Below are 57,671 nucleotides of genomic sequence, written 5' to 3'. Positions count from 1 at the left end.
CAGGTCGAAGACCTGCTGCCGGTCATCAGCTTCGGCTCGAAGAAGGACAGCGCCACCGAGAAGCAGCATGCCGAATTCGTCCAGCGTATGACCGAGCGCGGTTACACCGAGCGTCAGGTCCGCCGGCTGGTCGACTGGTACATGCGGGTCAACAAGGCGGGCTGACGATGCCGAAGCAGGGGATTGGTATATGCCGAATTTCATCGACCGGCGGCTCAACCCGAAGGATAAGAGCCTCGGCAACCGACAGCGCTTTCTGAAAAGGGCCCGCGAAGAGCTCAAGCGGGTCATCAAGGAACAGGTCAAGACGGACAGGATCATCGACGTCGACGCCGCCCATGGCGTGCCGATGCCGACGGACGGTGCGAACGAGCCGACTTTCCAGCCGGCTCGCGGCAGCGGTAGCCGCAACTATGTGCTTCCCGGCAACAAGCAGTTTTCGGCAGGCGACCGCCTGCCGAAGCCGGAAGCGGGTGGGGGTGGAGGTGGCAAGGGCCGTCCCGGCACCGGGGAAAGCGAAGACGACTTCCAGTTCATCCTGTCGCGCGAAGAGGTGCTGGATCTCTTTTTTGAGGATCTGGAGCTGCCCGACATGGTCAAGCTCAGCCTCAAGGAAACGGTGACGTTCAAGCCGCGTCGCGCGGGCTTTGCCACCGCCGGTACGCCGACCAACATCAATGTCGGGCGGACGATGCGCAACAGCTTTGGCCGGCGCCTGGCGCTGCACCGGCCGAAGGAAAAGGAGCTGACTGTGATTGCCGACGAGATCGCGCGGCTCGAGGCAGTGCCCGAACCCTCAGCGAAAGACCGGCAGAGGATCAGCGAACTGCGCGGCGAACTGGAGAAGATCGAGAAGAAGCGGCGGCGGATCCCCTATGTCGACCCGGTCGACATCCGCTTCAACCGCTTCGAGGCACAGCCGCTGCCGAACGCCAACGCCGTGATGTTTTGCCTGATGGACGTCTCGGCTTCCATGGGCGAGCGCGAGAAGGATCTTGCCAAGCGCTTTTTCGTGCTTCTGCATCTTTTCCTGAAGCGGCGCTATGAGCGCATCGACATCGTCTTCATCCGCCACACCGACGAGGCCCGTGAGGTCGATGAGGAAACATTCTTCTACAGCACCCAGAGCGGCGGCACGATCGTCTCGACTGCGCTCGAGGAGATGATCAGGATCATCGAGGACCGATACCCCTCGCAGATCTGGAACATCTATGCCGCCCAGGCCTCCGACGGCGACAACATCATCGGCGACAGCGAGCATTGCGCAGCACTGCTTCGGGAAAAACTGACGAAGCTCTGCCAGTACTATGCCTATGTCGAGATCATCGACGAACGCGAGACGGAAATCTTCGGATCGACGGACAACGGCACCGCGCTCTGGCGCGCCTATCGCACCGTTGATGGCGAAAAATCGAACTTCCAGATGACGCGGATCGCCAAGCCTGCCGACATCTACCCGGTCTTCCGCAGGCTTTTTGCGCGGCAGCCGGCCACACGTACACGGAAATGAGGGGGAGACCGGATGGCACGACGCGCGACTTCAGGTCTCCTGTTTCAGGGCTCCGATTGGAATTTCGCGACGCTGTCGCGTGCCTATGACGCGATCGAGACCGTAGCGCTCGAAGAAATGGGCCTCAGCGTCTATCCCAACCAATTGGAAATCATCACTTCCGAGCAGATGCTTGATGCCTACTCCTCGGTCGGCATGCCGCTGATGTACCAGCACTGGTCCTTCGGCAAGCGGTTTGCCTATGAGGAACACCATTACCGCAAGGGCCACCGGGGCCTTGCCTATGAGCTGGTGATCAACTCGAACCCCTGCATCACCTACCTCATGGAAGAAAACACCATGGCGATGCAGGCGCTCGTCACCGCGCATGCGGCCTTCGGCCACAATCACTTCTTCAAGAACAACTACCTCTTCCGCCAGTGGACCGACGCCGGCGCCATCCTCAGCTACATGGATTTCGCCAAGAAGTACGTGATGAAATGCGAGGAACGGCATGGCACCGCCGCGGTCGAGGCAATCCTTGATTCCGCCCACGCGCTAATGGACCAGGGCGTCTTTCGTTATCGCCGCCCGCCGCGGCTTTCCTCCGAGAAGGTGCGCGAACGGGCGCGCGAACGGCTGGAATACGAAGAACAGACCTATAGCGATCTCTGGCGTACGTTGCCGCAGACAGCGGAAAGCCACGATCCGGCCGAAGCCGAGCGGGACGCCTCCGAGCGCAAGAAGGTGTTGAACCTGCCGGAAGAAAACCTGCTCTATTTTCTCGAAAAGCACAGCCTGATCCTGGAGCCCTGGCAGCGGGAACTGCTCAGGATCGTTCGCGTCATCGCACAATACTTCTCGCCCCAGCGCCAGACGAAGGTCATGAACGAGGGCTGCGCCACATTCGTGCACTACACCATCATCAACCGCCTCTACGACCAGGGCAGGATCGGCGAAGGCCACATGCTGGAACTCCTGCAGAGCCATTCCAACGTCGTGTTCCAGCCGGATTTCGACGACCGGCGTTATCCCGGCATCAACCCCTATGCGCTCGGTTTCGCGATGATGCAGGACATCCAGCGGATCGCCACCGAACCGACGGCGGAAGACCGTGACTGGTTCCCGTCCTTTGCCGGCAACGGTGACTGGATGGAGACGTTGCGCGACGCCTGGGCGAACCACCGCGACGAGTCCTTCATCCTGCAATATCTGAGCCCGGCGGTGATGCGCAAGTTCCGGCTGTTCCAGCTTTCGGACCGTTCCTCCGACCGGTTTGTCGAAGTCGCATCGATCCACAATGAACGCGGCTATTCGAACATCCGCTCAGCCCTTGCCAACAGCTACGACGTCGCTGCCAACCAGCCGGATATCCAGGTGATGGATGTCGATCTCTTGGGCGACCGCCACCTTCGGCTGCAGCACAACGTGAAAAGCGGCATCGTGCTCGAGGAAGGCAGCCGCGACGCGACGTTGCGCCATGTGCGCCACCTCTGGGGCTATGAGGTGAGCCTCGCCGGTATCGACATGCAGACGGGGCGCACTGTGTACGAATGCTCGACAGCCAGGACCGGAGATTGAGCGGCGCGGTCGTCAGCCTGACCGGTTCAGTTTTGCAGCGACGCGCCCCGCCGGGAGACCTGGGCCGCAGCCGTGACGCCATCAGGAGAATTCAGGACTGACATTAGATTTGTTTGGTCTCGAGCGTGGACCATGCGATTGCAGGCAAGGTCGCACCTTGCCTGCACCAACCGCACGGCCACATCTCGGACACCAGAATGATCAGCCGGCGACAGCAATCTCGCCGGCAGGAGGGGTGCCTGCTTCCTTCTCCGCCTCAGCCGCCAGCCACTTGCCAAAGGCCTTCATCGCCGACGTGATCGGGCGTGACTTCAACCGCGTCAGCCAGTAGCTTCCCATCGAGGTATGGACGTCGAACGGCTGCCGGATCGCGCCGTTCGACAACAGCCGCGAGAACATCAGCGGCGGCGCCAACGCGACGCCGATCCCTTGCGCCGCAGCCTCCATCATCGCCAGCGAAGAATCAAACACAATGCCCTTCAACAGCGGCGCCGGATAGGCAATGCCCGCCGCCTCGAACCAGTTCACCCATTCGTCGGCGCGATAGGACCTGAGAAGCGTCTCATCCAAGAGGTCGGCAGGCGTTTTCAGCCGGTCGGCGATCTCCGGGATGCAAAGAACCGAAAGCGGCGCCTCGAAAAGCCGCGTCGCCTCGATATTGTGCCAGGAGCCGCCGCCGAAGCGGATGGCGAAATCGAGACCTTCCGCCGCCATGTCGACGCGGTTGTTGTTGGTCGAAAGCCGGACATCGATGAACGGGTATTTCGCCTGGAAATCGGCAAGTCTTGGCAAGAGCCAGCCGACCGCAAAGGTTCCGACGGCGCCGATCATCAACACTTCGCGGATGTGGCCTGCCTCGAAACGCGCGAGCATGTCCGCCATCCGATCAAAGGAATCGCGCAGGACGGGCAACAGGGCCTCACCCTCCGTCGTAATCATCAGGCCGCGCGGCAACCGCTTGAACAACGTCACGTTCAGACGGCTCTCGAGCAGCTTGACCTGATGGCTGACGGCCGCTTGCGTGACGCACAGCTCGATTGCTGCGCGGGTGAAGCTCAGATGCCGCGCCGAGGCCTCGAAGGCCCGCAAAGCATTGAGCGGAAGATATGGCCTGACCATGAATGCCCTAACTCACCTAATGGGTCTCGCAAATAAACGTGGTTTGTTGCATGGGCGCAATCCCTTTACGGTGAACTCCATCGGCTGACCCAGGCCCTGCCCGGCTGTCGTCAACTCATGAAAGTTGCGGCGCAATGCACCGCATTCGGAGGCTCCCATGCGCCTTTTTGCCTGGCCGTAGGGCCTGTCGGCATCATCGCCGCAGCCGGCACTTCGATGCCGGCGCACCCTCCAACGTCCGCTCTACAAACGTTGCCAGCCGCACGAAGGGTCGTGCCGGCCTGGTTGTCTATGCCCAAAGGTCCGTCCGCCCCCGTCATGAAGTTCATTGCAAATCTGCTTGGCACATCGCTCAATCTTTTAACCGTGGTTGCGCTCTCCTTGGCTGCACTCGTGGCCGCACTTACACGGAACCTGCCCGATCACAGAACACTCGCAAGCTGGGAACCGGCGGTTACAACCCGCCTTTATGCGAACGACGGGATGATGGTTGGAGAACTTGCCCGCGAACGCCGGCTGTTCCTGCCGATCGCCGCGATCCCGGCGCGCATCCGCCAGGCGTTCCTTTCGGCCGAGGACAAGAACTTCTACACGCATCCCGGGATCGACGTGACGAGCATTGGTACGGCGCTTCTGTCCAATTTCGCCAGCTATGGCTCCGGCCGGCGCATGATCGGCGGCTCGACCATCACGCAGCAGATCGCCAAGAATTTCCTCTTGACCTCGGACCGCACGGTGGAGCGGAAACTGCGCGAAGCAATCCTTTCGCTGCGCATCGACCAGACCTATTCCAAGGACCGCATCCTCGAACTCTATCTCAACGACATCTATCTCGGGCGTGGTGCCTATGGCGTGGCGCAGGCGGCACTCACCTATTTTGACAAGCCTGTCAGTGCGCTCTCGGTTTCGGAGGCGGCCTTTCTCGCCGCCTTGCCAAAAGCGCCCAACAACTACGATCCGGATCGCCAGACGGAACGGGCAACGGGGCGGCGCAACTGGGTGATAGACCAGATGCGGCAGAACGGCTTCATCGATGCCGCAATCGCCGCCAAGGCTGCCGCAACGCCGCTCGGCGCCAAGACGCGCGACCCGGCGCCGGCGATAGCGGCGGCGGAGTATTTTACAGAGGACATTCGCCGCCAACTCAATGCTCAATTTGGCGAGGCAGCACTCTACACCGCGGGTCTTTCCGTACGCACGACACTCGATCCGCGGCTGCAGGAGGCAGCGACGAAGGCACTGCGCAAGGGGCTCGTCACCTATGATCAGGCGAAGGGTTTTCGCGGACCTGTCGACCAGCTCGCCACGACGACAGGTTGGGCGGCAGCGCTCGCCAAGCTAAAGCCGCTCACGGATGTCCCCGAATGGCGGCTCGGGGTCGTGCTCGCGACCGGAAAGGCGGAAGCGGAGATCGGCTTGCGGCCCCAAGCGAAGGTGCCGACCGACACAGCGAGGGCGGGCGAGACGATCCGTCTCGAACGCCAGGGCATGGCGTGGGCGCTCTGCAGGTCGGCAACGGGCAACCGCGGCTGCGACAAGAATGTCGACGACGTTCTGTCGCCCGGCGACGTCATCTATGTGGAGAAGCAGGACGGCGGCTATGTGCTCCGGCAGCCGCCGCTCGTACAAGGCGCGCTCGTCTCCATGGATCCGAACACGGGTCGCGTGCTCGCGGTTGCCGGCGGTTTTTCCTATGCCCAGTCGGAATTCAACCGCGCGACCCAGGCCTATCGCCAGCCCGGCTCGTCCTTCAAGCCCTTCGTCTATGCCGCAGCGCTGGACAACGGCTATGCGCCGACGACCCTGGTGATGGATGCGCCGATCGCCCTTGCCGACGGTGCCGGCCGTGTGTGGAAACCGAAGAACTATGACGGCCGCTTCAGCGGACCCTCGACGTTGCGCGTCGGGCTCGAAAACAGCCGCAACCTGATGACCGTGCGCCTCGCCCGCCATCTCGGCATGGATCTTGTTGCCGACTATGGCAAGCGCTTCGGCATCTATGACGATCTGAAGCCCTATCTGCCCATGTCGCTTGGCGCCGGCGAGACAACATTGCTCAGACTGGTCTCCGCCTATGCGGTCATCGCCAATGGCGGCAAGGCGGTGACGCCCTCTATGATCGATCGCATCCAGGACCGCTACGGCCGAACCATCTTCCGCCATGACCAGCGCCGCTGCGGCGACTGCAATGTTGCCGCATGGACTGGCCAGGACGAACCGGAACCGGTGGACGATCGCGACTACGTGCTCGATCCGATGACGGCCTATCAGGTGACCTCGATGCTGCGCGGCGTCGTCGAACGCGGAACGGCGCGGAACGTCAGCGCACTTGGCGTTCCGATTGCGGGCAAGACCGGCACTACCAATGACGAAAAGGACGTCTGGTTCGTTGGCTTCACGCCCAATATCGTCACCGGCGTGTTCCTCGGCTACGACACCCCGAAGCCGATGGGCAACGGCGAAACCGGCGGTGGTCTGGCCGCACCCGTTTTCATCGATTTCATGAAGACGGCTCTCCAGGGACGGCCGGCGGCGAATTTCCATGCGCCGCCGGGGATGCTGCTTGAAGCGATCGACCGGAAGAGCGGTCAACCGGTGCCCAAAGGCACGCCCGGCGCCATCCTCGAAACCTTCAAGCCGGGAACGGCGCCCTGCCTCGGCGGCTGCGCCGTCATCGATGGCTTCGAGACGGCAAACACACCGCCTCACGCCGATCCCGAGCTTTCAGCCGAACAGCGTGAAAAGCTGCTCGCCAACAGCAACGGGCTCTATTGAGATGGCGCGCGCTGTTCGCTCCCGCGCGGATCACCGCGGCCGTCTGCTTTTTGTCATCGGCGCTTTTGCGCTCGTTTTCGGTCTCATGCTGGCCCGACTTGTCCAGCTTGGGGTCGCCGACTACGAGCGGACCGGCTACATTCCGCCGCCGCCATCGCTTGGCCGCCCGTCGATTCTCGACCGGAACGGCAATCTCCTGGCGATCGACGTGCCGAGTTCCGGGCTCTACGCCGAGCCGCGGCTGATCGTCGACGTCGACGAAGCCGTCGAGAAGCTGACGGCGATCTTTCCAGAACTCGATGGGCGTGACCTCTACCGACGCCTCAAGAGTGGTGCTGCCTTTGCCTGGATCAAGCGCCAGGTGACGCCGGCGGAGGAGCAGGCCGTCTGGAACGCCGGCATTCCCGCCATCGGTTTTCAGCGCGAGAAGCAGCGCTTCTATCCGAACGGCGCGCTTGCCGCCCATGTGCTCGGCACCGTCGACATCGACAATATCGGCATTGCCGGCATCGAGCGCTGGATCGAAGGCCAGGGGCTCGAGGTGCTGCGCCAGAGCGGCATGGATCTCTCCCACCGCAACCTCGAGCCGGTCACAGTCACGCTCGACATTCGCATCCAGCACGCGCTAGAAGCCGAGTTGCGCAAGGCGATCGCCAAGTTCAGTGCCAAGGCCGGTGCCGGACTGGTGCTCGATGTCACCAATGGCGAGATCCTGGCGCTGGTTTCCTATCCCGATTTCGACCCGAACCTGCCGGTCGACGCATCGAAGCCCGATCGCATCAACCGCATCGCGGCTGCCACCTTCGAGATGGGCTCGACCTTCAAGGCGTTGACGACGGCGATGGCGCTCGACTCCGGGCAATTCACCCTTCGCTCCGTCATCGACGCCAGCAAGCCGCTCGCCTTCGGACGCTTCCGCATCAACGACTACCGAGGCCAGTATCGGCCACTGACCGTGCCTGAGGCGTTCATCTACTCGTCCAATATTTCGATGGCGAAGATGGCGATCGCCGTAGGCCCGGAAAACCTTAAGGCGTTCCTTGACCGCTTCGGACAGATGTCGCGGCTGACGACGGAACTGCCGGAAAGCGCCCATCCACAACTGCCGCGACGTTGGGGCGAAATCGACACGGCAACTGCCTCCTATGGCCACGGGATTGCCGTCACGCCGCTGCAGGCGAGTATCGCAGTGGCGGCACTCGTCAACGGCGGCCGGCTCATCCGGCCGACCCTGATCAAGGGCGCGCCGCTTGAGGAACGATTGCTCGCGCGCGACCTGATCAAACCTGAGACCGGAGAGGCACTTCGTTATCTGCTTCGGCTCAATGCCAAGACCGGTTCGGCGAAACGGGCGGAGGTCAAAGGCTACTTCATCGGCGGCAAGACCGGCACGGCGGAGAAAGTCGTCGGCGGACGTTACTCCAAGGAGCTCAACATCACGTCCTTCATGGGCGTCGTCCCGGTCGACAATCCGCGCTACCTGCTGCTGACCTTGCTCGACGAACCGAAGGGCCTGCCGGAGACCTATGGTTTTCGCACCTCCGGCTGGAATGCGGCACCGCTAGGCGGTGCCGTTTTCGAACGCATCCTGCCGATGCTTCAACTCATGCCTGATTTCGAGGTTGCCGATGTCAGCTTTCCCAATATCAGCAGCCAGGGCGCCTTCGGCTCACAACTCTTTCCGTCGGCGACGAGCCAGGGCGAACACAACAGCCGCCCGATCGACGGTGCGCTCTAACACGCGCTAGGCCCCAGTACGGCAACGCCCCCGTGTTTCCGCGGGGGCGTGCGCAAGCATGTACAATGGTTAGCCAGTACTTACCTTTCGATCATGCGGTTCCAGCGTTTGTTCCATTCCTGCCGGTTCTGGTTGATCGCATCCCAATCGAGGACCTTGGCGGTTTCCATGTTGGCCTTGAAAGTCGTCAGCTTCTGGTTTGCCGCATCCGTGCCGGCCTTGGCATTGATGTTTGACGGGATGATATTGCCGTTGTCGAGTGCCAGGCTTTGCGCTTCGGCCGAAAGCAGGTAGTGGGCGAGCTTCTGGCTGAGTTCCGGCTCGCTGTTGTTGGCGATCACGCATTCGGTGACGGCGAGCACGACGGAGCCTTCCTTCGGCTGGGCATATTCGACCGGAATACCCTTGTCCTTGAGGTTGTTGACGGCCGTCGGGGTGAGCGGGAAGATCGCGGCCTCGCCGGTCTGCACCATCTCGGAGATCTTGGCTGAGCTCGGGATGAATTCGATGACGTTCTTGCCGATCGTGTCGGTGAACTTTTCGAAGCCCGGCTCGACATTGGTTTCGCTGCCGCCCTGGATGCGGTTGAACATCAGGAAGGCGTGCAGGCCGAAGCTCGATGCGGACGCTGACTGGAAGACGACGGCGTTTTCGAACTTCGGATCGGCCATGTCCATCCACGAGGTCGGCGCCGGCCAGCCCTTCTCGTCGAAGAGTTTCTTGTTGTAGGCAAGACCCGTCATGCCCATGTCGACGCCGATCGCCATGTCGTCCTTCAGGCGGGCAGCCGGCTGGATCTGGTCGAGCACCGGATCGGCGGCGATCTTCTGGCAGAGGCCACCGCCGATCGCGCGCACCATCACGCCGTCGTCGAGCAGCATGACATGCATCTGCGGATTATCCTTGGCGGCGGTCGCCTTGGCGAGAATATCGGCGGAGGTGCCGGGCACGACGATGACCTTGACGTCGTTCGCCTTTTCGAAGGGCGGCAGCACGTGTTCGGTATAGGCGCGCTCGAAGTTGCCGCCGTTCATGCCGATATAGAGCGTCTTGGTTTCCGCCGACGCAGCGTTTTGCTGCAGGACGAAGGCCAGCAGTGCGAGGGCCGTGGTTTTGGTAAGCCGTTGGTCAATCATGGTATTCCCCTTTCTGTTTACAACGAGGCTGCAGTTTCGACCGCCACCTTGCGGAAGCGGCCAATGGAAAAGGCTTGGATGGGCGTGGTGCTGCGCCCTTCGGTGACGAGTTCTGCAAGCACCTCGCCGACGGCGGGTGCTGTCTGGAAGCCGGCGCCGCAAAAACCGTAGGCGTGGAAAAGGCCTGATGTCGTTTCGCTCGGCCCGATTACCGGGTTACCGTCGGGCATTTCGGCCTCGGTGCCGGACCAGAAGCGAATGACCTGGGCATGAGCCAGGTGCGGAAAGAGCGCGATGGCGCGCTGCATGACGGAGGACGCAGCGGTCACTGATGGGCGTGAATAATCCGGATCGCCAAGCGGCAGGCCGCGGCCGCCACCCATCACGTAGTTGCCACGTGCGACCTGCCGGCCATAGAAGCTGCCACCCTGTTCGCCCATGCTCATTGGCAGGCGCAGCGGCAACGGTTCGGTGACGACCATCGACGGATAGATCCGTGTCAGCGGCACCGCCTCTCCGAACTGGGCGGCAAAGCGATCGGACCAGGCACCGGCGCTGTTGACCAGTTGCCGGCAGCGGATCTCGACGCCGTCACCGGCGAGAATTGCAAAGCCGTTGCCCGTCGCCGTGACCTCGCGGACCGGCGTCTGCTCGAGCACGGTGACACCGGCACGCTCCGCCGCTCTTGCGAAAGCGGGTGCCACCAGCCGCGGATTGGCATGGCCGTCCTCGGGGCAGAGCGAAGCGCCGACCGCCTTCGCCGAAAGCCAGGGAAACCGCTCAGCGAACCCCGATCCGGCAACGAGTTCGAGCCCGAGGCCGTAGTCCCTCACGGTTTCGGCATAGGTTTCGAGCTTGGCGAAATCCTTTTCGGTGCGGGCGAGCTTCAGGTGGCCGGAGCGGACATATTCGGCATCAATGCCGATCATCGCCTTCAGCTGCGGCCAGATCCGGTGCGCCCGTTGTGACAGCGGCAATTGCTCGGGAGGCCGGCCTTGCCGGCGCACGCCGCCATAGTTCACGCCGCTCGCCTGGGCGCCGCAATAGCCCTTGTCGACAAGCGCGACGGAAAGTCCGGCCTTGCGCATCGCGAGGGCCGCTGAGCTGCCAACCAGCCCGCCACCGATGATGGCGACGTCAACGGAGAGGCGACGGCTCATGTCCGCACCTCTGTCTCGACGTCCGTGCCGAACCCGAGCGGGATCGGCTTGACCGGTGCCTGGGCGCGCAGGCGACCGACCTCACCCGCAGACGTAGCGCATGCACCACTCAGCAGTTCGGTAGCAGCAGCAGAGCACATCCGGCCCTGGCAGCGGCCCATGCCGACACGGCTCAGCGCCTTCAGGCGGTTGATCTCGGTGATCGATCCCGACGCGATGGCACGGCGCCCCTCCGCGATGGTGATTTCTTCGCAACGGCAAAGCGTCGTTTCGTCGGGGACGGTCTCGAACCAATCGTCCGGGAAGGGGAAAGCCCGTTCGAGGATGTCGCGCTGACGCAGGATCGCCTCGCGCGTCGCCACCAGCCGTGTCGCATCCGCTGCCTCGTGCCCGATGTCTTGAAGCAGGGCCGCGGCTGCAAGTTCGCCCGAGATCTCCGCGGCGTCAGCGCCGGCTATACCGCTGCCATCGCCAGCGACGTAAACGTCTCTCCGGCTCGTTCGACCGAAGGCATCACGCTCCGGCAACCATGTGCGGTCGCGCTCGTCGAAACGGAAACGACAGCCCGCAAGATCGGCAAGCTGGGTCTCCGGACGGAGTGCAAAGCCATAGGCGAGCGCGTCACAGCGGATCGTCTCGACAAGATCACCCGTGAGCGCACGTCGACGGAAACGCAAACCCTCGACCTGCGACTTGCCCAAGACAGCCTGCGGCCGCACAGCATAGCGGATTTTCACGCCGGCAAGCTGGAGCTGAAGTCCATAGAAGAGACCGAGGGCGACGATGCGTGGCGCGTGAACAGCAAGCGAAAGCAGATGCCGCTTCGATGTGAAGGGTGCGGTATCGAGCACCGCTTCCACGCGCGCACCCGCTTTCATGTATTGCCAGGCGACGAGGTAGAGCAGCGGTCCGGAGCCCATGAAGACGACGCGGTCGCCGACCGTGCAGCCTTGCGCCTTGAGTGTAGTCTGCGACGCGCCGAGCGTATAGACGCCGGGCGTCGTCCATCCCGAGAACGGCAGCACACGGTCCGTCGCACCGGTGCACAGGATCAACTGCGAAAAGTCGATCTGGCGATGAACGCCCGATGAGAGAACGTCGAGTTGGTTGCCGCGCTCGGGCGCCGAAATGTTCCAGACCAGCGTCTCCGGCCGGTAGTCGATTTGAGGCAGCAACGCTTCAAACGCCTGATGCAGGCTCTGTGCCTTGCCGGCTTCCGAGCCATAACGGCTGCGATAGGATCGACCGTCATCGATCAGCGGACGGCGATAGATCTGGCCGCCGGCGCGCTGACCTTCGTCGAGCACGATCGGTCTGAGGCCGGCGCGAACGAGCCGCTCGGTCGCACGTATGCCTGCCGGTCCAGCGCCGACGATGACCGGCTGCAACGGCTCACTCATGGGCCGCCTCCGCCATCGCATCGAGATCGGTGATGAAGGCCATGCCCGGCTCAAGCGCCGTGCTGCAGGCCCGGACGCGCCCGCCGTTCGCCAACCTCACGTAGCAATCCTGGCAGGCACCGATCAGGCAGAACCCGGCGCGGTCCTCGCCGGTGAATTCGCTTTGCCGGAGGCGGCCGCTGACCGACAGGATCGCCGTCAGCACCGTGTCGCCGCGCCGTCCGGTTTCAGCCACGCCGTTCAGCGTGAAGGGCACAGGTGTTTCGTCCAGCCGGTAGCGCCGGCGGAATTGTGCATGCATCGACATCGGATTTCAGCCCTTGCCCACCAGAAGCCGGTCGAGACCGAACAGGCGATCGAGGATGATCATGGTGACGGTGGCAAGCGCGATCATCAGCGTCGAAACGGCCGCCATCATCGGGTCAATGGATTCGCTGGCATACATGTACATGCGCACCGGCAGCGTCACCGTCGACGGCGAAGTCACGAAGATCGACATGGTCAGCTCGTCGAAGCTGTTGATGAAAGCGAGCAGCCAGCCACCGCTGATGCCGGGCAGCATGAGCGGCATGGTGATCCGGCGAAACACTGTCCATTCCTGGGCTCCCAGTGTGCGCGCCGCATTCTCTGCATTGCGGTCCATGCTGGTCAGAGAAGCGAGGATCAGCCGCAGTGTATAAGGGGTGACGACGATCGCATGGGTGGCGACCAGCCAGCCGAAGGATCCGCCCATACCCATCAGCGAGAAAAGACGCAGGAAGGCGACGCCGAGAACCAGATGCGGGATGATCAGCGGCGACAGGAACAGGGCATTCAGCGCCTCGCGGCCGCGGAACTCGTAGCGGGTGATCGCCAGCGCCGCCGGCACGGCAAAGACCGTCGAGATGGTCGCCGAAAGCAACGCCAGCCGGACGCTGTTTCCGAAGGACGACATGAAGTCGGCGTGCTGGAAGACGGCCTCGAACCAGCGCAGCGACAGGCCGTTCCAGGGCATGGCCAGCGTGTTTTCCGGCGTGAAGGCAACGAGGCAGACAACCACCATCGGCGCCAGCATGAAGACGACGACGAGGCTATGGAAGGCGAGAGCAATGGGTCCGTTTCTCTGCATGGCTTCAACCCAGCTTGCGCTTGGCCTGCCGCTCGATCAGGCGGTTATAGGCAAGCATGATCACGAGATTGGCGACGAGAACGATCATCGCGATGGTCGCGCCGAGCGGCCAATTAAGCTCGATCAGGAACTCATCGTAGACGAGCGTCGCTGCCATTTTCAGCCGCCGGCCACCGAGCAGGCCCGGGATCGCAAAGGAGCTGGCTGAAAGGGCAAAGACGATCAGGCTGCCCGAGAGAATGCCGAGCGACGCCTGCGGGAAGACGATGCGGCGAAGGGCGGTGAAGCGCGAGGCGCCAAGCGTGAGGGCCGCCGCCTCGACCGTCGGGTCGAGCTTCTGCAGCACCGTCCAGACCGGGATCACCATGAAGGGCAACATGATGTGCACGAGGCCGATGACGATCGCCGTCTCGGTGTAGAGAAGCTGGACCGGCTCGAGACCGACGATGGCGAGCGCGCTGTTCACGAAGCCGTTCTTGCCGAGCAGCATGCTCCAGCCAAAGGTGCGTACCACCACCGACACAAGCAGCGGACCGATGATCACCAGCAAGAAGATCGATCGCCAGGGCTTGCGCATGTTCGAGAGGATGTAGGCTTCCGGCACACCGATCAGTACGGTGATGACCGTGGTCAGCAAGGCCAGGCGCAAAGTGCGCCAGAAGGTCGAGAGGTAATACTCGTCCTGCAGCACCGTCAGGTAATTGGCGAAGGTGAAATCGCCCTGGATACCGGTGGTGTAGTCGTAGCTGTTGAACGAGAGGATGACCGTCAACAGCAACGGCAAGAGGACGAGGCCGATGAAGAACAGGGTCGCCGGGCCGGAGAGCGCCAAGGGCGCAAGCAAGCGCGGTCTGACGGCGGAGGTGGCAGCACTCATCACTTGGCCGCTCCCGCCAGCACACGACAATCGGCATTCTGCCAGGCGAGCCCGACGGTTTCGCCTTCAGCCGGCGGCGGCCCACCGAGGTTTGGAACCGCAACGGCGAGGACACCAGCCGGCGTCTCGGCGCTGACCAGCCATTGGCTGCCCATGAAGTAACGCGTCGTCACCTTGCCCTGGATCTGGCCATCCGCCGGCTCCGTCAGCCTCAGCTTTTCCGGGCGAATGAACACCGAGACCCTGCCGTCCGGTTCGCGGCGATCGGTGTTGAAACGCACCTGTGTGTTGTCGATGCTGATCGACGCGCCCTTGCCGTTGAAAGCCGCGGTTGCCCGCAGGAAATTGGACTTGCCGACGAAGGACGAGATGAAGTCGTTGCGCGGGTGCTCGTAGAGTTCATAGGGCGTGTCGACCTGGGTGATGCGCCCCTTTTCCATGACGACGACGCGGTCGCTGATCGACAGCGCTTCGGCCTGGTCGTGGGTCACCATGATGGTGGTGATGCCGACGGTCTGCTGGATACGGCGCAGTTCGAACTGCATTTCTTCGCGAAGCTGCGCATCGAGGTTCGACAGCGGCTCGTCGAGCAAAAGCACCGGCGGGTTGATGACGAGAGCGCGGGCGATCGCCACGCGCTGGCGCTGGCCGCCCGACATTTCGCGCGGATAGCGGTCCGCGAGCGCCGAGAGATGGACGAGCGCCAGGATCTCCTTGATGCGCTTTTCGCGCTCCGCCTTCGCAACCTTGCGCATTTCGAGACCGAAGGAAACGTTCTGGGCAACGGTCATGTGCGGGAAAAGCGCGTAGCTCTGGAAGACGACGCCGAGTTCGCGCTGTGGCGGCGGCAGGTAAGTGATGTCGCGGCCACCCATGGTGATCGTGCCGGCCGAGGGACGCACGAGCCCGGTGATCATCTGCAAGGTTGTCGTCTTGCCGCAGCCGGATGGACCGAGCAGCGAGATGAACTCGCCCTTTTCGACCGCCAGATCGAAATCGTGAACGGCCGCAACCGGTCCATAGAACTTGGAGACCTTCTCGAGGTTCAGGAAACTCATGCTCACTCTCCCGTGGGTCGCTCGCGCGGATCGCCTGCCCCGTTTTTCTTGTCGGCGATCCTGGCGAACGACACGTCGTCAACCATCAAGCCTCGTCTCAGGTGATGTGATGTCCGCCGGCCGCGAACGCACCGGAAAGGGCACGACTTCGCGATCGGGATAGCCGCCTGGCTATCCACGTTCTGGCGCATCCACCCCTTGAAGAAAGGCTTGTGAATTAACTCCAGGAAATTGACGAAAAACACAAACGCAATTTTCTATTTCGGAATTTTTTGTTATAAAAATCCGATATACGGAATCTAGTCACGTGACTATTGCGAGATATGCGCACATGTCGGAATCAGAAAATGCAGGAAGCTCCAGCCTCGGCAAAGCAATCCACATCCTGAAAGATCTCGCGGAGAACGCGAGCGAAGGTGTGCGGGTGATCGACCTCGCGCGCAGGCTGAATCTCACCCAGCCGTCGGCGCATCGGCTGCTGAAGAGCCTGATCGCCGAAGGGCTCGTCGAGCAGATGCCGGAAGGAAAATCCTATCGGCTGTCGCTGGAATTCTTCTCGATCGCCTCGCAAGCACGTCGGCGAGACGGTATCCTCGACATTGCCCGCCCCTCGCTGCTGAGACTGTCGGCCACCTTCAACGACACGGTCTTCCTCTTGGTGCGCAGCAACTTCGATGCGATTTGCCTCGACCGCGTCGAGGGCCCCTTCCCGATCCGCTCCTTCACCGGCGACATCGGCGGCAAGGTGCCGCTCGGCATCGGCCAGGGCAGCATCGCCATTCTGGCGCACCTGCCGGAGGAGGAACGCGAGGCGATCATCAAGTTCAACATGCCGCGCATCATGGATCGCGCCGCGATCGACGAGGTGGACCTGCGCATCAAGATCGAGGAAGTCCGGCGGATCGGCGCCGCACAGATGAACTTCGAGATGATCGAGGGCATGGCCGGTCTCGGCGTACCGGTGCTTGACCGCAACGGCATCGCCGTCGCCTCCTTGAGCATCGGCACTTTGGCGTCGCGGCTGACGGAAAACCGAAGCGGAACGATCACGGATCTCTTGAAGGCAGAAGCGCAGGCGATCAGCAGCAAGCTCAATCCCTTCGACCCGACGCTGCGCTATCCGGCGTCGGCGCTGCGCGCGGCACCCAAGGGCTGACCGCTTGGCGTCACGCCGGCGCAACTGCCGGGTTGTCCGCCGATGGCGGCCAGTTCATCGTCTTCGGTCAGTTCATCGTCTTCGGTAACGGAGCCCTGGCGACGGGTGCTCGAAACGCAGTGCTTCATTGCCTTTTCCGCGTTATAATTGCTGGTGGCGGGGTGGATGGAAAGGTGAAGCCGATGAAGAGGCTAGCAATCTTTGCCTTGTCGCTGGTGACGACGCTGACAAGTGTTCCCCCGGCCATGGCGTTTCCCACACTTGTCGCGCCGGGCGTCGCGTCGTCGCAGCCAGAACTGGTTCAATACAGGCGATATCGCGGCGGCTATTACGGCGGTTACAACGGTCATCACCACGGCAGCAACGATGATTGGGCCTGGGCGCTGGGCGGCCTCGCAGCCGGCGCGATCATCGGCGGTGCGCTGGCACAACCGCGCTACTACGGCCCGAGCTACTACGGTCAAGGCTACTACGACCAAGGCTACTACGATCAGGGCTATTATGGCCCGACCTACTACCGACCCCGTTACTATGCGCCGCGCTACTACAGGCAGACCTATTACGGCGGCAGTACCCACACGAGCTGGTGTTACGCCCGCTACCGCTCCTACAGGGCTTACGACAATACCTTCCAGCCCTATCACGGTCCACGGCAGGTGTGCGTCTCGCCCTACTACTGACGGAGAAAAGACATTCAGGAAGTCGTGACACCGGCCAGGCTGCGACAGGGCCGACATGCCGGCTGAGTGCGATCATGCGCGCGCTGTCAGGAAAGCGGCGCCCGCCCGCAAGGGTGGCTTGCCGTTGGCCGCCGCGGGCAGCGGCACCAGCACCGCAGAGGCAAGCAGCCGGCACAGTCTCATACAACCTCCGCACGTTTCATCCGCTTTCTCAACCCTCTGGACCACACATGCCGCGGCTTGTCATCGCGAAGCGCGGCGGCCGCGCTCGGCCATTGCGAGCCGCTCGAAAGAACAACGGGCAGGTTGCGACATTTCTACAATGTTCAAGGTCGGTCAGTCGACGTAGTGTCCGCGCGGTGAACTCCCAAGGCAGGACGCAATGACGACGATCACGATGCACGAGGCACTCGACCGTGCCGGAACGGGCCCCTATCAATATCGATTGATGGGCATTTTCGGATTGGTCTGGGCCGCCGACGCCATGCAGGTTCTTGCCGTCGGTTTCACCGCAGCATCCATCGCCGGCACCTTCGGACTGACGGTTCCGCAGGCGCTTCAGACCGGCACGCTCTTTTTCCTCGGCATGCTGCTCGGGGCGATCGGCTTCGGCCGGCTTGCCGATCGGATCGGCCGCAGAAGGGTTCTGATCGCGACTGTCACCTGTGATGCGATCTTCGGCATCCTGTCGATATTTGCGCCGAATTTCGGGATCCTATTGCTGCTGCGCTTTCTCACCGGCGCGGCCGTTGGCGGCACCCTGCCCGTTGACTATGCGATGATGTCGGAATTCCTCCCCGCTCGCAGCCGCGGCCGATGGCTGGTGATGCTGGAGGGGTTCTGGGCAGTCGGAACGCTCGCCGTCGCGCTGGCGGCGTGGCTCATCTCGCTTGCCGGTGTAATTGACGCTTGGCGTTACATTTTTGCCGTCACCGCCCTTCCGGCGGCAATCGGCGTCGGACTTCGTTTCCTTGTTCCCGAATCTCCGTTTTATCTCATTCGCTCGGGCCGCTCCGCCGAGGCGAAGGCCATCATCGACCGGATGCTTGCTGCCAATGGCCAGCCGCGGCTTGAAGCGGCACTGTCGATCGCTCCTGCGGAAAACGCCTCAGGCGTCGGTCTCTTCTCGAAGGATCTGCGCAGGCGCAGCGTTCTGATCCTTGCGGTCTGGTTCCTGGTTTCCGTCTCCTACTATGGCGTCTTCACCTGGATGCCGCCGCGGCTTGCGGGTGAAGGCTTCGGCTTCGTGCGCGGCTACGGCTTTCTCGTCCTTATCGCCCTGGCGCAGATTCCGGGCTATGCGCTGGCCGCCTATGGTGTCGAAAAATGGGGCCGGCGCCCGACACTGGTTGGCTTCTGCGTGCTTTCCGCCTTCAGCTGCCTGCTCTTCGTCGTAGCGGACGGGGCGCTGCTCATCGGAGCGTCGTTGCTGCTCATGAGTTTTGCCCTGCTCGGAACCTGGGGCGCGCTTTATGCCTATACGCCCGAACTTTATCCGACCGAGTCGCGCGCGACCGGCATGGGTTCGGCAGGCGGCATGGCCCGGCTCGGCGGCCTGCTTGCCCCATCTTTCATCGGGCTCCTGGTGGCACAAAGCTATGCGCTCGCGATCGGAACCTTTGCGGGTCTCCTGCTCGTTGCCGCAACTGCCGCATTCCTGATCGACACGGAAACCCGCCAGGCATCTTTGGCTTAGCCCTTGCTCGGGGATGCCGCTCCGGACACGCGCACGTTCTGCACACCCCGTTGCCAGGGCGTCGTTGACCACAGGGACGAATAAGCCAATTTTCGCCAGGACCTTACAGCGACCACAGGCTGTGGATATCCGGTGGATTGGCTGCGGACAAACCAGGGGCAATCGTCGCGGACTTCCCGCCTGGGGAAATGGCCCTAGCATGTCCCTGCGGCCGGACTCCCGGTCGCTAGTGTAGCAGCTATCTCATCGGGGCCGGTGCTTCCAGCCGGCCCCGATTGTCTGTCGCACCTGCTGGCAAACAGGACCAAAATTCAATCCAGCACATGGTCGTGTGCCCCGCGCCGAAGACGGCGCGTCGTTCCCGCATGGCCGCCTTCATGTGCGGCGCACGCATAGCTGCATTGCACAATAATTGTTTTCCACGTGGTCAAAAATCAGGCATAAAGCACACAGCTGATGCACATGGCGGCTCTCCTCCCATTGCCGCCGCACCAGCTGTTCCCCTCTGGAGGTTCTTTGACCTTCACACCTTTATGGGCCGCGGTCTTCCGCCGGCCCTTTTTTCTTTTGCAACTATCGTGATCCGACGCCCGGTTGCTGCAGCCATTCACCGATGACGGCAGCGAGACGCTGCGGCGCTTCCATGGGGACCATGTGCCCGGTGTTCTCGATGATCTCAAACTGCGAACCGGCGAGCCCTTGGTGAAGCTCGATAGCCTCGGCTCGCGACCGCAGCCGGTCCTCATCCCCGGCAATGACGAGGCTTGGGCATCGGATCAGGTGCAGATCCTCCCGTTCATCTCGCCGTACGATGAGAGACTGCCGGCGAAAGACGTCGCCGCCCAATCGGTGCCCTGCCGACTGAATGCGCGCAATGATGTCTGCCCGGCCTGCATGATCAGGATGTAGTGACCACACGACGGCCGACCTGCTGAGCCCCTTGAAGACGGCGCTGCCCGTCTGCCCGGCAATGGCGTCCCTGCGCTGGCGCTGGACATCGCTGTCGCTACGTGCGGAGGTCGCGATGAGGACAAGCGCACGAACCCGGCCGGCCGCTTGGCGGACAATCTCCCGCGCGACGTAGCCGCCCATGGAAAACCCCACCAGCACAAACTCGGGCGGCGCTTCAGACAGCGCACGGCTGGCCATCGCCTCTATCGAGCTGTCCTTTGACAGATCGGCGTACGCGGCGGGACCGTATTTTGAGAGCGCAGGCACCAGGTCACGCCAAAGGTCGGCATCGAGCATGAAACCCGGAACCAGGAGTATTGCCATTATCGTCACCTCGCCGTGCCATCGATCGACCTATCGGGAGAAAGGCGTCGATGGTCAAGGCAGCGGTTGTAAGCAACTCAGCCCCTCGGCAGTCCCTCCGGCCGCAGGTATTTTTTCAGGGCGGCGATGCGGAAGATGGCATTGGCGGCGCCGTAGCCGCGATAGCCGCGCCGCTCGATGATCTCGAAGAAGAAGCCTTCACCATAGGTCGGGCTATAGAGCTGAAAATACTCGCCACTATCATCCCGGTCATAAAGGATGTTCTCGGTCCTCAGCCGCTCGACGAGATCCGCGTCCAGGCCGAAGCGCGCCTCGACGTCGTCGTAGTAGTTCGGCGAAATCGGCAACGCCTTGAACCCGTTGGCGCGCAGCGCGTTCGCCGTTGCGAAGATATCGCTGGTCGCGAAGGCGAGGTGCTGCACGCCGGAACCGAAGGTCTCGGCGATGAAGTGGCCCGCAAGCGTGTTGCGGTTCTCTGCGCCGTTCAAGGTCAGGCGAAGCGTCCCGGTATCGTTTTCCACGACCTGGCTGCGCACGATGCCTGCAGGGTCGACGATGTCGACCATCGGCGTCTTTTGCGCCTGAAGCAGCGATGTGTAGAACAGCAGCCAGGTCAGCATCTCCTCGTATTTGACGGTCTGGGCAATGTGATCGATCGTCGTCAAGCCGGCCGGCTTCGTCGATGCCTCCTCCGGTACCGGATCGAATTCGATCTCCCAGATTCTGGCGAGTTCCGATCGCTCATCGAGGAAATAGATGAGCCCGCCGCCAACCCCGTGGATCGCCGGAACCAACAGCTCTCCCGGCCCGACCGGCTGCTCGAACGGCTCGGCGCCCAGCGCCCGTGCCCGTTCGGCAGTTGCCGCGGCATCGTCGACCAGCAGGCCGAGGGCATAGGCCGACGTGCCATGCACCAGATAGGAGGCGTTGGCGAAGCCTTCCCTTTCGGTGTTGATCACCAGGTTGATCGAACCCTGGCGATAGACCACCACCTGTTTCGTCCGGTGCTGCGCCGTCTTTTCAAAACCGATCGTCACGAGCAGCGCTTCGAGGTCTTCTGCCTCGTCCTCGGAGGCGCTGAACTCGACGAAGGCAATACCCTTGACGTCGACGCGCGGCGGCATCTCAGGAACCGGCAGGCGCACATCCGGCTCGGCGCGCTTGACCTGGTCACCGAGATAGATCAGCGAGCGGTAGCCGTCGACGGCGATCGCATTGGCATTGCCGCCGCGAAACTGGTCGTTGAAGATTTCGAGCGACAAATAACCGTCATAGCCGGTCGCTGCCACCGCCCGGGTAAAGTCGGTCACCGGCAGGTCACCCTCGCCCGGCATGTTGCGGAAGTGACGGCTCCAGTAAAGCAGATCCATGTCGATCAGCGGAGCGTCGGCAAGCTGGACGATGAAGATTTTCTCTTTCGGAATCGAGCGGATGGAATTGATCTCGATCTTGCGCGACAGGGTATGAAAGCTGTCGAGGATCAGGCCGATGTTCGGGTGGTCGGCGCGCCGGACAATCTCCCAGGCATCGCGATGGTCATTGATGTGGCGCCCCCAGGCGAGCGCCTCATAACCGACACGCAAATTCCTTCTTGCGGCCCGTTCGCCGAGTTCGCGAAAGTCGGCAGCCGCCCGGTCGATGCCGGCAAGCGCCGCCGGCGAGACATTCGAGCAGACGAGAACGAGGTCGGTGCCGAGTTCCTGCATCAGGTCGAATTTGCGCTCGGCCCTGTCGAAGGTACGCGACCGGAGCGGCTCGGGCATGCCCTCGAAATCGCGGAACGGCTGAAACAGGGTGATCTCCAGACCGAAGTCGCGCACCATCCGGCCGACCTCGCGCGGGCTCTCGTCGAAGGCCAGGAAGTCGTTCTCGAATATTTCGACACCGGCAAAGCCCGCCTTGGCGATGGCCCTGAGCTTGTCCTTCAGGTCACCGCTTAAGGAAACCGTTGCGATCGAGGTCTTCATGCTTCTGTCCTCGCTGGAACGTTCGGTCCACCGGTCTCAGCCGGTCATCGCCTTGAAATGGTTGAGCATCCGTGTTGCGTCCGGCTCGAGCCCGGTAAACAGGCGAAAGGCGCCGACCGCCTGGAAGACGGCCATGCCACCACCATCGAGCGTCTGGCATCCGCGGCGCCTGGCTTCCTCAAGCAGCGCCGTTTCGAGCGGGAAGTAAACGATCTCGGCGACCCAATGGCGCGGGTCGATGAGGTCCCTGTCGAGCGGCAATCCGGGATATTTCGCCATGCCCGTCGGCGTCGCATGAATGAGCCCGGACGCTATGCGCATCGCTGCGGGTAGATCCGTGCCGGCGTCGATCTCAGCCTCGGGGAAGAAGCCGGCGAGCATCGTGGCGAGCGCTTGCGCCCGCTCCGGCTCACGATCGAAAACTTCAAGGCGCTTCAAGCCAAGTGAAAGTGCGGCATAGGCCGTCGCCACGCCTGCGCCGCCGGCACCAAGCTGGACGGCGAAGGAAAGGTCGGCATCGGGCAGGCCGCGCCTGAAACTTTCGGCAAAGCCCCACCAGTCGGTGTTATGGCCGTAGCGTCGGCCGCCCTTAAGAACGACGGTGTTGACGGCACCAAGCCGTTGCGCGTCGGGCGCAAGCTCGTCGAGATGGGCAATCACCGCCTGCTTGCACGGGTGGGTAATGTTGAGACCCGAAAACCCGTTCTGCTCGGCATCGGCAAGCAGGCGCGGCAGGTCGTCTGGCGTGGCATTCAGTTCGTGGAGATCAATCAGCTCATAGGCATAGCGGAGCCCCTGAGCTGCGCCCTCCGCCATATGCATCGCCGGCGTCAGCGAGGCCTGGATGCCAGCGCCGATCAGACCTGCCTTCAAGGGTCTTACAAGCGTTTCGGTCATGGTTTCCGTTTCCATTTTTCCTGCCGGCAATCCCGGACAGCCGCCTTACCGGCCCGCCGCTCGTTGTCGGCGGGCCGGTGTCTGCCGCGGTTACTGGCCGCGGGCAGCGCTGATTTCCTTGAACAGGGCCTGGACCGTTTCCGCACCGATCTCGGCGCTGAACTTCTCGATCACTGGCTTGACCGCCTCGCGCAGCTTCTGCGTTTCCTCGGGGCTGAGTTCGCTGACCTCCATGCCGGTCTTGCGAATTTCATCAAGCGCTGCCGCGTCTGCCTCGCGCGACACCTTGCGCTGGAAATCACGCGCTTCGGTCGCGGCCGCCTGCAGGACGGCCTGCTCCTCGCCGTTCAGCCCATCCCAGAACTTCTTGCTGACGAGCACGATCTGCGGATTGTACTGATGACGCGTCAGCGTCATGTACTTCTGCACTTCGTAGAACTTGGCGTTCAGGATGTTTGCCGCCGGGTTCTCCTGCCCGTCGACCGTACCGGTCTCAAGCGCCGTGTAGAGCTCCGTATAGGGCAGCGGCACGGCATTGGCGCCGAGCGTGTTGAAGAGCTCGATCGGGATCGGTGACTGGATCGTGCGGATCTTCAGGCCCTTGATGTCCTCGATCTTGGTCACCGGGTGGCGGTTGTTGGTCAGGTTGCGGAAACCGAGTTCCCAGTAGCCAAGCCCGACAAGACCGGTATCGGGCAGGAGCTTGGTGAGGCTTTCGCCAAACGGACCATCCATCACCTTGTCGGCTTCCGTGCCGCTATCAAAGAGGAAGGGAAGATCGACGGCACCGAACTGCTTGACGTTGTTGGCAAGGATGCCGGCGTTCAGCACCGTCATCTCGATGACGCCACCCTGCAGCGCCGAAACGGTCTGGACGTCGCCGCCAAGCGTGCCGCCGGGGAAAAGCTTCACCTCGATCTTGCCGCCACTCTTGTCCTTCACGAGTTCGGCGAATTTTTCCATGCCGGTCACCTGTGGGTGACCCTTGTTGTTCGCAGACGCGAACTTGATGGTCTGGTCGCGGATCTCCGCAAATGTCGGTCCTGCCGATAGCAAGACGAGGGGCAAGGCAAGGCCGAGCGCCAGCTTTGTCATTCTGTTCAACATGTTCTCCTCCCAGGTTGGGCCGGCTTTCCCGGCCGTGTTGAAGCGTGAAATTGCCATCAGTGCCCGAACCAGGAGACCGGAACGGTCACCAGCCCGGGAAACAGGACGAGCAGGAATAGGACGATCAGTTCGGCGATCAGGAAGGGCATCACCCCCTTCATCAGATCTTCCATCGACAGTTTCGAGACGCCGCAGATGACGTTCAGAACGGTGCCGACCGGTGGCGTGATGAGGCCGATCGAATTGTTGATGATGAACAGCACGCCGAAATAGACCGGATCGATCCCCGCCTGCTTGATGATCGGCATCAATACCGGCGTCATCACCAGGATGGTGGGCGTCATGTCCATGGCCGTGCCGACGACGACAACCAGGACCATGATCGCGATCAGCAGTAGGGTCTGGTTGCCCATCAGCGGCTCGACAAGGGAAGCCAGCGCGCCCGGCACGTCGGCGACCGTGATCAGCCAGGCCGACACGGCCGCGCAGGCGACGAGGAACATGACCACCGAGGTGATCTTCGCCGCCGCCACGAAGACGTGGAACAACTGGGCCGGAGGGAGCTCGCGATAAATCACCATCGAGACGAAGAGCGAATAGACGGCGGCAACGACGCCGGCTTCGGTGGGCGTGAACACCCCGAATTTCAGGCCAACGATGATGATTACCGGCAGCATCAGTGCCCAGATGCTGTCGGCGAGCGCCCGAAGCCGCACCGTGCCGCTCTGCCGTGGTGGCAATTCGAACTGCTCCTTGCGGGCGACGATGAGCCAGGTCACGCAAAGCGCAGCGGCGATCATCAATCCTGGAAAGATGCCGGCAAGAAAGAGCTTGGTAATCGAGACCCCGCCAACGACGCCATAGAGGATGAAGCCGATTGACGGCGGAATGATCGGGCCGATGATCGATGCAGAGGCGATCAGGCCGCCGGCCCGCGCCGCATCGTGACCGCTCTTCAGCATCATCGGCAAAAGCAGCGCGCCAAGGGCAGCCGCATCCGCGACGGCCGAGCCGGAAAGGCTGGAAAGAACGCAGGCCGCAAAGATCACCACAAAACCGAGGCCACCCCGGATATGTCCGACCAGCGCCATCGCCAGCCCGACGATGCGTCGGGAAAGCCCGCCCGTGTTCATCACCTCGCCGGCGAGCAGGAAGAAGGGCACCGCCATCAGCGGGAAACTGTCGGCGCCGTTGAGCACGTTCTGCGCCACGATCTGTGCGTCGAAGAGGCCGAGGTAGAGCATCAGTGCGACGCCGCTGAGGATCAGGGCGAAGGCAATCGGCACGCCGAGCGCCATCGGCCCGAGAAGTGCGCCAAGGAAGATGGTAACAGTCATCGACGCCTCCCTTAGTGCTTGACGGAAAGCGGCCCGAGCGCGGGCGCCGCGGGGGTGTCGTGCGGGACTTCGTCCTCGCTGTCGCGCACCAGTTCCGCCGTCGTCACGTCAATGCGGCCGGTGGCGATGGCGAAAGCGTCGGAAAGCAGGATCAGGAAGGCCGGGATACCGAAGGCAAGGCCCGCGCCGTAGAAGAAACCCATGGAGATCCCGGTCGCCGGAGCGCCGACGTGGAGATTGATCAGCGTCTGCGCCCAGCTGCCGCTGATCATCAGCCAGGTCGCATAGAGCATCAGCCCGTGCCCCAGCAGCACCGCGACCTTCGCGGCCGGCGGCGGCAGTCGCTTGATCAGCGAATCGACGCCAAGATGCCCGTGCTCGCGCATTGCGACGACGGCACCGAGGAAGGTGAGCCAGACGAAAAAGATGCGCGACAGCTCCTCTGAAACCGTGATCCCCTGATTGAAGGCGTATCGCAGCACAACATTGCCGAAGACGAGCACGACCATGCCGGCAAGCAGCAAGGCGATCGCCACCTTCAGCACGAAGAAATAGAAATCGATGAAACGGGTCATGCGCTCCTCCCAGGCCGCAGGCGGATCAAGGTGACCTCGCTTGCGTGCGCTTCTCTCTCCCATGCCGGTCCTGCCGACTATCCTGGCCCTGCGCTCCTCCGCATGCCAGGTTGATGTTTCTCCAAAATGTACTAACTAGTTCGGATGTCAAGCGTCTTGCTATTGAAAGCAGGAGGCAAGGTGGACTATGTCTTGGGACATCGCCTGGGAGAGGCGCCTCCGGCTCGACGGAAGAAGCGAGCAATAAAGTCGACGAAACAAGGGCTTGTGGAAGAGCGGGGCAGCGCGAAAAATGGCCGCACGGCAGCCGAACGGCAGGAAGAACGATCCGCAGCGGACGAAGGACGACATCCTCGAAGTGGCGACGGAGGAGTTCTCCACCCATGGGCTGGCCGGCGCGCGCGTTGACGCCATCGCCGAGCGCACGCGCACTTCGAAGCGGATGATCTATTATTATTTCGGCAGCAAGGAAGCCCTGTATCTCGCCGTGCTCGAGCGCTCCTACCGCAAGATCCGAACGCTTGAGGCCGACCTGAAGCTTGCCAACCTGCCGCCGGAAGAGGCGCTACGGGCGCTGATCGCCACGACCTTCGATCACGACGAAGCCAATCCCGACTTTGTCCGCCTCGTCAGCATCGAGAATATCCATCACGCCGCGCACATGATGCGCTCGGACGCGATCCGCGATCTCAACGTGTCGGTGATCCAGACGATCGAGGCGATCATCGAGCGCGGCTTTGCCGATGGCAGCTTCCGCCGCAAGACCGACCCGATCGACATTCACATGATGATCAGCGCGTTCTGCTTCTTCCGCGTTTCCAACCGCTACACCTTCGGAACGATCTTCCGCCGCGACCTTTCCGAACCGGCCACGATCGGGCGGCATCGCACCATGATCGCCGATGCGGTGGTGAGCTATCTGAAGGGTGCCGACACGGTCGGCGCTTAATTTCCGCACGACATCCTGACGCTCCGCACGTCGTGCCGGCTGGGTCGCCGGAGCACGCCGGCGACCACGGTGAACCTGAAGGCGGCCGGCCCTAGGCGGACGGCTCCCCGTTGCGCTGAACCACCACGCTGAGCAGAGCCAGGACGCCGGACCCCACCATCAGGAAGAACGAGACGGCGTTCAGCACCGGGGTCGAGCCGACCTTCACCATGCGGTCATACATGGTGATCGTCAGCGGCGCGTCCGAACCGACAGCATCAACGTGGTGTTGAAGTTCTCGAAGGAGACGAGAAACGCGACGGGCTGGATGCTTCGGTTTGCAGGAGACTGTGAGATGGGACAGGCTCGGCAACGCGCCGACATTGCTCTTCGAATACTAATGCGCGCACTTCCACGTGCAAGCTTCCGCACGGCCGCTTGCTGGAGGCGGGCCTTAGTTGATCCGGCCCGTCGCGTTGCGCTCGGCGAGCCCGTCGGGCAGCACCTCCAGGCGCTGCGCCGCAAGCACGACCTCGAGCCGGTTGCGGGCGTCGAGCTTCTGCATCAGCACCGTCATGTAGTGCTTGACGGTCTTCTCGCTGATATCAAGACAGCTCGCGATTTCGCGGTTGGTGCTGCCGCGCATCAGATGGCGCACGATCTGCTCTTCACGCAGGCTGAGGCGCTGCTGCGCCTGTTTTCGCCGACGCATCTCCGCAGTCTTCATCGCCATGATGACCTTGGTGGCAAACCCCGCGGAAATGAAGGTCTCCCCGTCATAGACCGTGCGGATCGCCTGATGGAGATCACCAGCGCTGCTACCCTTGAGCACATAGCCGGAGACGCCGTAGTTCAGGATCTGGATCGCCGTTTCAATGCTCGAATTGGCGGTGAAGACGATGACGCGCGTATCCTGATACTTTTGCGCAATCAGTTCGATGGCTGCAACGGCGTCGCCCGGCATGCTCAGATCGAGCACGAGAACATGCGGAGAATGTTCTTCGACAATTCTCAGAGCATCGACCGCATTTTCACCCTTGGCGACAATTTCCAGATCGCTTTTCCCGGAGTAAAGACTGACCAACCCTTCAAGCAGGATTGGGTGATCATCAACAAACGCAACTGAAATACACATAGACGCAAATCTCCGTCCGCAATAGTTGTGCGTACCCAAATATTTCTGCGCAACTCTTGGCGATTACGACAGAAAACCCGGACATGCTCACTTAAAGCACGAGGATACACCGAGAATTTTTTAAGTATTCAGTTCCAATACATCACCCGCATCAGCGCGGAAGCAACAATATTCTTTTGGTAGCGCCAATCCCCTCCTCTAAATGGGTTACGAGCAAGTGCACGTCCCTCATCCCACAGAGGCATAGTAGTGCAACAATTTTCCATTTTAAAGTGCATGCTTAAATATAGGTTAATTTTATGGGTTTTCGATTGTTGTCATGATGATGGCGCGCGCAGAACCAGTTTCTGCTGCGCAATGATCCGGGCTTGCCAGTATGCTTGAATGCCTTGCCGGCCAACGTCCTGCGCCAACGCGCCCAATCGGGGAGAATACCTCCAGCAATGGTGCCGTCCGGTTGGCTGGCAGGCGTTCGTTCGTTACGCGTCGAGAACGCCGGTGCTGTGATCAAGCGGCAGGATCGCCGTGACAACCGTGCCGTTGCGCCGGCGGACGGTGCGCATCCTTCCACCGAATGCGCGGATCCGGCGCTTCTGCGTGAGCGTCCCGATACCGGAGCGGCTGGGACTGCGGTGCAACGTCTCACCTGGAGGCGACCCCACATCGACGACCCGTATCACCAGGCGATTGCGTTTCGTGGCGAAGCGCACGTGCTGCCGATTGCCGGGGGCATGACGTTCACCGTTCATCAGGGCTTCCTGAATGAAGCGGTAGACGCAGATGTTCAGATGAGGATCGACCGTCTGCGATGCGATCATGCCGACGATGTCGATGTCGCGTCCCGTGAGATCGACGTGACGAGAGACCGCAAGCTGGATCGTGTCCGTGAGCGGCATGTCGTCGAGTTCCGGCAACACCAGATCGGACGATATGTTGCGAAGATCCTCGAGCACCGTGGTCACGGTGGAGACAAGGCGCTCGACCTCCTGGTGGCGCATCGGTTCGCGTGTGTCGTCTGTGGCAACCGGATCGGCAATGTCGCTCAGCTTGAGCTTGAGCAGCGTCAGCAGTTGCACCGGACCATCGTGCAGATCGCTGCCGATCTGATTGAGGATCATCTCGTTGAGTTTTCCGGCCTCGAGCCGGGCGGACTCGGCGGCCGAGCGCAGCCTGCGGTTCTGGTTCGAAAGCTCTACCGCGCGCATCAGGCTGCGCCTGATGGCGTCATGCTGCTTGTCGATCACGCGACTGCCGCTGCGCACGATCATAAAGAGCAGGGCCAGCATCGGCACGGTAACGAGCAGGACGGTACTGATCGTCGATCGCCAGGCGGCAGAGAGCTCCGCCATCAAAACGTCCGGTCGCTCGTAGAACTCCCCGACAAGCACAACTTTGCCTGTCTCATCGCGAACGAGCGGCGCATAGACCTCGATGGCCATGCCGCTTTGCCTGCCGGTCGCGAACTGATGGGACTGTTCGTCACGCCCCACGACGGTCTCGCCTGAAAGCGCGCGCCACAATTCACCGAAAACCACGTTTTCGGCAACCGCCAGGCCGGAGGTCGAATACATGATGCTGCCGTCTGGCTGCCAGATCCTCAGTTCGAGAAAGCCGAGGGCGCTGTTGTCGAGCAGGGCCTTCAGTTTCTCCTCGACTTCGGGCTGAAGCCTGCCACGTTCGATATCCTGCTTCGAAATCAGCGGCGCAACGAAGGCTTCCATGTAGCCTGCACCGAGCGAACCCACGCTGTTGAGCACCGTCTTCTCCAGTCGATTGGTGGCCAGGATGGCGAGCGTGATCATCAGGGTCAGAACGACGAATGTCGCGATGATGATGAACTGGGTCTCGAGCCTCAGACGCCGGAAGGACGAAAGCAGATTTCTGAAGGTGGCCGACCGACGCAAGTCCAAGGAATAGATCCGCGTTGCCGGCCTCGCATTGTTTCTGGCGGAATCCATGACAAATTCCCGGTCTGTTGCTCTGGAAACTATATTCTACAATCCTTAATAAGCCACTCGCCAATCCTCACCCTGGTGAATTGCCTGCAATACTTGTTGCCAAGTCTTATCCTCAAACGATGGCCAATCGTCCCGAAAGGATTAGGACTTAGGTCCAGAAATGCTCCGGACCTAAGTCACCGACATGGTCCGTCCTTTGGTCGCGCAACTCGCGGGACTTTGTTCTCTACGCAGGGCGATCCCTTGGTGCGTTAATAGCGGCCAGTATCAGGAATGCGACCTCATATCAGCGGAACGACCGGTGTCGTTCCGAGGGGATCGCTTTGTCTCGACGGAGGGGAAAATGGCCGCGTTTAAGCTCAATCTGCAAGATCTGACGTTCATCCTGAAGCAGATCAAAATCGCCGAGGCACACTCGAACGGTGCTGCGCTAACCGACATTCGGCTCGACATCAACGGGAATGTCATCACCGCCTCAACGGCCTATGACGATGACGGCAATTTCATCGGCGGCCCTGGCTACCCCTCGACCGACATCAACGGCAACCCGATCACCTACGTGCTGGCCATCCCGGATCCGAAGACACCCTACGGTCTGCGTACGGTCGACGGTACCTACAACAACCTCGTCGAGGGACGCGAGACCTGGGGCGCCGCCAACCAGCCGATGCCGCGCATGTTCGACCCGAACTACATGAACGATGGTGATAACGACACCATGCCCTTCGGCCCGCCCGGCGGCCCGGCTGTGACGAACACCGACTACGGTGTCATTGGCGCTCCGACGGCCGTCACTACCAACGCCGGCCACACCGGAAACGTCGCCGATGCCGATCCGCGCATCATTTCCAACCTCGTCGTCGACATGTCCTTCAACAACCCGGCAGCAATTGTCGCCGCGTTGACCTTTGCCGGCAGCGAAACAATCCATGGCGTCGGTGGCGACCTCGAAACCGCTCAAAGTGCAGTGACGGCCTACAAGGCCGCGCTGGCCGCAATCGATCCCGGCTTGCCGGCAGCAGACAAACTTGCCGCAGGCACGTTGGCTCTCGATGCACTTCGCGTCGAGTTTGCCGCACTCAGCATCGAGATGGGCAATGACGGCACGCTCATCATCCCGAACGTCGCGCCGGACGAAGGCTTGTCGGCGCCGTTCAACGCGTGGATGACGTTCTTCGGCCAGTTCTTCGACCATGGCCTCGATCTGATCTCCAAGGGCAACAATGGTACAATCTATGTGCCCCTTCAGGCAGACGACCCACTGGTCACTCTCGGACCCGATGGCGTCGCCGGGACCGGTGATGAGGTCGGCCCGAACACCAGATTCATGGCACTTACGCGCGCGACGCCGGTTACGGGCCCCGACGGTGAGACGACCCAGCGCAACGTCACCACGTCCTGGGTCGACCAGAACCAGACCTACACCTCGCATGCGTCGCATCAGGTTTTCCTGCGCGAATATGCGCTCGGCACGGACGGCCGGCCTTACGCAACCGGCCGGCTCCTGACCGGTGACGAAGGCGGCCTCGCGACATGGGCCGACGTCAAGGAGCAGGCACTCGAAATGCTCGGAATCGAGCTCTCTGACCGAGATGTCTCTGCCGTGCCGCTGCTGCTCACGGATCCCTACGGCGAGTTCATCCGCGATGCCAACGGCTTCCCGCAGGTCGTGGCCAGCATCGGCCCGGACCTGACGCCCTTCACGGATGACGATGTCTATGCCAGCGGCACGCCGGACGCGCCGCTCGTGCTCTCCAGCCTCAATGGCGGCCTCGGCCCGGTCCGCACCAACAACGCCTTTTTGGATGACATCGCGCATGCAGCGACGCCTGTCATCGTCGGGGGCGTGCTCCAAGAGGATGACGATAACGAACTTGGATATTCTGGCGGTTTTGACGCCCGCGGCCAACAAACAGCCTACGACGACGAACTTCTCGACCGGCACTACATCACCGGCGACGGTCGTGGCAACGAGAACATCGGCCTGACGACTGTGCATCACATCTTCCATTCCGAGCACAACCGCCAGGTCGATACCCAGAAACTGACGATCCTGCAGAGTGGCAACCTTTCCTTCATCAACGAATGGCTGGCCAATGATATCGGTGCGCTTCCAGCAGACTTCCTGACGAGCACTCCGCTCCAACAACTGGCCTATGCAAATTCTCTGACCTGGGATGGTGAACGGCTGTTTCAGGCAGCCCGCTTCGCCACCGAAATGCAGTACCAGCACCTCGTCTTCGAGGAGTTCGGCCGCAAGATCCAGCCGGCGATCGACCCCTTCGTCTTCAACTCGGTCACCGACATCAACCCGTCGATCTTCGCCGAGTTCGCCAACGTCGTTTACCGCTTCGGCCATTCGATGCTGACGGAAAACATGCCGCGCCTCGACGCCAATGGCAATCCGATGGAAGACGAGCTCGGACTTGTCGAATCCTTCCTCAACCCGGTCCTGTTCGACAATGACGGCGCCATCTCGCACGACGAAGGGGCGGCCGCCATCGTGCGCGGCATGACGATCGAACGTGGCAACGAGATCGACGAATTCATCACCGGCGCGCTGCGCAACAACCTGCTCGGCCTGCCGCTCGACCTGGCATCGATCAACATTGCCCGCGCTCGCGACACCGGCATGCCGACGCTCAACCAGGCGCGCGAGCAGCTTTACGCCGCAACCGGCTCCACCTTCCTCAAGCCATACGAGAGCTGGGTCGAATTCGCTGCCAACCTCAAGAACCCGATGTCGGTGATCAACTTCATCGCCGCCTACGGCACACATGGCTCGATCACCGGCACGCTTGAGCAGAAGCGTACGGCGGCAATGGAACTCGTTTTTGGTGTCGATCTCAACGGCGGCGGCGTGGCAGGGGACCGCACGGCCTTCCTGAACGGCACCGGCGCCTGGACGGGCCTGGAAACCGGCTTCGGCAATATCGACCTCTGGATCGGCGGCCTGGCTGAAAAGAAGATGCCGTTCGGCGGCATGCTCGGCTCTACCTTCAACGCTGTCTTCGAGGCTCAGCTCGAAGCGCTGCAGGACGGCGACCGCTTCTACTACCTGACCCGAACCCAGGGCCAGAACTTCCTGAACCAGCTGGAGCAGAACTCCTTCTCCAAGATGATCCTCGCAAATACGGCGCTGGCCGACCCAGGCGCCGACGGTATCCGCGGTACGGCGGATGACGTCATCTCCCGACATATCGGTATCGACTCCTTCGCCAATTACGACTTCGTCTTCGAAGTCGATGCGACGAAGCAGGCGGACTATGCGCCGGACGATCCTCTCAGCGTCGACCCGACCGGCAACGACCCGGTCATGGAAGCCCTTGGCTTCACCAAGGTCATTCGCGACGATCCGAACACGCCCGGCGCCGACGTGAACTACTTCCGCACCTTCGGCGGCGAACATGTCGTTGTCGGCGGCACGAACGGCGCCGACACCATCATCACGGATTTCGGCGATGACGCCATCTGGGGTGACGATGGCAACGACCGGATCGAATCGGGCGCCGGCGTCGACCTCGTCAACGGCGGTGGCGGCGACGACATCATCACCGACAGCGGCGACACCGGCGACTTCCTCAAGGGCGAGGAAGGCAACGACGTCATCGCCAACTCCAACGGCCTCGACGTGCTGATGGGCGGCGACGGCAAGGACGTGGTCTTCGTCGGCGTCGACGACACCGAAGCCTTCGGCGGTGCCGGTGACGACTTCATTCTCGGCGGTGCCGGTGTCGACCTGTTGATGGGCAACGAGGGCGACGACTGGATGGAGGCCGGCGACGGCTTCGACACCACGGCAGGCGACAACTCCGAACTGTTCTTCAATTCGACGATCAAGGGCCATGACGTCATGTTCGCCGGCAGCGAGGAACATGACTTCGACGGCGAGTCCGGCGACGACATCATGGTCCAGGGCGAAAGCGTCATGCGCAACGAAGGCATGTTCGGATTCGACTGGGCGATCTTCAAGGGCATGGCTCTGAACGGATACGCCGACATGCGCATCCCGATCTTCACGACCGAAGAAGAAGACATCCTGCGCAACCGGTTCGACAAGGTCGAAGCGCTTTCCGGCTGGAACCATAACGACACGCTGATGGGTGACGACCGCGTTGCCGGCGACATCCTGCCTGGTGACACCGTTGCGACGACGGAAGGCATCTTCTTCAACGACGAACTGTCCCAGGCGGGCGTGAACCGGATCGAAGGGTTTCGCGCACTGCTTGGCAACCTTGTCGCTGCGGCGCCGGTCGGCGCAACGGCAGCCCAACTCGAAGCGCTAACCGCCTTCAACAGCGGAAACATCCTGCTTGGTGGCGGCGGCTCGGACAGCCTGCGCGGGAACGGCGGCGACGATTTCCTCGACGGCGATGCGTGGCTCAATGTCCGCATCCGCATCACCGCCCCAGGTGCGGCCAACAGCGATGCCAACGAGATCTCCACGGTCGACAGCCTGAAGCATGTGTTCACCGCGACTGACGCCGGCGATCCGAGCTGGGTCGGCAAATCGCTCTTCGACCTGATGATCTCCCGAACGATCGTGCCGACGCAGTTGCATATCGTTCGCGAGGTCGTGGAGGACGACGGCGCCGGAGACACCGACATCGCTGCCTTCAACGACGTCAGAGCGAACTACACCATCACCAGCAACGGCGACGGCTCGATCCGCGTCGACCACGTCACAGTGTCGGCCATCATCGATCCTCTCACCGAACGGGCACTTGTCTCCGACGGCGTCGACACGGTCAGAAACGTCGAGGTGCTGCGCTTCAGCGACGGCGACTTCGTGCTGACGCCTCCCGATCTCAGGCTCAACGCCTTTGATACGTTGGCGGTATCCGACACCTTCGCGACCAACGCCTACAATAACAACAGCAGCACCAGCGCAAGCTGGGCCAATAACTGGGCCGAAACGGGTGATGATGGCAGCGCCACCAATGCCGCTGGCCAGATCCGCGTCAACGGCGGCGGCCTCCGGTTTGAGGACGGCAATGGGGCCAGCGTTCAGCGTTCGGTCAACCTGACGGGTGTAACTTCCGCCACGCTGACCTACTCCGCCAATCCGGACAACTTGGAACTCACCGAATCCGTCATCGTGGAATTTGCGGCTGACGGAACCAACTTCGTCCTGCTGAACACCATCACCGGCAATGGCCCCAACCAAAGCTACTCACACACCCTGACGGGGAACTTCGGCGCCAATGGCGTGCTTCGTTTCACCGCGAACAACATTGATGCGACCAACGAGGTCGTCGTCGTCGATAACGTCGCCATCACCTTCACCCGTCCGGCAAACCCCGTAACGGTCGATGTAGAGCAGACCTTCACGGAAGGCAGCGCAGCGATCTCGATCGCCAGCGAGCCTTCGATCACCGACGATGTCGCACAGATGGCCTCGGCCCGCATCGTCCTCACCAATGCCTCGGCCGGCGACGTGCTGATCGTCGGCGGCCTGCCGGCCGGCATCACCGGCGCCATCGACACTTCGGTGGCCGGCCGCATCACCGTTACCCTGACGGGCCAGGCATCGCTTGCCGCCTATCAGAACGCCATCCAGGCGGTCAGCTATCGCAATGACTCGAACGCTCCGTCGATCGACGACCGCACCATCACGGTTACCGTCAATGACGGTCTCGTGGACAGCAACGTCGCCACCTCGACGATCAACGTCGTCAGCGTGAACGACGCGCCGGTCGCCGGTGACGATCGCATCGTTACCAACAATATCAACGTGCCCTTCACCATCCCGACCTGGGCGCTGATGGCCGATGACGTCGATGCCGACGGCCCGGTTCTGGCGATCACCCAGGTCGCGGCCGTCGCTGGCCTGACTGTGCCGCAGCCGCTGAACCAGACGATCACCATCACCGACACCGGCACGGCCGGCGGCAATTTCAACTATTCGGTCAGCGACAGCATTGCCAGCGATCTCGCTCAAGTAAACGTCGTGCGCGATGCCACCGGAACCATCGGCGGTCGCGGGCTCGGGTTCGACAATGCCGGCGACGACATCATGGTCGGCGACAATGCAGCCAACACGATTGAAGGTGCCGCCGGCAACGACATCATCTTCGCCGGCGGTGGCGACGACACCATCAACTGGACGGCCGGTACCATCATCGGCATTCCGTTCAACGACGGTCGGGACTTCGTCGACGGCGGCGCCGGCACGAATGACCGGATCATCATAAACGGCAGCAATGCCGCGGAAGCCTTCGTCGTCTACGCTGCTGCCGATGCGATCGCCGCCGGCTTCACCGGCCTGAAGCCCGGAACGGAAATCGTCATCACCCGTGACGGCAACGTGATCACCGAACTCGACAATATCGAAGAGATCACCATCAACACCGGGGGCGGCGTCGATACCGTCACCGTGGTTGGCAACTTCAACGGCACCAGCCTCAACTTCAACACGATCACGGTCAACGGCGAAACCGGTAACGATACCGTCGACTTCTCCGACCTGCAGTCGGCCCACCGCATCGTCTTCCGCTCGAACGGCGGCAACGACACCATCGTCGGCACTATCCGGCCGCAGGATGTCGTCCAGCTCGCACCCGGAAGCGACCTTTCGACCTACACGATGACGAACAACGCCAACGGTTCGAAGACGCTGACGAACGGCACGCACTCGATCACCTTCACCGGTACGGTGCCGCCGCAGTTCCAGAACACGCCTCCGACCCAGGGCAATGACGAAGGCATCTCGGGCCGCTTCGAATACACCCCGAACGACCTTGCGGGCCTCAAAAACCTCGTCAACGGGCTGCCGGCCTTCGACGAAGACGACGACACGGATGGCTTCACCGGTGTCCGGACACTCTCCGGCGAGGGCAACAATGAAGACAATCCCGGATGGGGTTCGGCAGACACGCCGTTCATCCGCCTCACCGATGCGCATTACGGGGCCTACAATCCGGCGACCGGCAACAACGACATCAATCCGATCTTTGCCGGCCTCGATCCGCGCAATATCAGCAACATCCTCGGCGGCCAGGAAGCCGACCTGCCGAAGAACGGGAAGGACGCCAACATCTTCTTCATGGCCTTCGGCCAGTACTTCGACCATGGCCTCGACTTCCTCGGCAAGGGCGGAAATGGCACGATCCAGATCGGTGCGGCAGGTGGCGGCGCTCCTGGCTCCGGCAACCCGGCTGATCTGACCCGCGGCACGGTCTCCTCCTATGAGGACGGCGTACCGCAGCACCTGAACAAGACCTCGGCCTTCGTCGACCAGAACCAGGCCTACGGTTCGAACGAACTCGTCGGACAGTTCCTGCGTGAAGGCGATGGCAATGGCGGGCTCGGTGCCCATCTGCTGGCAGGCGCGACCGATCCGTCGAACAGCAACTTCAAACTGCTGCCGACGCTGCGCGAACTGATCATGCACCATTGGGAAAACAACACCGTCTTCCACTCGGCCTCGCTGCCGGGCGGCCAGGTGAGCTTCCAGACCTACTTTGCCGGTCTGGTGACCAACGGCGTGATCAACCAGGCAATGTTGCCGGCGATGACGTCCAACTTCATGGGCAGCACCCATGCGCTGCTTCTCGACACCAACCCCTTCATCAGCTTGCTCGACCACTATGTCGTCGGCGATGGGCGCGGCAACGAGAACTTCGCATTGACCTCGATGCACACCATCTGGGCCCGCAACCACAACTTCCATGTGGAAGGGCTGGAAGCCGCCGGCTTTGATGGCACCGCCGAGGAGCTCTATCAGGCGGCCAAGATGATCAACGAGGCTGAATATCAGCGCGTGGTCTTCGACGAATTCGCCGAAATGCTGATCGGCGGCATCCGCGGCCTCGGAACTCACGGCTTCGAGGAGTACAATCCGGATGCGTCGGCCGGCATCTCGCACGAGTTCGCCGCAGCCGTCTATCGCGTCGGCCATTCGCTGATCGGCCAGACGATGACGGTGATCGGACCCGACGGCCTGCCGAAACAGGTCGCCCTGTTCGACGCCTTCCTCAACCCGACCAACGAGGCCGGCGCCTTTACCGCACCGCTGCCTCCCGGATATGTGCCGCAACCCGGCTACGAGCAGCTTGGTGTCAATGCCATCCTCGGCGGCACGATCGCGCAAGCCGCCGAAGAGGTGGACTTCAACATCGTCGACGCCGTGCGCAACGACCTCGTTCGCATCAGTGCCGACCTGTTCTCCTTCAACGTGGCACGCGGCTGGGACGTCGGGCTTGGCACGCTCAACCAGATCCGCATGGACCTGGCGGCATCCCAGGATCCCTATGTGGCCGCAGCGCGCGGTTATGCCGGCGACCTCTCGCCCTATACGTCCTGGGAGGATTTCCAGGCACGCAACGGCCTGAGCAACACGGTGATCAACCAGTTCAAGCAGGCCTACCCGGATCTCGTGCTGCAGGCCCAGGACATCGCCCCATTCCAGGCTATCAATCCGGGCATTCAGGTCGCGATCCAGGCCAACGGAACCGGTGTCGTCAAGGGTATCGACCGGGTCGACCTCTGGGTCGGTGGCCTTGCCGAGAAACACATCAATGACGGCATGGTCGGCCAGACCTTCTGGATCGTGTTGCATGAGCAGTTCGAGCGCCTGCAGGAGGCCGATCGCTTCTACTACATCAGCCGCTTCGACAATTTCGACTTCTACGAAAACATCATCGACGGCCAGGAATTTGCCGACATCATCGCCCGCAACACGGGCATGACCGATCTTCCGGAACACATCTTCGAGACAAACGAGCTCGATGATGAGGATGAAGACGACGACGATCCGGTCGGTGGCGGCGATGACGGTGACGACGATGACGATCCGGTCGGCGGCGACGATGATGACGACGACGACCAGGATGACGATGACGATGACGGCTGCAGCAACGGCGACGGAGACGGCTCGGGCTCCGGTGACGGGGATGGCGATGGCACTGGCACGCCGCTTCCGGTCGCTGCCCGCACGTTGATCGGCACGGCTGCTGCGGATGTTCTGCTCGGTGGCGCGGCCGCGGACGTGCTGCTCGGGGGAGCCTCGGGCGACATCCTGTCCGGTGATGCCGGCAACGACGTGCTGCGCGGCGAGGACGGCGAGGACGTGCTGACGGCCGGTGACGGCGACGACGTCGCCTCGGGTGGATCGGGCAACGACGAGATCCACGGCGGGGCCGGAGCCGACATGCTGTTCGGCAACGGCGACGACGACCTGATCTACGGCGATGCCGGCAACGACGTCATCGAAGGTGGCGCAGGTTCGGACAGGGCCTGGGGCGGTGAAGGTCATGACACCGTGCTCGCCACGCTCAACGACGGCTCCGACAGCTACTGGGGCGGCGAGGGTGGCGACACGCTCGACTACTCGGTCGCCACCGGCAACCTGACGGTTGATCTCGGCAACGGCTTCATGGGCCGCGGCCAGGTGGTCGGCACCCAGGTCGGCACCGACACGATCTACGGCTTCGAGAACTTCATCGGCGGCTCGGGCCACGATGAGATCACCGCATCGACCGCCGTCAACGTCATCGATGGCGGCCTTGGCGAGGACGTCTTCCGCTTCACCTCGATAGCGGCGGCCGACGGCGACACGATCTACGGCTTCTCGCCGGGCGACCGTATCGACTTCGCGGCGATCGACGCCAAGACCGGTCAGGCGGGCGTGCAGGGCTTCACGCTCAAGGCCGGGACGACGCTGACCGGGGCGGGCCAGATCGTGGTCACCCACGAAGACCGCGACGGCGCCGACGTGACCGTGATCCGCGGCAGCGTCGATGCCGATCCGGATGCCGATTTCGAGCTGACGCTCGACGGCACCCACAACCTCAAGGTCGCCGACTTCAACGGCGTCTCCTGAGCATGAAGCCGAACTCCCGGCCGGTTGTTAGCCGGCCGGGACACCATGCAGGCGGACCAAAAAAGGGGATCTCATCATGAGCAAGAAAAAAGAGCCGCAACACAAGATCGGCGGCATGCGTGGTATCCTGATCTATCTCTTCGGCCTATCAGGCGTCATCAACATCCTGGCGCTGACCGGCGCCTTCTACATGCTGCAGATCTACGACCGGGCACTGACCAGCGGCAGCATCTCCACCCTGGTCGCCCTGTCGCTGCTGGCCGTCGGGCTTTACCTGTTCCAGGGCCTCTTCGACGTCATCCGCTCGCAGATCCTGGTGCGGCTTGGCGCCCGACTTGATGCCGAACTTGCGCCCCTCGCCCACAAGGTGGTGATCGAGATGCCACGCTTCGGCTACTCGACCGCCGAGGCAACCGAACGTGGCCGTGACGTCGACACGCTGCGTGGTTTTCTCGCCAGCCAGGGTCCCGTGGCGCTGTTCGACCTGCCCTGGATCCCGATCTATCTCGCTTTCGTCTGGCTGCTGCATCCCATGCTCGGCTACCTGACACTTGGCGGCGCGCTGGTGCTGGCGCTGCTGACGCTGGCCGCCGAGGTGCTGACGCGGCGTCATTCGCAATCGATGATCAAGGCCTCCGTGGCACGCAGTTCGGTGGCCGAAAGCAACGCCCGCAACAGCGACGTGCTGCACGCGATGGGCATGACCGGCCGCGCGGTCGAACGCTTCGAAAAGGCCAATCGCCGCCATCTCGACTGTCAGACCAAGACGTCTGATGTCGGCGGCACGCTGTCCGGCCTGTCGAAGGTGCTGCGCATGATCCTGCAGTCGGCGATCCTCGGGCTCGGCGCCTATCTGGCGATCCGCGGGCAGATGTCGGCCGGCGCGATCATCGCCTCGTCGATCGTGACGGCACGGGCGCTCGCGCCAGTGGATCTGGCGATCGCGCAGTGGAAGGGGGTGGTCTCTGCCCGTCGCAGCTATCACCGCCTCAACGAGACGCTCGGCGTGCTCGACGAACGCAAGGGCAATCTCGACCTGCCGGCCCCGAGCGAGAGCCTGAGCCTCGACAAGGTGACGACGGTTGCGCCTTCGACCGGTGCCGTGCTCTTGAGCGAAGTGAGCCTGGAGCTGAAGGCCGGCCAGGCGCTGGGGCTGATCGGCCCTTCGGGCGGCGGCAAGACGACGCTGGCGCGCACCATGCTCGGCATCTGGCCGACGCTGCGCGGGGCGGTGCGCATCGACGGTGCCGATCTCAACCAGTGGCCGGAGGTGCTGTTCAACCAGCATGTCGGCTACCTGCCTCAGGATGTGGCGCTGATGGACGGCACCGTGTCCGACAATATTTCGCGCTTCGCCGAAGCGCCGAACGCGCGGGCGATCATCCGCGCCGCCAAGGCCGCCGGCATCCACGAGATGATCGTGCATCTGCCGAACGGCTACCAGACCGAACTTGGTCCCCACGGAACCGCACTGTCCGCAGGCCAGAGGCAGCGTATCGCCTTGGCTCGTGCCCTCTACGGGGATCCTTTTCTTGTGGTGCTCGACGAGCCCAACTCCAACCTCGACGCCGAGGGCGAGGAGGCGCTCAACCAGGCGATCCTCAAGGTGCGTGAGCGCGGCGGCATCGTCGTCATCGTGGCCCACCGCCCAAGCGCACTGCAGACGGTCGACATGATCGGCCTGGTGCAGGCTGGCAGGTTGGTCGCCTTCGGCCCGAAGGAAGAAATCCTGCCGCAGCAAAAGACGCGGCCACTGGTGGTCGAGAAGACGCGACGTGCCGATACCGGCATGCCGCAACAACAGCGCGTGCCGGCTGCGGCGGAGTAACAGAGCAAAGAGGTCCGGCGATAAGCCGAGGAGGACGTCATGGACGAGGAACTCATCCTGAAACGGCCCGACAGCCAGAAGGCCGTCGCACCGATGAACCGGTACGAAATCGCCGACTTGCCCGAGCGCAAGCGCGGCCGACTGCTGCTGCCGGCGCTCCTCCTTGGTGGCCTCGGCTCGGTGTTCGGCGTCAAGGAAGGGGAAAGCGAACCGACGACCGACGGACGGTATCGCCAGCCCTTCGGCCCGGATCAGCCGACAGACATTGCGCCTGAGCAGCAGGAAAACGGGCTGGCCGGTGCGCTCGACATGGTGGAACAGGTCGCGGCCTACTTCCAGGAACTGATGGAAGACCTGGCACTGACGACCGGAACGGTACCGCCGCGGCTCGGACGCCTGCGCGCCTCCGTCAGGCTCGCCTTCGACGAGGGCGCGCCCGACACCGATCTCATCGACGAGCGGCCGTTCCGGACCAGCACGCGACCGGCCAACGACAACAGCCTCCTGACCTACGAATTCCCCGGACTGTCGTCCTTCAATAGCCCGCCGCCACGCGGCCCCGACGATGATGACGACGACGATGACGACGATGGCGGTCCGGGTGGTCCCGGCGGCCCTGGTGGCCCTGGTGGCCCGGGCGACGGCGATGATGACGGTGGCGATGACGACGGCGGCGGCACACGCAACAACCGCCTGCCACTGGTTACCGGTCGAAACGTGCTGGCCAATGGCCTGATGAATCTGTCGGCGGTGATCCTGCTCAATGACCTGCTCGCCAATACGATCGACCCGGATGGCGACGGGATGTCGATCGCCAATCTGTCGGTGTCCAGCGGCTCGATCCGCACCTATGGCGACGGCATGTGGCTTTATACGCCGGAACGCGACGAAATCGGCGACATCACCTTCAGCTACACCATCACGGACGGCACGGGCCAGGTCGCCAACGGTGCCCGGATGACGCTGTTGAATTGGCCGGCGAACGAGATCAACGGCACCGAGGGCGACGATATCATGCTCGGCACGCCGCGGCCGGACATCATCGCTGCCCTTGGCGGCGACGACCTCGTCTATGGCCGCGAGTCCGACGACATCATCCTTGGCGGCGAAGGCGACGACACGCTGATCGGCGGTGACGGCAACGATACGCTCTATGGCGAGGCCGGCAACGATCGGCTGTTCGGCGGCCGCGGCAACGACATCCTGTTCGGTGGCACCGGCGACGACCAGCTGTACGGCGACGAAGGCAACGACATCCTCATCGGCGAAGCCGGTGACGACCTCCTCTCCGGCGGCAGCGGCAACGACCGCCTCTACGGCGATGAGGGCGAAGACGTGATGGACGGCGATGCTGGCGACGATGTGGTCGACGGCGGCGCCGGTGTCGACCGGTTGTCTGGTGGCTCGGGCAAGGACACGGTGCTCGCCGGCGCCGGCGACGACACGATTGAGACCGGGCTGACTGGCGAAGAAGCCCGCAGCAATTTCCCCCCCGCCAGCGACGGCAACGACCACTATGCCGGCGGCGAAGGCACGGATACGCTCGACGCCAGCGATGCGCAGGAGACGATCGTCGTCGACCTCGAAGCCGGAACGGCGGCAGGCAGCGAGATCGGCTCCGACACGCTTGACAGCATCGAGAACGTGATCGCCGGTTCGGGCGATGACCAGATCTCCGGCGACGACGCCGGCAACACGCTGGTCGGCAATGACGGCGACGATGTCATTGAAGGCAATGGCGGCAATGACACGCTGGTTGCTGGCAGCGGCGACGACACCGTCTCCGGCGGTGAAGGCAATGACACGGTCGTCATTGTCACCGTCGAGGAAAGCGCCAGCGCCGACAATGACGGCGACGACAGCTACAGCGGTGGCGGCGGTGTCGACACGCTCGACTTCTCGGCGCTGGTCCAGGCTGTTCTTGCGGACATGGAAGCCAGCATTGCGACCGGCGACGAAATCGGCGAGGACCAGATCGACGGCTTCGAGATCATCCTCGGCGGAGGCGGCCGTGACCGCATTTCCGGCGGCTACGGCAACGACATCCTGTCGGGTGGAGACGGCGATGATCGCCTGAAGGGTCGGGGCGGCGACGACGTCCTTGTCGGGGGCGACGGCGATGACGAGCTGGAAGGCAACAGCGGCAACGACACGTTCCTCGTGGTGATCACGCCTCAATGCGGCGACGATGGCGACGATGAAATCGACGGCAACGAAGCCACCGACACCTACGACGCTTCAGCGGCAACCAGGGCCGTGGTGATCGACCTCGATCGCGGTACCGCGGAGGGGGTCGAGATCGGTCGTGACACGTTGACCTCGATCGAGGCTGCGGTCGGCGGCAAGGGCAACGACGTTATTGTTGCGAGCAATGCCGTGAACTTCCTCGCCGGTGGCGACGGCGCCGATGTCTTTGTCTTCCGCAGCCTCGCTGCGCTCGTCAATGGCGGCGTTGGGCGCGACGAAATCCGCGACTTCCAGGTCGGCGACCGCATCGACCTGTCGAAGATCGCCGAGGCGATCGGCGGCCTCGTCTTTACCCAGTTTGTCGATGGCGGAAGCCCGCCTCCGACGCACCAGATCACCTTCTTTCACGAGACCTTCGGCGATGGGGAGCGCACCGTGGTTCGCGCCGTGATCGATTTCGATCGCGACGAAGATCTCGAATTCCTGATCGCCGGCCGCCACGCATTGACGGCGCAGGACTTCATCCTCGCAGCCCTCGACCATCCGGCGGACCAGCCTAGGGACACTTTGTAGCGAACCTACGCCTGAAAGACCCAATCACGACAACAACACAACCGTATCCGTCACGCGTTACCGGGAGAAAGCCATGACCAGGAAAGACAACAACGACAACACCGCGGTCGTCGAAGACAAGCCGGCTAAGGATCGCGCCCAGTTTGGCATCACCTCGCGCGTCATCGTCTCGGCGCTGTTTGCAACCACGCTCATCTTCGGCGTCGGCGGCTGGGCCGCCCATGCCAAGCTTTCCGGCGCCGTCATTACCCAGGGCCAGATCGCAGTTTCCCAGCAGGTCAAACTCATCCAGCATCGCGACGGCGGCATCGTCTCGGAGATCGCGGTTCGCAACGGCGACCATGTCAAGAAGGGCGATGTGCTCATCCGCCTCGACGAGACCCAGACCCGGGTGGAACTGGCAATCGTGCGCGGCCAGCTTCAGCAGTTTCACGCCATGCGCGCCCGGCTGATCGCCGAGCGCGACGGCGAGACCGTAGTCTCCTTCGACGGCCTCGACGTCAGCGACGTGCTGAAGACAAGCGAACTCAAATTGTTCGAGGCCAACCGGCGCATGATCACCAGCCAGGAAGAGCAGATGCGGCTGCAGATCACCCAGCTGGAAGAGCAGATCCGCGGCCTGAAGGCCCAGACCGGCTCGAGCGACAAGGAAAAGGAGATCGTCGAGAAGGAGATCACCAAACTCGAGACGCTCTTGAAGAGCGGCCTGGTGCCCGTTTCCGAGCACCGGGACCTGTTGCGCCAGATGGCCCGCATCGACGGCTCCAAGGGCGAGCTGGTCGCACGCATTGCCGAGGCGGTCGGCCAGATCAGCGAGCTGCGCATCAAGCTGATGGCGATCGATCAGACCACCCGCAAGGAAACCCAGACCCAGATCGTCGGCATCGAAGCCAAGATCGCCGAGCTCAGCGAACGTGAAGTGGCCGCCCGTGACCGGCTGTCGCGCATGGACGTGCGTGCGCCCGTCGACGGCCTGGTCTACGACCTGCAGCTTCATACCATCGGCGGCATCCTCGTGCCCGGCGCCACCGTCATGTCGCTCGTGCCCGAGGACGACGACCTGACCGTCGAGATCCGCATTCCGCCGGCTGACATCGACCGCGTCGCACCCGGTCAGCCGAGCCGCATGCGCTTCACCGCCTTCAACCAGCGCGTGACGCCGGAGCTTGATGGCGAAATCAACGTCGTCGCCGCCGCGACCACCGTCGATCGCGCCACCGGACAGCCCTTCTACCTGGCAACGGTCGACATCACCGAACCCTTGGAAAAGCTCGGCAATCGCAAGCTCATTCCGGGCATGCCGGTCGAGGTCTATGTGCAGACCGAAGAACGCACTGCGATCTCCTATCTGACGAAACCATTCACCGACCAGATGCTGCGCGCCTTCCGGGAGGAGTAGAGCGCCGGTTGCCGTCATTCAGTCACCGGGGGGGGAAGGAGGCGGCGGGGGGCCACGAGGCGACGTTGTTGATGGCGCCGAGTTGGAACTGCTGCCTCCTTACCGGAGATCGAACCCCACAGTTCTCCATCATGGTTCAACAGCTTTGACGGGTATGCCGGTTGCTATTCCTCGTGAAAAAGCGCGGCTGATCTGGTCAGACAAGGGCTTCATGAGATAGGAAAGCGCTGGTCGCTCACCGGTCTGAACAGTGCTTCTGCGGGCATTCCGGGGACCAGCGCAAGGCCGTCGGCAGGGGGCGCCTGCCGTACGGCACTGTCAACACAGCTTTAGCGCGGAGCAACCGCGCCCGCATAAAAACCGCCGTCGCCGCCGTAATAATCGTCTCTGACACTGCTTACACCGCTCGAGGTCTGGGAGCATCCAGCGAGCGCGGAGAGTACGAGCAACAATGTGACAATACGCATAGGGTCCGATCCTTTCTTGGCTGTCGCACACATAGTCATCGGCAAAGGCCCGGACAACCAGGCGACAGCAAGACTTTCAACCAAACCCTGTATCCGCGCGAGTACGTTACTGAAGCGAAGACGCGTAGTCAGGGGGCATTGCCCCCGACCTAGGACCGGGACGAGAGCGCCATATTCATCCATCTGGCCCCTTGTCAGGTGGACAATCGATCCGGCAATGGCCTCGAAAGGCCAACCCTCGGGCAAGGTGACACGCGGCGCGGCGAAGCCCTTCGGCGACCAGCAGGCAGGCGATCGTTTCCGGCGCAGGCAAGCGCGGGCGCCGGTCGTCGGCCTCGTTGGGCGGGCGGGCTATGACATGGCCGATGGCACGCAACATCTGCGGTTCTCCTGCCTTCCATCTCGGTCGTCATTGCCTGATCACACGCACCGGCGTGCCGCTGCGCTGCGTCACGCCTACGCCTGGCGCCATGCCGACTGCGGCATTGGAGGCCGCCAGCAGCGGTTTGCCGCGCACCATGTCTGAAGCGCGCTCGGCCAGCATGATCGTCGGGGCGTTGAGGTTGGCGTTCGGCTCCGAAGGGAAGACCGAACTGTCGATAACCCGCAAGCCGGCAATACCGCGCACCTTGAGCTCGCTGTCGACGACGGCCATCCCGTCCTCGCCCATGCGGCAGGAACCGCAGGGATGGTAGGTGCTCTCCATGGTCTCGCGCACCCAGGCATCGATCTCGTCGTTGCTGCGAACATCCTTGCCCGGGGCCATTTCCTCGCCACGGAAACGGTCGAAGGCCGGCTGGGCGACGATCTCGCGCGTCAGCCTCAAGCAGCGGCGAAAACCCTCGCGGTCCTCCTCCCGGTCAAGATAGTTGAACAGGATATCCGGCTGCTCGTGCGCCTCCGGCGAGCGCAGGCGCACATAGCCACGGCTTTTCGGCTTGTTCGGCCCGGTCAAGACCATGAAGCCATGACCGTCGAGCGGCTTCTTGCCGTCGTAGCGCATCGCCGCCGGCAGGAAATGGAACTGGATGTCGGGCCATTCGAGCGAGGCGTCGGAACGGATGAAGCCTCCGCTTTCGAAGTGGTTTGAGACCGAAAGCCCCTTCTTGAACAATAGCCATTCCGCGCCGATCAAGGCCTTGCTGAACAGCCCCATCTTGCCGTTGAGCGTGATCGGCTCCTTGCAGGCATACTGGATGTAGACCTCGGAATGGTCCTGCAGGTTTTCGCCGACGCCGGGCAGGTCATGCAGGACGGGGACGCCCGCCTGTTGAAGCACTGCGGCCGGACCGATGCCGGAGCGCTGCAGCAGGTGCGGCGAGCCGATCGGTCCGGAGGAGATCAGCACCTCTCGGCTTGCCCTTGCGACCTGGCGCTCGCCACCAAGCTCGTATTCGACGCCGACGGCGCGCTTGCCTTCGATGAGTACCCGCCGCGTCATGGCATGGGTGATGACGGTCAGGTTCGGCCTGTCCATAGCCGGCTTCAGGTAGGCGTTGGCTGTCGACCAGCGCACGCCGTCCTTGACGGTCATGTGCATGGGCCCGAAGCCCTCCTGCATATGCCCGTTCGGATCATCGGTGGCGATGTAGCCCGCCTCGCGGCCGGCATCGACGAAGGCGCCGTAGAGCGGGTTCTTCATTTTGTTGCCGGCATTGGTGGCGAGCGGCCCGGTGTCGCCACGATAGCTGTCGCCTCCGTCCTGCCAGCTTTCGGCGCGCTGGAAATAGGGCAGGCAATTGGCATAGCGCCAGCCGCGCGCACCCAGTTCCTCCCACTCGTCGAAGTCGCGGGCATGGCCGCGCATGTAGACGAGGCCGTTGATCGAGGACGAGCCGCCGATGACCTTGCCGCGCGGGCAATGCACTCGCCGGCCGTCAAGACCAGGCTCCGGCAGGGTCATGTACTTCCAATTGTACTTCGTTCCGTTCATCGGGATCGAAAGCGCCGTCGGCATCTGGATGAAGATCGACTTGTCGCTACCACCGAATTCAAGAACGAGCACCCTTGAGGACGGATCCTCCGACAGGCGATTGGCAAGCACGCAGCCGGCTGAGCCCGCACCGATGATGATGTAGTCGTAGGTATCGCTCATGGCGGTCTTCTCCTGAATTACGGGTATTGGCCCCAGCCGCGGCCGCGGGCAAATAGCCGGGTAAGGACATAGTGAGCGGCACCCGCCGCGACACAGGATGGGATGGAGGCCGTCAGGTATTTGAAGGCCGGAAGGCTTGCGAGCGTCTGCGGATTGAAGACGGCGACATAAACGATGCAGCCGACGGCAAGGGCAAAGAGCCCGATGGGATTGAACCCACCCCAGAAGCGGTAGGCGCCGTTCTCCTGCGGGCCATGCAGGCTGCGCATGTCGAGTTTCTGGCCGCGCAGGAAGAAGTAGTCGGCGATGCCGATGCCGGCGAGTGCGGAATTCAGCGCCGAGGTCCAGACCAGGAAGATGAAGAAGCCGTCATACATCTGCGGGTAGAAGATCACGAGCCCGAACGGGATGAGGCAGAAGAGGAAGAGGATCGTGCCCCAGGAGATCGCACGCACCGACGCCGTCCCGACCTGCCTCAGCCCAACGATGGAGGTGTAGAGGATGTTCGCCATCGAGGTCATGTTGGCGAAGGCGACAAAGAGCAGCGCGACAATGCCGATGATCGGGCCGGCGATCTTCGTCATCCAGATCGTTGGATCGCTTTCGCCGAGTGCGACCGCCGCAAGCAGGCCGACGATTTCGCCGAGCGCTGCCGCTCCGAAAATGCCGAGGATGTTGGGCCAGAAGGCGGTGCGCTCGTTCTTCGTCAGTCGCGCCAGATTGCCGATATAGGGCCACCAGGAGAAGCCGGCAGCGAGGTTGACTTCGACCGCGACGATGAAGTTCAGCGTCTTGTCTTCAAACGGCGGCGCAAGTGCCGGCAGGGCCAAAAGCTCGCCGATAGAATGGTGGCTGAGGATGAGATAGAGCATCGCCACCATCAAGAGCACCAGCGCCGGCGATACGACCATGTTGAAGAACTTGATCGAGGTCGGCCCCTTGGCGACGATGAACCAGGTGAGCAGGATCGCGCCGATCGCCGCTATGATCATCTTGATGCCGGTCGGATTGGCCGCCTCGCCGGCGCTCAGCGCCATCAGGCCGTCGATCGAGCGACCGAACATCATGGCCAGCACGGCAAGCCAGCCCATGGTGAGAATGACCACGGCCAGCACATAGACGACGCGGCTGCCGTTGTAGCCGAACTGGCTGCGCAGCGCCACGAACTGCTCGACGCCGTAACGGCCGGACATGGTGGTGGTGGCCAGCGCCGTCAGCACGACGCCGACAATGTTGCCGATGATAATTGCCGCTATGCCTTCCTTCGGCCCGACGAAGAGGCCGACGGCCCCACCGATGAGAAAGGCCCAGGTGGCGATCGCCAGCGCCGAATTGGCGTAGGTAAACTCCCAGAAACCCCAGAGTCTTTCGGACGGCAAAAGGGGCGCGTCACCGCGCTCGGCAGCGGCGCGATTGCGGGCGGCATCTTCCTGCTCTGTCTTCAACGTCGAGAGCGTTTCGTGTGCAACATGATCGGTCATCTCAAGCCCCCCAGATCCAGAAGCCGATGACCAGCACGAGCGTCAGTACGGTCATGCCGGTGTAATCGAGCCCGGTCATCGTGCCCTCGAAGCGATCGCCCGCCTCGATGTCCTCATAGATGCGGGCGCGGCGCGCCAGTTCGTTCTGCCAGGCGATATCGTGGTTTTCCATTGTCGTTCCCCTTTTCGCGTCGCGCCTTTTTGGCGTCTTTCCGCGAAGACAATTGCGGCTCCATCAGCCGCCGATTTTTGGAGGCGGGCGAGCCGCCCCCAGGTTACCGGACCCGTACGGGTTCGGAATAAAAGGGCAGGCGGTCGATCCTCGGCGACCAGCTGCCATTGTCGACAACGCGGCGCACATGGGCGGCGATCTCTTCCATCGGTGCAAACCAGACGTCGCCGCGGGCAAGAACCTGTTCAAGGAAGCGCTGCACGACCTCCCAGCGGGCCAGCCTGCCGGTGGCGAACGGATGCACCACCGGCACCCAAAGGGCACCGTGGCGATAGGCTGCCTCGAACTCCTGCGCGAAGGCGGCAAAACCCTGTTCCGGAGCCCGGATCGGCATCATGTAGTCGAGGTCCATCGACTGGACATATTGCGGCCAGTCGTCGAGGCCCCAGTGCGAGGGCAATTCGACAAGACTTCCGGCGTCGCATTCCAAGAGATAGGGAATGTCGTCGCCCATCAGCGAGGCGTCGTAGTCGAACCCGCGCGAGACCAGGAGGTCAGCAGAGCGGTGCGAGAAGTTGTAGAGCGGCGCCCGCCAGCCGCGCGGCCGCCTGCCGCTCGCCTTGACGATGACCTCGATGCCGCGGTCAAGCCAATAGGCCTCCTCGTCGGCGGGCAGCTCGCGCGGGTGCTCGTGCAAGAAGCCGTGATGCGCCAGTTCGTGACCACCCGCGAGAATGGCTTCGATTGCCTGCGGGTACTGCTCGATGCACCAGGCGGGCACGAAGAAGGTCTGCTTGATGCCGAGTTTCCGATAGCTTTCGACGATGCGCGGGATCGCCACCTTCGGCCCATATTGCAGCATCGAGATCGCCGCCATACGGCTGTGGCCATCGTCCGGGTGGGCGATATGGATGAGGCTGTCGGCATCCATGTCGAAGGTGATAGAGGCAGCGCATTTCGCACCGTTCGGCCAAGGGATCGGGTTTGCGATCATGGCATGACGCTCCCGCCATTGCTGCCGATGCCCTGGCCGGTGAAGTAACGTCCGCCGGACCCGGCGAGAAACAGCGCCAGTTCGCCGATCTCTTCGGGCTTGCCGAAGCGCGCAAGCGGGATCGCCAGTTCCCGGGCGCGCCACTCCGCACTCATGCTCGCAGCCCCGAGCATTTCGGTATCGATCGGCCCGGGGCAGATGGCGTTGACAAGAACACGCGGCGCGAACTCTTTCGCCCAGGAGCGAACGAGGCCGAGGACGCCATGCTTGGAGGCGACATAGGGCGAGAAGGTCTCGCGGCCGTAATAGGCCATGTCGGAGGCGATCAGGATCAGCCGTGTGGGTGCATTGTCCGTGCCTTCCATCAGCCCCAGCGCCATCTTGCCGACGAGGAAGCTGCCGCGCAGGTTGATGGCGATGACGCGGTCGAAATCGGCGACGGATGTTTCCAGGAGCGGCGCTTCATGGATGATGCCGGCGCAGTGGACGACGACATCCAGGCCGCCGAATTTTTGCCGGACCGCCTCGCCGACCGAAGCAACGGACCTCTCATCGGAGACGTCGCAGGCAAGCGTCAGCGCTTCCGCGGCCCCTGCCCTTGCGGCAAATTCCGCGGTCTCAACGGGCTTGCGGATATCGGCAAGCGCGACCCGAGCACCCGTTGCGGCGAAAGCCAAGGCGCAGGCAGCTCCGATGCCGCGATAGGCGCCGGTGATGAGAACGCGCGCACTCATGCCATCACCTCGCCACGGTCGAGCATCAGCGCCTGGCCTGTCATGTCTTTCGCGCCGTCGGAGGCAAGGTAGAGATAGGGAGCTGCCAGATCTTCCGGTTCCAGCAGGCCGGGAAGCACCTGCGCTCCGACGATTTCGGCGAGCAGATCCTCCTCGCTGCGGCCGGTGCGCAGCGACATGTTTTTCAATGACAGCATCGCCGCCTCGGTGCGCACCCAGCCGGGGCAGACGGCGTTGACGCGAATGCCCCTCGCCCCGAGCTCCTTCGCCATCACCCGGGTGAAGCCGAGATTGGCGTGCTTGGAAGCGATGTAGGCGGAGAACTCCGGAACGGCGACGCGGCTCCAGATCGAGCCCGTGACGACGATGCGACCGCCTTCGCGCATATGCGGCAGCGCATGACGAGTGATGTAGAAGGTGCCGTTGGTGTTGATGTCGGTGATGCGGCGGAACGTGTCTTCAACGCTGTCACTTCCATCGGTCACCGGCGTGATGCGCTCGAGCCCGGCATTGTTGACGAGCACATCGATGCGCCCGAGCGGAGCAAGCGTCGCCTTGACCGCTGCGCTGTCGGTGATGTCACATTCGAGTGCCGCAATCTTGCGGCCGAGACGCTCCGACATCTCGAATGCGGCCTCGTGGATTCCACGGCCAGACGAAAGGATCGTCACTTCGGCACCGGCAGCGGCAAAACCTTCCGCCACCGCCCGGCCGATACCGCGACTGGCGCCCGTCACCAGCACATGTTCACCGGAAAAATCGTAAGCGATGCGGCCCATGATCTCAGCCTCTCCTTGCGTGCATGACACGGCCAATGAGGTTCATCAGCACCTGTGCAGCCAGGATCGAGGTCGAGCCGGAATGATCGTAGTCGGGTGCCACTTCGACCAGGTCGATGCCGACGATGGTGCCGCGCTTGGCGAGCGCCGCGAGAATTTCCAGCACTTCGTAGTAGATGAAGCCGCCATGTGACGGCGTGCCGGTGCCGGGCGCAATCGAGGGGTCGAAGCCGTCGATATCGATGGTGACGTAATAGCGGGCGCCGGCCGGAACGCGGGCGACAACCTTTTCCGTGCCGAGCGTCCGGATCTGGCGCACCGAGAGGATGTCCGAGCCCATGGCGCGAGCATCCTCATAGCCTTCCTTGGCAGTCGAGGAGACATTGCGAATGCCAAGTTGCGACAGACCGCTGACGTAGGATTTCTCCGCAGCGCGGCGCATCGGGTTGCCGTGGCCAAAGCGCACACCGTGTCGCTCGTCGACAAAATCGAGATGGGCATCGATCTGGACGATGTGGATCGGCCCGTTTTCGGCGCAGTCTTCGGCAAAGGCATTGATGCAGGGAATGTTGACGGAATGGTCGCCGCCGAGCACCACCGGCAGCGCGCCGGCGGCAAGGATCTTGCGCACCCCGAACTCGATATTGGCGTGGCTCTTCATCGTGTCGGTGTGGACGATGTCGGCATCGCCGATATCGACGATCGAGACCTTGTCGCTCGGCAGGTAGGTAACGTCGTCCTCGTGGTCGTAGGCGCCGCCATGGCCGAAGGAGAACAGCGTCGATGCCTCGCGGATCGCGCGCGGCCCGAACCGGGTGCCGGCCCGCCATTGCGTGCCGCAGTCAAACGGTGCCCCGAGGATCGCGACATCGGCGTCGATCGCATCCCAATCCGGCTGGTAGGGATACTTGCCGAAGGTGCAGATGCCGACGAAAGGCAGGTTCAGTCGTCCGGTTTCGTAGGAATTGCTGGCCATGTGTCTCCTCCTCAGGATGAAGGGAGTGTGACGGAAGGCCGATACGCTTAAAAATATCTATGATTGCATGTTTAGTTGTGACTTAATCAATGAATGATCAACAAAGTTCGCCACCGCGTTCTCAATCTCTCGCTCGGCGATGCGGAGCTTCGGCTGCTGCGGGTGTTCGCCTCCGTGGTGCAGCACGGCGGTTTCTCCGCCGCGCAGACGGCGCTCGGCATGACGCAGGCGACGATCTCCACCCATATGCGCCATCTGGAAGACCGGCTGGGCTTACGCCTGTGCAGCCGTGGCCGCAGCGGCTTCCTTCTGACCGACGAGGGACGGCTCGTCTATGAGGCAACGCTCGAGCTTTTCGGCTCGCTGGAAAAATTCCAGGGCCGCGTCGGCGAGGCGCAAGGAGAGCTCACCGGCAGCCTGACCTTCGGAACCGTGGATGCGATGATCACCAATCACGATCTCGATCTTCAAGGTGCGCTAGCCTCCTTTCATCGTCAGGCACCGCGCGTGCATCTGGAGATCGATGTCGCGGCGCCGCAGGTGCTGCATCAGGGCCTGCTGAACGGCACCTATCAGATCGTGCTGATGCCCTCGGTCGGCAGCGCCACACCGCATTTCCGCACGCGGCCTGTCTTTTCCGAGGTTCAGAAGCTCTATTGCGCCGAGGGCCATCCGCTGTTCGATTTGCCAGACGACGCTTTCACCGACGCACTTCTGGAAGAGCAATCCTTCGCAGGCCGCACCTACATGCTGACCGAAACGATCTGTGGGGTGAACTTCCATTGGGCGGCGGCCACGCCGCATATGGAGGGCACGCTGCTGCTGCTGCTCTCCGGTGCCTATATCGGCTTTCTGCCGGATCACTACGCCGATGACTGGGTACGCAACGGCCGGCTGCGCTTGCTGGCGCCGGACCGCATGACCTTCGAAGACATGTTCCATATCGCCCACCCCCGCAACAAGCCGTCGCGCGCAGCCGAAACGCTGGCCCAGGCAATTGTCGAAAGTGCTCGCCGCACCAACTGACTGCGTTGACGCAGGGTTCCCATAGGATTGACTGATTTCAACGTGGCGCTTTAAGGGTCCAGAAATTGGTCAATGGCGCATGCGAAGTACGGTCGCGGCTATAGTCATCGAACTGCTTGTCCTTGTGGGTACTTACTAGTGCCTTGTGCGGTTACATCGCGCGCGCAACAAGCAAGCGCCAGCATCAACGGCGCAGGATGCGTGAACAAATTTTTTTTCATCCCGCATTGTTTGGCGAATTGTTTGAATTCACTCAAATCCAATCGAACCGCGCTAGAGTTAGCTCGTTTCTTTTTCGATCGCCGATCCCGCCGCCCGCCCCGGTCGGTATAACTGAGAATCCGAACGCAGAACCAAGAGGGCCGCCCCGTCTTCGGGCGACACCTCGCTGTCACTTCCGGGCCCGGCCAAGTCCGAGCCTTGGCTTTGGGCGCCTTGGCGTTTTACGTCTCTGGGCGTTCAGTCGCGCGCCAATGGACCTACAGGGAACGCCGCGCCGCGCCCGGCTCACCGCGCACCATGAGTTGACAGTCTAGTTGAGCACCTGAACGACCGTGCGCGACTGCGGTTCGACGATCACGCGCTGGTCGTTGACGACAGCATAGGCGTAGCGCGGATTGTCCGGAACCGGCGTCAGGATTACGGCCGTGGGGATGGGCTTGCCGATCACGACGCGCTCCTGCACGACGACTGACGGCGGCGCAGGCTGCTGTTCGACGTAAGTGACAATCTCCGGCGGCGGTGGCGTCAGGGCGCCACCAAGCGTGCCGCCAACGACGGCGCCGACGCCGGCGCCGATCGGACCACCGACGACAGCACCTGCGGCAGCGCCGCCAACCATGCCAGCAGCCGTACCGGCTTGCTTGTTGGGATCCTGAGCGAAAGCGGTCCCTGCCACCAAAGCAGCAATAGCCGTTGCGATTACAAACTTCTTCATGATCTCATCCTTTCGTTCGATCAGCAGCTCAACGAACAGGACAGTAGATTGGTTCCAGGCGGGCCGGCTTCCCGCTGGTCACGCCTGATGTCGACCATTAATATTCATGGGATCCACGCATGATTACATTAGATTCGCCATTACCGACTCTTCGATCGACAGGATACTTTCAGTATCCTTGGATATAGTTAGGAGTTATCGCGAGAACATTGGTGGGCACTCCGTAATTTCGGATCGATGCGCTCTCGATCGCGACCAAGGCGCGCGCGCACCGCCTTAGTCGCGGGGCAATTTGCCAAGAAGCAGCTTGTTTCCCTCTCCGTTGTTGCAGCGCGAGCACTTCAATGTGCGGGCAAGGGCATTGAGGGAAAGGTCATATCCGCATTTGCGGCCAATCAGGCGGCGGTCGATGTGCCCCTGATGCCGGCATTTCGCGCATCTTGCCACCAGCACATACCATTCGGGCAATTGCGCCAGGGTCGAACCATGCTCTGCAGCATCCTCGCGCGGCATCAGGTCGATGCTTCGACGATGCCTCATGGCCACTCCTCTCGCCCCTTCCCCTTGGTCTCCGCGCCTGCCTGAGATGGCCCCCTACAGCGAATAGGGCGTCTGGCATCGATGGCGACAGGTGGCCGCATCATTTCTTCGCCGACCGCGGCTCAGCGGGCGGAGCCGTCGAGTTGCAGCGAAAGCTGGATGCCACCCCGCTTCAACCGGGGCAAAGGTGGCGACATGTCGATTCGACCGAATGTCCGCTTTCGCCATTCGGCATCGCGCTCGCGCTTCATCCGGGCCGCCGCGACGGCTGCCATGGCGCGTTCGATCACTTCTTCCGTGTGCTTCATGGTTTCTGTCCGATGCATGGGAAACCTCGACAATGTTCACGTTATGTTCTTATTTTAGCACTCCAATGTCAACACCCCCGTCTGCTTGGCCGAATCGCGTCTTGACGATCGGCGCCTCAAGCCTTCGCCAATGGCAGGCAGGCGGCCCGATCCTGCAGTCGCAGCGGCGGCACAGAGCGAAATATTGCGATGTTCCGGATGGTGATTTCCCTTTGTTTTCAGTTGTCGATCGCTTCGGAGCAGGGCTTCCCCATTAACCTTCGCATGACCGAATTAACCATTTGTTAACCATTTCCTCGGTACACCGAAGCAACGGAAAATTTACCAAGATGAATGATGTGTTAACCGAATCCCGGCCGATCCGCCTCAAGGGGCGATCCTTCCTTGCGCTCGCGTTGACGCCAGAACTGCCCTTCGAGGACTGGCTTCAACGACTAGACGATCTGGCTTCGCGCTCCGCCGGGTTTTTCCTGCGGCGCCCTGTCGTGCTCGACGTCGATGGCCTCGACATCGACCGCCAGCAGCTGCGCGATCTCGTCAGCCAGCTAACCAGCCGCAATGTCCGCATCATGGGCATTGAAGGAGCACGCCAGTCATTGCTCGGCGCAGATCTGCCGCCGGCCATGAATGATGGACGTCCGGCGGCCGATTTCGAAGCGAAGATGGCGGAGCAGGCCGAAAAGGCCGAACTGCCGGAAGCGGAAGCCGAAACCGTCATCACGGCTGAGCCGGTCGCGGCCAAGGCAACGCCCTCGATCGTCGTCACCCAGCCGGTGCGCTCCGGCCAGTCGCTGTTCTTCCCCGAAGGCGACGTGACGGTGATCGGTTCGGTTGCATCCGGCGCCGAAGTCGTCGCCGGCGGATCGATCCATATCTACGGCACGCTGCGCGGCCGGGCGATGGCCGGCACCACGGGCAACGCATCGGCACGAATCTTCTGCCGCAAGCTCGAGGCAGAACTGATTGCGATCGACGGTTTCTACAAGACCGCCGACGACATGGAGCAGAACCTGCGCGGCAAGTCCGTTCAGATCTGGCTCGACGGCGAAGCGCTCAAGGCGGGAACGCTCGGCTAGGGCGAGACAAGGAAGCGTGCGGATGATTGCCGTCCGCACCTGGTGATTCGGGTCGATCCGGCCGGGATCATAAGGACGTAGGCGAAGGCGAATTCTTGAGAACTTGGAGAGACGTATGGGCAAG

The 57,671-nt window shown here is 62.5% G+C and carries 44 protein-coding genes (2 of these 44 only partly in view); 16 read left to right on the top strand and 28 right to left on the bottom strand.

Going from position 1 to position 57,671, the window contains the following annotated elements; translation table 11 throughout:
- The 3 genes in view from MKZ91_RS03810 to MKZ91_RS03800 are tightly spaced (at most 25 nt apart) and all read left to right on the top strand, a layout consistent with a single transcriptional unit that may run on beyond the window.
- Positions 1 to 165: the 3' portion of a PrkA family serine protein kinase gene (locus MKZ91_RS03810; protein ID WP_336168139.1), read on the top strand. It extends 1,785 nt beyond the left edge of the window; only the last 165 of its 1,950 coding nucleotides appear in the window; its start codon lies beyond the left edge, outside the window; its stop codon occupies positions 163 to 165.
- 25 nt (positions 166 to 190) lie between these two features.
- Positions 191 to 1,510: a YeaH/YhbH family protein gene (locus MKZ91_RS03805; protein WP_336168138.1), complete on the top strand. Its 1,320-nt coding sequence runs from the start codon at positions 191 to 193 to the stop codon at positions 1,508 to 1,510.
- 12 nt (positions 1,511 to 1,522) lie between these two features.
- Positions 1,523 to 3,070: a SpoVR family protein gene (locus tag MKZ91_RS03800; protein WP_336168137.1), complete on the top strand. Its 1,548-nt coding sequence runs from the start codon at positions 1,523 to 1,525 to the stop codon at positions 3,068 to 3,070.
- Positions 3,071 to 3,271: 201 nt separating this feature from the next.
- Here the strand turns inward: MKZ91_RS03800 and MKZ91_RS03795 are convergent, their stop codons facing one another.
- The gene (locus MKZ91_RS03795; protein WP_336168136.1) at positions 3,272 to 4,189 is read right to left on the bottom strand and encodes a LysR family transcriptional regulator; all 918 of its coding nucleotides are present in this window, start codon (positions 4,187 to 4,189) and stop codon (positions 3,272 to 3,274) included.
- 318 nt (positions 4,190 to 4,507) lie between these two features.
- On the opposite strand from MKZ91_RS03795, the gene MKZ91_RS03790 reads away from it, so the two are divergent.
- Positions 4,508 to 6,964: a penicillin-binding protein 1A gene (locus tag MKZ91_RS03790; RefSeq protein WP_336168134.1), complete on the top strand. Its 2,457-nt coding sequence runs from the start codon at positions 4,508 to 4,510 to the stop codon at positions 6,962 to 6,964.
- A gap of 1 nt (position 6,965) precedes the next feature.
- A complete protein-coding gene (locus MKZ91_RS03785) occupies positions 6,966 to 8,702 on the top strand; it encodes a peptidoglycan D,D-transpeptidase FtsI family protein (RefSeq protein WP_336168133.1) in 1,737 nt (578 codons plus the stop codon).
- 80 nt (positions 8,703 to 8,782) lie between these two features.
- Here MKZ91_RS03785 and MKZ91_RS03780 read toward each other — a convergent pair whose 3' ends face one another.
- From MKZ91_RS03780 to MKZ91_RS03750, 7 genes are read right to left on the bottom strand one after another with little or no spacing between them, the layout of a single operon-like run.
- A complete protein-coding gene (locus MKZ91_RS03780) occupies positions 8,783 to 9,838 on the bottom strand; it encodes an ABC transporter substrate-binding protein (RefSeq protein ID WP_336168130.1) in 1,056 nt (351 codons plus the stop codon).
- A 17-nt stretch (positions 9,839 to 9,855) separates the two neighbouring features.
- Positions 9,856 to 10,998: an NAD(P)/FAD-dependent oxidoreductase gene (locus MKZ91_RS03775; RefSeq protein WP_336168128.1), complete on the bottom strand. Its 1,143-nt coding sequence runs from the start codon at positions 10,996 to 10,998 to the stop codon at positions 9,856 to 9,858.
- A complete protein-coding gene (locus MKZ91_RS03770) occupies positions 10,995 to 12,398 on the bottom strand; it encodes an FAD/NAD(P)-dependent oxidoreductase (RefSeq protein ID WP_336168127.1) in 1,404 nt (467 codons plus the stop codon). Before MKZ91_RS03770 ends, MKZ91_RS03775 begins: the two co-directional genes overlap by 4 nt.
- Positions 12,391 to 12,699: a (2Fe-2S)-binding protein gene (locus MKZ91_RS03765; protein WP_442892191.1), complete on the bottom strand. Its 309-nt coding sequence runs from the start codon at positions 12,697 to 12,699 to the stop codon at positions 12,391 to 12,393. The genes MKZ91_RS03770 and MKZ91_RS03765 overlap by 8 nt, the downstream gene beginning before the upstream one ends.
- A gap of 12 nt (positions 12,700 to 12,711) precedes the next feature.
- Complete coding sequence (locus MKZ91_RS03760; RefSeq protein ID WP_336168122.1) at positions 12,712 to 13,506, bottom strand: ABC transporter permease; 795 nt, start codon at positions 13,504 to 13,506, stop codon at positions 12,712 to 12,714.
- Positions 13,507 to 13,510: 4 nt separating this feature from the next.
- Positions 13,511 to 14,383, bottom strand: a complete 873-nt coding sequence (locus MKZ91_RS03755) for an ABC transporter permease (RefSeq protein ID WP_336168119.1) — start codon at positions 14,381 to 14,383, stop codon at positions 13,511 to 13,513.
- A complete protein-coding gene (locus MKZ91_RS03750; RefSeq protein WP_336168117.1) occupies positions 14,383 to 15,441 on the bottom strand; it encodes an ABC transporter ATP-binding protein in 1,059 nt (352 codons plus the stop codon). The genes MKZ91_RS03755 and MKZ91_RS03750 overlap by 1 nt, the downstream gene beginning before the upstream one ends.
- 331 nt (positions 15,442 to 15,772) lie before the next feature.
- On the opposite strand from MKZ91_RS03750, the gene MKZ91_RS03745 reads away from it, so the two are divergent.
- Positions 15,773 to 16,597, top strand: a complete 825-nt coding sequence (locus MKZ91_RS03745; protein WP_336168116.1) for an IclR family transcriptional regulator — start codon at positions 15,773 to 15,775, stop codon at positions 16,595 to 16,597.
- On the opposite strand, the gene MKZ91_RS03740 is transcribed toward MKZ91_RS03745, so the two are convergent.
- Positions 16,558 to 16,725 carry a hypothetical protein gene (locus MKZ91_RS03740; RefSeq protein ID WP_336168115.1) on the bottom strand — a complete coding sequence of 56 codons (168 nt, stop codon included), beginning with the start codon at positions 16,723 to 16,725 and terminating at the stop codon, positions 16,558 to 16,560. The genes MKZ91_RS03745 and MKZ91_RS03740 overlap by 40 nt on opposite strands.
- Before the next feature lie 54 nt (positions 16,726 to 16,779).
- On the opposite strand from MKZ91_RS03740, the gene MKZ91_RS03735 reads away from it, so the two are divergent.
- On the top strand, positions 16,780 to 17,277 hold the full coding sequence (locus MKZ91_RS03735; RefSeq protein ID WP_336168114.1) for a BA14K family protein: 498 nt from the start codon (positions 16,780 to 16,782) through the stop codon (positions 17,275 to 17,277).
- Between the two features lie 382 nt (positions 17,278 to 17,659).
- Positions 17,660 to 18,973 (top strand): MFS transporter, encoded by a 1,314-nt coding sequence (locus MKZ91_RS03730; RefSeq protein WP_336168113.1) that lies wholly within the window; start codon positions 17,660 to 17,662, stop codon positions 18,971 to 18,973.
- A 573-nt stretch (positions 18,974 to 19,546) separates the two neighbouring features.
- Here MKZ91_RS03730 and MKZ91_RS03725 read toward each other — a convergent pair.
- The 6 genes from MKZ91_RS03725 to MKZ91_RS03700 all read right to left on the bottom strand — a co-directional run bounded on the left by MKZ91_RS03725 (position 19,547) and on the right by MKZ91_RS03700 (position 26,131).
- Positions 19,547 to 20,248 carry an alpha/beta fold hydrolase gene (locus MKZ91_RS03725; protein WP_336168111.1) on the bottom strand — a complete coding sequence of 234 codons (702 nt, stop codon included), beginning with the start codon at positions 20,246 to 20,248 and terminating at the stop codon, positions 19,547 to 19,549.
- A 77-nt stretch (positions 20,249 to 20,325) separates the two neighbouring features.
- Entirely contained in the window at positions 20,326 to 22,215 is a 1,890-nt protein-coding gene (locus tag MKZ91_RS03720) for a bifunctional sugar phosphate isomerase/epimerase/4-hydroxyphenylpyruvate dioxygenase family protein (protein ID WP_336168109.1), read from the bottom strand.
- Positions 22,216 to 22,251: 36 nt separating this feature from the next.
- Positions 22,252 to 23,112 (bottom strand): shikimate dehydrogenase, encoded by an 861-nt coding sequence (locus tag MKZ91_RS03715; RefSeq protein WP_336168107.1) that lies wholly within the window; start codon positions 23,110 to 23,112, stop codon positions 22,252 to 22,254.
- Positions 23,113 to 23,202: 90 nt separating this feature from the next.
- Positions 23,203 to 24,219, bottom strand: coding sequence for a TRAP transporter substrate-binding protein (locus tag MKZ91_RS03710; RefSeq protein WP_336168105.1), 1,017 nt, complete (start codon positions 24,217 to 24,219; stop codon positions 23,203 to 23,205).
- Between the two features lie 56 nt (positions 24,220 to 24,275).
- Positions 24,276 to 25,556, bottom strand: a complete 1,281-nt coding sequence (locus MKZ91_RS03705) for a TRAP transporter large permease subunit (RefSeq protein ID WP_336168103.1) — start codon at positions 25,554 to 25,556, stop codon at positions 24,276 to 24,278.
- Between the two features lie 11 nt (positions 25,557 to 25,567).
- Complete coding sequence (locus tag MKZ91_RS03700; RefSeq protein ID WP_336168101.1) at positions 25,568 to 26,131, bottom strand: TRAP transporter small permease; 564 nt, start codon at positions 26,129 to 26,131, stop codon at positions 25,568 to 25,570.
- Positions 26,132 to 26,423: 292 nt separating this feature from the next.
- On the opposite strand from MKZ91_RS03700, the gene MKZ91_RS03695 reads away from it, so the two are divergent.
- Positions 26,424 to 27,080 carry a TetR/AcrR family transcriptional regulator gene (locus tag MKZ91_RS03695; RefSeq protein WP_336168099.1) on the top strand — a complete coding sequence of 219 codons (657 nt, stop codon included), beginning with the start codon at positions 26,424 to 26,426 and terminating at the stop codon, positions 27,078 to 27,080.
- Between the two features lie 91 nt (positions 27,081 to 27,171).
- Here MKZ91_RS03695 and MKZ91_RS03690 read toward each other — a convergent pair whose 3' ends face one another.
- From MKZ91_RS03690 to MKZ91_RS03680, 3 genes are all read right to left on the bottom strand, one after another.
- Positions 27,172 to 27,303: a hypothetical protein gene (locus tag MKZ91_RS03690; RefSeq protein ID WP_336168097.1), complete on the bottom strand. Its 132-nt coding sequence runs from the start codon at positions 27,301 to 27,303 to the stop codon at positions 27,172 to 27,174.
- 210 nt (positions 27,304 to 27,513) lie between these two features.
- On the bottom strand, positions 27,514 to 28,194 hold the full coding sequence (locus MKZ91_RS03685; RefSeq protein ID WP_336168095.1) for a response regulator transcription factor: 681 nt from the start codon (positions 28,192 to 28,194) through the stop codon (positions 27,514 to 27,516).
- 479 nt (positions 28,195 to 28,673) lie between these two features.
- Entirely contained in the window at positions 28,674 to 30,152 is a 1,479-nt protein-coding gene (locus MKZ91_RS03680; RefSeq protein WP_336168093.1) for a sensor histidine kinase, read from the bottom strand.
- Positions 30,153 to 30,495: 343 nt separating this feature from the next.
- Between MKZ91_RS03680 and MKZ91_RS03675 the strand changes: the two genes are divergently transcribed.
- The 4 genes from MKZ91_RS03675 (at position 30,496) to MKZ91_RS03660 (ending at position 45,962) form a co-directional block, all read left to right on the top strand.
- Positions 30,496 to 39,975 (top strand): peroxidase family protein, encoded by a 9,480-nt coding sequence (locus tag MKZ91_RS03675; protein ID WP_336168091.1) that lies wholly within the window; start codon positions 30,496 to 30,498, stop codon positions 39,973 to 39,975.
- A 76-nt stretch (positions 39,976 to 40,051) separates the two neighbouring features.
- The gene (locus MKZ91_RS03670) at positions 40,052 to 41,803 is read left to right on the top strand and encodes a type I secretion system permease/ATPase (protein WP_336168089.1); all 1,752 of its coding nucleotides are present in this window, start codon (positions 40,052 to 40,054) and stop codon (positions 41,801 to 41,803) included.
- A 39-nt stretch (positions 41,804 to 41,842) separates the two neighbouring features.
- Complete coding sequence (locus MKZ91_RS03665; RefSeq protein WP_336168087.1) at positions 41,843 to 44,563, top strand: calcium-binding protein; 2,721 nt, start codon at positions 41,843 to 41,845, stop codon at positions 44,561 to 44,563.
- 73 nt (positions 44,564 to 44,636) lie between these two features.
- A complete protein-coding gene (locus tag MKZ91_RS03660) occupies positions 44,637 to 45,962 on the top strand; it encodes an HlyD family type I secretion periplasmic adaptor subunit (protein ID WP_336168085.1) in 1,326 nt (441 codons plus the stop codon).
- A gap of 876 nt (positions 45,963 to 46,838) precedes the next feature.
- On the opposite strand, the gene betA is transcribed toward MKZ91_RS03660, so the two are convergent.
- The 7 genes from betA to speB all read right to left on the bottom strand — a co-directional run bounded on the left by betA (position 46,839) and on the right by speB (position 53,660).
- Positions 46,839 to 48,524 (bottom strand): choline dehydrogenase, encoded by a 1,686-nt coding sequence (betA, locus tag MKZ91_RS03655; RefSeq protein WP_336168083.1) that lies wholly within the window; start codon positions 48,522 to 48,524, stop codon positions 46,839 to 46,841.
- Positions 48,525 to 48,541: 17 nt separating this feature from the next.
- Positions 48,542 to 50,005 (bottom strand): purine-cytosine permease family protein, encoded by a 1,464-nt coding sequence (locus MKZ91_RS03650; RefSeq protein ID WP_336168081.1) that lies wholly within the window; start codon positions 50,003 to 50,005, stop codon positions 48,542 to 48,544.
- A 1-nt stretch (position 50,006) separates the two neighbouring features.
- Positions 50,007 to 50,177, bottom strand: a complete 171-nt coding sequence (locus MKZ91_RS03645; protein WP_336168080.1) for a hypothetical protein — start codon at positions 50,175 to 50,177, stop codon at positions 50,007 to 50,009.
- Positions 50,178 to 50,280: 103 nt separating this feature from the next.
- The gene (locus tag MKZ91_RS03640) at positions 50,281 to 51,171 is read right to left on the bottom strand and encodes a polysaccharide deacetylase family protein (RefSeq protein ID WP_336168079.1); all 891 of its coding nucleotides are present in this window, start codon (positions 51,169 to 51,171) and stop codon (positions 50,281 to 50,283) included.
- Positions 51,168 to 51,905 carry an SDR family NAD(P)-dependent oxidoreductase gene (locus tag MKZ91_RS03635; protein WP_336168078.1) on the bottom strand — a complete coding sequence of 246 codons (738 nt, stop codon included), beginning with the start codon at positions 51,903 to 51,905 and terminating at the stop codon, positions 51,168 to 51,170. The genes MKZ91_RS03640 and MKZ91_RS03635 overlap by 4 nt, the downstream gene beginning before the upstream one ends.
- Positions 51,902 to 52,684, bottom strand: coding sequence for an SDR family NAD(P)-dependent oxidoreductase (locus MKZ91_RS03630; RefSeq protein ID WP_336168076.1), 783 nt, complete (start codon positions 52,682 to 52,684; stop codon positions 51,902 to 51,904). The genes MKZ91_RS03635 and MKZ91_RS03630 overlap by 4 nt, the downstream gene beginning before the upstream one ends.
- A gap of 4 nt (positions 52,685 to 52,688) precedes the next feature.
- Positions 52,689 to 53,660 (bottom strand): agmatinase, encoded by a 972-nt coding sequence (gene speB, locus MKZ91_RS03625; protein ID WP_336168074.1) that lies wholly within the window; start codon positions 53,658 to 53,660, stop codon positions 52,689 to 52,691.
- Between the two features lie 93 nt (positions 53,661 to 53,753).
- Here speB and MKZ91_RS03620 point away from each other — a divergent pair, with 93 nt between their 5' ends.
- Entirely contained in the window at positions 53,754 to 54,686 is a 933-nt protein-coding gene (locus MKZ91_RS03620; RefSeq protein ID WP_336168072.1) for a LysR family transcriptional regulator, read from the top strand.
- A 532-nt stretch (positions 54,687 to 55,218) separates the two neighbouring features.
- Here MKZ91_RS03620 and MKZ91_RS03615 read toward each other — a convergent pair.
- The 3 genes from MKZ91_RS03615 to MKZ91_RS03605 all read right to left on the bottom strand — a co-directional run bounded on the left by MKZ91_RS03615 (position 55,219) and on the right by MKZ91_RS03605 (position 56,471).
- Complete coding sequence (locus tag MKZ91_RS03615; RefSeq protein ID WP_336168070.1) at positions 55,219 to 55,623, bottom strand: DUF1236 domain-containing protein; 405 nt, start codon at positions 55,621 to 55,623, stop codon at positions 55,219 to 55,221.
- Between the two features lie 276 nt (positions 55,624 to 55,899).
- Positions 55,900 to 56,163 (bottom strand): hypothetical protein, encoded by a 264-nt coding sequence (locus MKZ91_RS03610; RefSeq protein ID WP_336168586.1) that lies wholly within the window; start codon positions 56,161 to 56,163, stop codon positions 55,900 to 55,902.
- Positions 56,164 to 56,285: 122 nt separating this feature from the next.
- Entirely contained in the window at positions 56,286 to 56,471 is a 186-nt protein-coding gene (locus MKZ91_RS03605) for a hypothetical protein (protein ID WP_336168068.1), read from the bottom strand.
- A 329-nt stretch (positions 56,472 to 56,800) separates the two neighbouring features.
- Between MKZ91_RS03605 and minC the strand changes: the two genes are divergently transcribed.
- Positions 56,801 to 57,547 (top strand): septum site-determining protein MinC, encoded by a 747-nt coding sequence (minC, locus tag MKZ91_RS03600; protein ID WP_336168066.1) that lies wholly within the window; start codon positions 56,801 to 56,803, stop codon positions 57,545 to 57,547.
- 115 nt (positions 57,548 to 57,662) lie between these two features.
- Positions 57,663 to 57,671, top strand: the 5' end (the start) of a protein-coding gene (minD, locus tag MKZ91_RS03595; protein ID WP_336168064.1) for a septum site-determining protein MinD. The gene runs 807 nt beyond the window's last position; only the first 9 of its 816 coding nucleotides appear in the window; the start codon lies at positions 57,663 to 57,665; its stop codon lies beyond the right edge, outside the window.

This window comes from Ensifer sp. MJa1 (assembly GCF_037026475.1).
Lineage (GTDB): Bacteria > Pseudomonadota > Alphaproteobacteria > Rhizobiales > Rhizobiaceae > Ensifer.
The sequence above is the reverse complement of the archived record's forward strand: the minus strand, read 5'-3'. Positions and strand labels throughout refer to the sequence as shown.

What these genes read in the sequence shown, in the direction of transcription:
- MKZ91_RS03805 (WP_336168138.1), top strand. Translation starts at nt 191, where the DNA reads ATGCCGAATTTCATCGACCGGCGGCTCAACCCGAAGGATAAGAGCCTC.
- MKZ91_RS03800 (WP_336168137.1), top strand. Translation starts at nt 1,523, where the DNA reads ATGGCACGACGCGCGACTTCAGGTCTCCTGTTTCAGGGCTCCGATTGG.
- MKZ91_RS03795 (WP_336168136.1), bottom strand. Translation starts at nt 4,189, where the DNA reads ATGGTCAGGCCATATCTTCCGCTCAATGCTTTGCGGGCCTTCGAGGCC.
- MKZ91_RS03790 (WP_336168134.1), top strand. Translation starts at nt 4,508, where the DNA reads ATGAAGTTCATTGCAAATCTGCTTGGCACATCGCTCAATCTTTTAACC.
- MKZ91_RS03785 (WP_336168133.1), top strand. Translation starts at nt 6,966, where the DNA reads ATGGCGCGCGCTGTTCGCTCCCGCGCGGATCACCGCGGCCGTCTGCTT.
- MKZ91_RS03780 (WP_336168130.1), bottom strand. Translation starts at nt 9,838, where the DNA reads ATGATTGACCAACGGCTTACCAAAACCACGGCCCTCGCACTGCTGGCC.
- MKZ91_RS03775 (WP_336168128.1), bottom strand. Translation starts at nt 10,998, where the DNA reads ATGAGCCGTCGCCTCTCCGTTGACGTCGCCATCATCGGTGGCGGGCTG.
- MKZ91_RS03770 (WP_336168127.1), bottom strand. Translation starts at nt 12,398, where the DNA reads ATGAGTGAGCCGTTGCAGCCGGTCATCGTCGGCGCTGGACCGGCAGGC.
- MKZ91_RS03765 (WP_442892191.1), bottom strand. Translation starts at nt 12,699, where the DNA reads ATGCATGCACAATTCCGCCGGCGCTACCGGCTGGACGAAACACCTGTG.
- MKZ91_RS03760 (WP_336168122.1), bottom strand. Translation starts at nt 13,506, where the DNA reads ATGCAGAGAAACGGACCCATTGCTCTCGCCTTCCATAGCCTCGTCGTC.
- MKZ91_RS03755 (WP_336168119.1), bottom strand. Translation starts at nt 14,383, where the DNA reads ATGAGTGCTGCCACCTCCGCCGTCAGACCGCGCTTGCTTGCGCCCTTG.
- MKZ91_RS03750 (WP_336168117.1), bottom strand. Translation starts at nt 15,441, where the DNA reads ATGAGTTTCCTGAACCTCGAGAAGGTCTCCAAGTTCTATGGACCGGTT.
- MKZ91_RS03745 (WP_336168116.1), top strand. Translation starts at nt 15,773, where the DNA reads ATGTCGGAATCAGAAAATGCAGGAAGCTCCAGCCTCGGCAAAGCAATC.
- MKZ91_RS03740 (WP_336168115.1), bottom strand. Translation starts at nt 16,725, where the DNA reads ATGAAGCACTGCGTTTCGAGCACCCGTCGCCAGGGCTCCGTTACCGAA.
- MKZ91_RS03735 (WP_336168114.1), top strand. Translation starts at nt 16,780, where the DNA reads ATGAAGAGGCTAGCAATCTTTGCCTTGTCGCTGGTGACGACGCTGACA.
- MKZ91_RS03730 (WP_336168113.1), top strand. Translation starts at nt 17,660, where the DNA reads ATGACGACGATCACGATGCACGAGGCACTCGACCGTGCCGGAACGGGC.
- MKZ91_RS03725 (WP_336168111.1), bottom strand. Translation starts at nt 20,248, where the DNA reads ATGGCAATACTCCTGGTTCCGGGTTTCATGCTCGATGCCGACCTTTGG.
- MKZ91_RS03720 (WP_336168109.1), bottom strand. Translation starts at nt 22,215, where the DNA reads ATGAAGACCTCGATCGCAACGGTTTCCTTAAGCGGTGACCTGAAGGAC.
- MKZ91_RS03715 (WP_336168107.1), bottom strand. Translation starts at nt 23,112, where the DNA reads ATGACCGAAACGCTTGTAAGACCCTTGAAGGCAGGTCTGATCGGCGCT.
- MKZ91_RS03710 (WP_336168105.1), bottom strand. Translation starts at nt 24,219, where the DNA reads ATGTTGAACAGAATGACAAAGCTGGCGCTCGGCCTTGCCTTGCCCCTC.
- MKZ91_RS03705 (WP_336168103.1), bottom strand. Translation starts at nt 25,556, where the DNA reads ATGACTGTTACCATCTTCCTTGGCGCACTTCTCGGGCCGATGGCGCTC.
- MKZ91_RS03700 (WP_336168101.1), bottom strand. Translation starts at nt 26,131, where the DNA reads ATGACCCGTTTCATCGATTTCTATTTCTTCGTGCTGAAGGTGGCGATC.
- MKZ91_RS03695 (WP_336168099.1), top strand. Translation starts at nt 26,424, where the DNA reads ATGGCCGCACGGCAGCCGAACGGCAGGAAGAACGATCCGCAGCGGACG.
- MKZ91_RS03690 (WP_336168097.1), bottom strand. Translation starts at nt 27,303, where the DNA reads ATGTATGACCGCATGGTGAAGGTCGGCTCGACCCCGGTGCTGAACGCC.
- MKZ91_RS03685 (WP_336168095.1), bottom strand. Translation starts at nt 28,194, where the DNA reads ATGTGTATTTCAGTTGCGTTTGTTGATGATCACCCAATCCTGCTTGAA.
- MKZ91_RS03680 (WP_336168093.1), bottom strand. Translation starts at nt 30,152, where the DNA reads ATGGATTCCGCCAGAAACAATGCGAGGCCGGCAACGCGGATCTATTCC.
- MKZ91_RS03675 (WP_336168091.1), top strand. Translation starts at nt 30,496, where the DNA reads ATGGCCGCGTTTAAGCTCAATCTGCAAGATCTGACGTTCATCCTGAAG.
- MKZ91_RS03670 (WP_336168089.1), top strand. Translation starts at nt 40,052, where the DNA reads ATGAGCAAGAAAAAAGAGCCGCAACACAAGATCGGCGGCATGCGTGGT.
- MKZ91_RS03665 (WP_336168087.1), top strand. Translation starts at nt 41,843, where the DNA reads ATGGACGAGGAACTCATCCTGAAACGGCCCGACAGCCAGAAGGCCGTC.
- MKZ91_RS03660 (WP_336168085.1), top strand. Translation starts at nt 44,637, where the DNA reads ATGACCAGGAAAGACAACAACGACAACACCGCGGTCGTCGAAGACAAG.
- betA (WP_336168083.1), bottom strand. Translation starts at nt 48,524, where the DNA reads ATGAGCGATACCTACGACTACATCATCATCGGTGCGGGCTCAGCCGGC.
- MKZ91_RS03650 (WP_336168081.1), bottom strand. Translation starts at nt 50,005, where the DNA reads ATGACCGATCATGTTGCACACGAAACGCTCTCGACGTTGAAGACAGAG.
- MKZ91_RS03645 (WP_336168080.1), bottom strand. Translation starts at nt 50,177, where the DNA reads ATGGAAAACCACGATATCGCCTGGCAGAACGAACTGGCGCGCCGCGCC.
- MKZ91_RS03640 (WP_336168079.1), bottom strand. Translation starts at nt 51,171, where the DNA reads ATGATCGCAAACCCGATCCCTTGGCCGAACGGTGCGAAATGCGCTGCC.
- MKZ91_RS03635 (WP_336168078.1), bottom strand. Translation starts at nt 51,905, where the DNA reads ATGAGTGCGCGCGTTCTCATCACCGGCGCCTATCGCGGCATCGGAGCT.
- MKZ91_RS03630 (WP_336168076.1), bottom strand. Translation starts at nt 52,684, where the DNA reads ATGGGCCGCATCGCTTACGATTTTTCCGGTGAACATGTGCTGGTGACG.
- speB (WP_336168074.1), bottom strand. Translation starts at nt 53,660, where the DNA reads ATGGCCAGCAATTCCTACGAAACCGGACGACTGAACCTGCCTTTCGTC.
- MKZ91_RS03620 (WP_336168072.1), top strand. Translation starts at nt 53,754, where the DNA reads ATGATCAACAAAGTTCGCCACCGCGTTCTCAATCTCTCGCTCGGCGAT.
- MKZ91_RS03615 (WP_336168070.1), bottom strand. Translation starts at nt 55,623, where the DNA reads ATGAAGAAGTTTGTAATCGCAACGGCTATTGCTGCTTTGGTGGCAGGG.
- MKZ91_RS03610 (WP_336168586.1), bottom strand. Translation starts at nt 56,163, where the DNA reads ATGAGGCATCGTCGAAGCATCGACCTGATGCCGCGCGAGGATGCTGCA.
- MKZ91_RS03605 (WP_336168068.1), bottom strand. Translation starts at nt 56,471, where the DNA reads ATGAAGCACACGGAAGAAGTGATCGAACGCGCCATGGCAGCCGTCGCG.
- minC (WP_336168066.1), top strand. Translation starts at nt 56,801, where the DNA reads ATGAATGATGTGTTAACCGAATCCCGGCCGATCCGCCTCAAGGGGCGA.